The 55,598-nt window shown below is 43.0% G+C and carries 40 protein-coding genes and 1 tRNA gene (1 of these 41 cut by a window edge); 16 read left to right on the top strand and 25 right to left on the bottom strand.

Translation table 11 applies throughout. The features are described from left to right. The 3 genes from AC2CG4_RS17300 to rnr form a co-directional block, all read right to left on the bottom strand. A protein-coding gene (locus tag AC2CG4_RS17300) for a chitinase (RefSeq protein ID WP_484487459.1) crosses the window boundary here: on the bottom strand, positions 1-615 show its 5' portion. The gene continues 1,038 nt to the left of window position 1, outside the view; 615 of the gene's 1,653 nt are visible here — the first part of the coding sequence; its start codon is at positions 613-615; its stop codon lies beyond the left edge, outside the window. A 410-nt stretch (positions 616-1,025) separates the two neighbouring features. After that, on the bottom strand, positions 1,026-1,778 hold the full coding sequence (gene rlmB / locus AC2CG4_RS17305) for a 23S rRNA (guanosine(2251)-2'-O)-methyltransferase RlmB (RefSeq protein WP_484487460.1): 753 nt from the start codon (positions 1,776-1,778) through the stop codon (positions 1,026-1,028). 153 nt (positions 1,779-1,931) lie between these two features. Beyond that, positions 1,932-4,856 (bottom strand): ribonuclease R, encoded by a 2,925-nt coding sequence (gene rnr, locus AC2CG4_RS17310; protein ID WP_484487461.1) that lies wholly within the window; start codon positions 4,854-4,856, stop codon positions 1,932-1,934. Positions 4,857-5,019: 163 nt separating this feature from the next. Between rnr and AC2CG4_RS17315 the strand changes: the two genes are divergently transcribed. Next, a tRNA-Leu gene (locus tag AC2CG4_RS17315) sits at positions 5,020-5,104 on the top strand. Positions 5,105-5,329: 225 nt separating this feature from the next. Here AC2CG4_RS17315 and AC2CG4_RS17320 read toward each other — a convergent pair. The 8 genes from AC2CG4_RS17320 to AC2CG4_RS17355 all read right to left on the bottom strand — a co-directional run bounded on the left by AC2CG4_RS17320 (position 5,330) and on the right by AC2CG4_RS17355 (position 11,515). Beyond that, entirely contained in the window at positions 5,330-5,614 is a 285-nt protein-coding gene (locus AC2CG4_RS17320) for a HigA family addiction module antitoxin (protein ID WP_484487462.1), read from the bottom strand. 192 nt (positions 5,615-5,806) lie between these two features. Further along, entirely contained in the window at positions 5,807-6,037 is a 231-nt protein-coding gene (locus tag AC2CG4_RS17325; protein WP_484487463.1) for an AbrB/MazE/SpoVT family DNA-binding domain-containing protein, read from the bottom strand. Between the two features lie 450 nt (positions 6,038-6,487). Further along, positions 6,488-7,192, bottom strand: coding sequence for a hypothetical protein (locus AC2CG4_RS17330; protein WP_484487464.1), 705 nt, complete (start codon positions 7,190-7,192; stop codon positions 6,488-6,490). Beyond that, entirely contained in the window at positions 7,189-7,917 is a 729-nt protein-coding gene (locus tag AC2CG4_RS17335; protein ID WP_484487465.1) for a hypothetical protein, read from the bottom strand. Before AC2CG4_RS17335 ends, AC2CG4_RS17330 begins: the two co-directional genes overlap by 4 nt. A gap of 238 nt (positions 7,918-8,155) precedes the next feature. Further along, complete coding sequence (locus AC2CG4_RS17340; protein ID WP_484487466.1) at positions 8,156-8,560, bottom strand: hypothetical protein; 405 nt, start codon at positions 8,558-8,560, stop codon at positions 8,156-8,158. A gap of 64 nt (positions 8,561-8,624) precedes the next feature. After that, complete coding sequence (locus tag AC2CG4_RS17345) at positions 8,625-8,966, bottom strand: ubiquitination-like system serine protease family protein (protein ID WP_484487467.1); 342 nt, start codon at positions 8,964-8,966, stop codon at positions 8,625-8,627. Positions 8,967-8,973: 7 nt separating this feature from the next. Continuing rightward, the gene (locus tag AC2CG4_RS17350; RefSeq protein WP_484487468.1) at positions 8,974-10,365 is read right to left on the bottom strand and encodes a ThiF family adenylyltransferase; all 1,392 of its coding nucleotides are present in this window, start codon (positions 10,363-10,365) and stop codon (positions 8,974-8,976) included. A gap of 10 nt (positions 10,366-10,375) precedes the next feature. After that, positions 10,376-11,515, bottom strand: coding sequence for a multiubiquitin domain-containing protein (locus AC2CG4_RS17355; RefSeq protein WP_484487469.1), 1,140 nt, complete (start codon positions 11,513-11,515; stop codon positions 10,376-10,378). 519 nt (positions 11,516-12,034) lie between these two features. Here AC2CG4_RS17355 and AC2CG4_RS17360 point away from each other — a divergent pair. Further along, complete coding sequence (locus AC2CG4_RS17360; protein ID WP_484487470.1) at positions 12,035-12,976, top strand: BrxR family helix-turn-helix transcriptional regulator; 942 nt, start codon at positions 12,035-12,037, stop codon at positions 12,974-12,976. Between the two features lie 118 nt (positions 12,977-13,094). Here the strand turns inward: AC2CG4_RS17360 and AC2CG4_RS17365 are convergent, their stop codons facing one another. From AC2CG4_RS17365 to AC2CG4_RS17390, 6 genes are all read right to left on the bottom strand, one after another. Continuing rightward, positions 13,095-16,496 carry a TM0106 family RecB-like putative nuclease gene (locus tag AC2CG4_RS17365; RefSeq protein ID WP_484487471.1) on the bottom strand — a complete coding sequence of 1,134 codons (3,402 nt, stop codon included), beginning with the start codon at positions 16,494-16,496 and terminating at the stop codon, positions 13,095-13,097. 316 nt (positions 16,497-16,812) lie between these two features. Then, positions 16,813-20,100: a DEAD/DEAH box helicase gene (locus tag AC2CG4_RS17370; RefSeq protein ID WP_484487472.1), complete on the bottom strand. Its 3,288-nt coding sequence runs from the start codon at positions 20,098-20,100 to the stop codon at positions 16,813-16,815. Beyond that, a complete protein-coding gene (locus AC2CG4_RS17375; RefSeq protein ID WP_484487473.1) occupies positions 20,093-20,884 on the bottom strand; it encodes a hypothetical protein in 792 nt (263 codons plus the stop codon). Before AC2CG4_RS17375 ends, AC2CG4_RS17370 begins: the two co-directional genes overlap by 8 nt. A 296-nt stretch (positions 20,885-21,180) precedes the next feature. Continuing rightward, positions 21,181-22,257 carry a DUF4236 domain-containing protein gene (locus tag AC2CG4_RS17380; protein WP_484487474.1) on the bottom strand — a complete coding sequence of 359 codons (1,077 nt, stop codon included), beginning with the start codon at positions 22,255-22,257 and terminating at the stop codon, positions 21,181-21,183. 366 nt (positions 22,258-22,623) lie between these two features. After that, complete coding sequence (locus AC2CG4_RS17385; RefSeq protein ID WP_484487475.1) at positions 22,624-22,944, bottom strand: DUF551 domain-containing protein; 321 nt, start codon at positions 22,942-22,944, stop codon at positions 22,624-22,626. Between the two features lie 78 nt (positions 22,945-23,022). Beyond that, positions 23,023-23,826: a hypothetical protein gene (locus AC2CG4_RS17390; RefSeq protein ID WP_484487476.1), complete on the bottom strand. Its 804-nt coding sequence runs from the start codon at positions 23,824-23,826 to the stop codon at positions 23,023-23,025. Positions 23,827-24,663: 837 nt separating this feature from the next. Here AC2CG4_RS17390 and AC2CG4_RS17395 point away from each other — a divergent pair. The 3 genes from AC2CG4_RS17395 to AC2CG4_RS17405 are packed head-to-tail and all read left to right on the top strand — an operon-like array spanning position 24,664 to position 29,747. Then, a complete protein-coding gene (locus AC2CG4_RS17395) occupies positions 24,664-27,285 on the top strand; it encodes a hypothetical protein (protein WP_484487477.1) in 2,622 nt (873 codons plus the stop codon). Continuing rightward, positions 27,275-28,393: an ATP-binding protein gene (locus AC2CG4_RS17400; protein WP_484487478.1), complete on the top strand. Its 1,119-nt coding sequence runs from the start codon at positions 27,275-27,277 to the stop codon at positions 28,391-28,393. Before AC2CG4_RS17395 ends, AC2CG4_RS17400 begins: the two co-directional genes overlap by 11 nt. Further along, on the top strand, positions 28,374-29,747 hold the full coding sequence (locus AC2CG4_RS17405) for a TniQ family protein (protein WP_484487479.1): 1,374 nt from the start codon (positions 28,374-28,376) through the stop codon (positions 29,745-29,747). Before AC2CG4_RS17400 ends, AC2CG4_RS17405 begins: the two co-directional genes overlap by 20 nt. Before the next feature lie 15 nt (positions 29,748-29,762). On the opposite strand, the gene AC2CG4_RS17410 is transcribed toward AC2CG4_RS17405, so the two are convergent. The 4 genes from AC2CG4_RS17410 to AC2CG4_RS17425 are packed head-to-tail and all read right to left on the bottom strand — an operon-like array spanning position 29,763 to position 36,528. Further along, a complete protein-coding gene (locus AC2CG4_RS17410) occupies positions 29,763-31,034 on the bottom strand; it encodes a Wadjet anti-phage system protein JetD domain-containing protein (RefSeq protein WP_484487480.1) in 1,272 nt (423 codons plus the stop codon). Continuing rightward, positions 31,009-34,419, bottom strand: coding sequence for an SbcC/MukB-like Walker B domain-containing protein (locus AC2CG4_RS17415; protein ID WP_484487481.1), 3,411 nt, complete (start codon positions 34,417-34,419; stop codon positions 31,009-31,011). Before AC2CG4_RS17415 ends, AC2CG4_RS17410 begins: the two co-directional genes overlap by 26 nt. Continuing rightward, a complete protein-coding gene (locus tag AC2CG4_RS17420; protein ID WP_484487482.1) occupies positions 34,416-35,051 on the bottom strand; it encodes a DUF4194 domain-containing protein in 636 nt (211 codons plus the stop codon). The genes AC2CG4_RS17415 and AC2CG4_RS17420 overlap by 4 nt, the downstream gene beginning before the upstream one ends. Before the next feature lie 16 nt (positions 35,052-35,067). Further along, positions 35,068-36,528 carry a Wadjet anti-phage system protein JetA family protein gene (locus AC2CG4_RS17425; protein ID WP_484487483.1) on the bottom strand — a complete coding sequence of 487 codons (1,461 nt, stop codon included), beginning with the start codon at positions 36,526-36,528 and terminating at the stop codon, positions 35,068-35,070. A gap of 74 nt (positions 36,529-36,602) precedes the next feature. Between AC2CG4_RS17425 and AC2CG4_RS17430 the strand changes: the two genes are divergently transcribed. The 3 genes from AC2CG4_RS17430 (at position 36,603) to AC2CG4_RS17440 (ending at position 44,604) form a co-directional block, all read left to right on the top strand. Continuing rightward, positions 36,603-37,388, top strand: a complete 786-nt coding sequence (locus AC2CG4_RS17430) for a BrxR family helix-turn-helix transcriptional regulator (protein ID WP_484487484.1) — start codon at positions 36,603-36,605, stop codon at positions 37,386-37,388. 1,423 nt (positions 37,389-38,811) lie between these two features. Next, a complete protein-coding gene (locus AC2CG4_RS17435) occupies positions 38,812-43,374 on the top strand; it encodes an NACHT domain-containing protein (protein ID WP_484487485.1) in 4,563 nt (1,520 codons plus the stop codon). Positions 43,375-44,298: 924 nt separating this feature from the next. After that, positions 44,299-44,604: a hypothetical protein gene (locus AC2CG4_RS17440; protein ID WP_484487486.1), complete on the top strand. Its 306-nt coding sequence runs from the start codon at positions 44,299-44,301 to the stop codon at positions 44,602-44,604. A gap of 581 nt (positions 44,605-45,185) precedes the next feature. Here the strand turns inward: AC2CG4_RS17440 and AC2CG4_RS17445 are convergent. Then, positions 45,186-47,165, bottom strand: coding sequence for a hybrid sensor histidine kinase/response regulator (locus tag AC2CG4_RS17445; protein WP_484487487.1), 1,980 nt, complete (start codon positions 47,163-47,165; stop codon positions 45,186-45,188). 235 nt (positions 47,166-47,400) lie between these two features. Here AC2CG4_RS17445 and djlA point away from each other — a divergent pair, with 235 nt between their 5' ends. Further along, positions 47,401-48,147, top strand: coding sequence for a co-chaperone DjlA (djlA, locus tag AC2CG4_RS17450; RefSeq protein WP_484487488.1), 747 nt, complete (start codon positions 47,401-47,403; stop codon positions 48,145-48,147). Positions 48,148-48,487: 340 nt separating this feature from the next. Here djlA and AC2CG4_RS17455 read toward each other — a convergent pair whose 3' ends face one another. The 3 genes from AC2CG4_RS17455 to AC2CG4_RS17465 all read right to left on the bottom strand — a co-directional run bounded on the left by AC2CG4_RS17455 (position 48,488) and on the right by AC2CG4_RS17465 (position 49,594). After that, on the bottom strand, positions 48,488-48,748 hold the full coding sequence (locus AC2CG4_RS17455) for a hypothetical protein (protein ID WP_484487489.1): 261 nt from the start codon (positions 48,746-48,748) through the stop codon (positions 48,488-48,490). Continuing rightward, positions 48,745-49,113, bottom strand: a complete 369-nt coding sequence (locus tag AC2CG4_RS17460; RefSeq protein WP_484487490.1) for a phage holin family protein — start codon at positions 49,111-49,113, stop codon at positions 48,745-48,747. The genes AC2CG4_RS17455 and AC2CG4_RS17460 overlap by 4 nt, the downstream gene beginning before the upstream one ends. 127 nt (positions 49,114-49,240) lie before the next feature. Continuing rightward, on the bottom strand, positions 49,241-49,594 hold the full coding sequence (locus AC2CG4_RS17465; protein ID WP_484487491.1) for an ElaB/YgaM/YqjD family protein: 354 nt from the start codon (positions 49,592-49,594) through the stop codon (positions 49,241-49,243). 355 nt (positions 49,595-49,949) lie between these two features. Here AC2CG4_RS17465 and AC2CG4_RS17470 point away from each other — a divergent pair, with 355 nt between their 5' ends. From AC2CG4_RS17470 to AC2CG4_RS17500, 7 genes are all read left to right on the top strand, one after another. Then, the gene (locus tag AC2CG4_RS17470; protein WP_484487492.1) at positions 49,950-50,366 is read left to right on the top strand and encodes a DUF4398 domain-containing protein; all 417 of its coding nucleotides are present in this window, start codon (positions 49,950-49,952) and stop codon (positions 50,364-50,366) included. Next, positions 50,363-51,232: an OmpA family protein gene (locus tag AC2CG4_RS17475; protein ID WP_484487493.1), complete on the top strand. Its 870-nt coding sequence runs from the start codon at positions 50,363-50,365 to the stop codon at positions 51,230-51,232. The genes AC2CG4_RS17470 and AC2CG4_RS17475 overlap by 4 nt, the downstream gene beginning before the upstream one ends. 71 nt (positions 51,233-51,303) lie before the next feature. After that, positions 51,304-51,462: a DUF3309 family protein gene (locus AC2CG4_RS17480; RefSeq protein ID WP_484487494.1), complete on the top strand. Its 159-nt coding sequence runs from the start codon at positions 51,304-51,306 to the stop codon at positions 51,460-51,462. A 1,858-nt stretch (positions 51,463-53,320) separates the two neighbouring features. Next, on the top strand, positions 53,321-53,701 hold the full coding sequence (locus AC2CG4_RS17485; RefSeq protein ID WP_484487495.1) for a hypothetical protein: 381 nt from the start codon (positions 53,321-53,323) through the stop codon (positions 53,699-53,701). 129 nt (positions 53,702-53,830) lie between these two features. Then, positions 53,831-54,154 carry a hypothetical protein gene (locus AC2CG4_RS17490; protein ID WP_484487496.1) on the top strand — a complete coding sequence of 108 codons (324 nt, stop codon included), beginning with the start codon at positions 53,831-53,833 and terminating at the stop codon, positions 54,152-54,154. Between the two features lie 24 nt (positions 54,155-54,178). Further along, positions 54,179-54,769: a hypothetical protein gene (locus tag AC2CG4_RS17495; protein WP_484487497.1), complete on the top strand. Its 591-nt coding sequence runs from the start codon at positions 54,179-54,181 to the stop codon at positions 54,767-54,769. A gap of 155 nt (positions 54,770-54,924) precedes the next feature. Further along, complete coding sequence (locus AC2CG4_RS17500) at positions 54,925-55,365, top strand: hypothetical protein (RefSeq protein ID WP_484487498.1); 441 nt, start codon at positions 54,925-54,927, stop codon at positions 55,363-55,365. Positions 55,366-55,598: the final 233 nt, after the last annotated feature.

Below are 55,598 nucleotides of genomic sequence, written 5' to 3' on the forward strand. Positions count from 1 at the left end.
TGACGAAGACGATGATTTTGAGCTAGGCGCACTGCTTGAAATGCTACTTGAAACCGCGCCGCAAGATTTCACCAATTCCCACGCCTGCTGCCAGTGCGCGCCGGTACCGGGCGCATAAGCCCAGGCTGCGGTAGAGCCACACCAACCCGCGACCGTGCAGCGATACTCACTGCCCGCGTTCTGTACCAATTGGCCTGCGCTGTAGGCTGTGCCAGCAACGTACTGTGTGGACGCACAATTTCCCGCAGCAATTGAAGAGCTGGAAACAACAGCGACTGAACTGGAAGATTTTGAGCTAGGTGCAACACTGCTTGGCGCAGACGACGATGGCGCGACAGAACTCGGCGCAGAAGAAGCAACGCCTTCACAGGCGCCGAGCAGTGTCCACTCTTGCCATTGGCCGGAGTAACTGGCCGGGCTGTGCCCTTGCGACCACCAGTTGGCCTTATAGCCCTTGCCCGCTTCCTGTACTTGGGTTCCGCCGCCGTAGGCCGCGGTGTTATTCCATACTGGAAAACTGGAGCAATTTACTGCAAATGCGCTGGTTGATAAGCCGCTTACGCACAACGCGGCAAGTGCGATAACAGAATTTTTCGCTGACTTGTAAATGTTCATAGTCCCCTCACTCTCTTTGTATTTTTTGGACAAAAGATTACCGCAAAGAAATTGTGAAAATTTCTTTGGATTTTTTTGCTTCTATTGAGATTTTTTTGGGCGTCCCGTGGAGCAGTACTTATCTGGCTTTTTACAAAAACAGATTGGCCGTACTTTGGGAAACACACCAGTCCCGGTAACTCGTTACGAGCTCCTTCTGGTCGTTATCATCAGACTCATCCGAGTGTGATTTATTATTGTGGCGCAAAACACCTTATGACAACGTTGCCATATATATCACCCGCATCAACAATTGGCAATCATGTATATGACCAAAAGATGACGATTACACAAAATTTTTATTTCATTAGAATAAAAACTTTGTGTAATCGGGGAAAAATAACGGGGATAGATGATTGGGAAATAACAGATTATTGTGGGATCAAGTTGGCACGCTGGCGCACCGCTTCAAATAAACACACGCCGGTCGCCACCGAGACATTCAAACTGCTCACGGTGCCCGCCATAGGGATATTCATCAAATGGTCGCAGGTATCTTGCGTTAAACGGCGCAGGCCATCGCCCTCTGCGCCCATCAAAATACCAATCGGGCCGGTGAGGTTGCATTCATAAACTGACTGCTCTGCTGCACCCGCAGCACCGAACAACCAAATGCCTTTTTCCTGCAAACTTTTCAGCGTGCGCGCAAGGTTGGTCACCGGAATAAATGGCAGTACTTCCGCCGCACCACAGGCAACTTTGCGCACGATGGGCGTAATGCCGACGGATTTATCTTTGGGTGCGATAACCGCATGCACACCTGCCGCTTCCGCCGAGCGCATGCAAGCGCCGAGGTTGTGCGGATCAGTGACGCCATCGAGGATCAACAAAAACGCGGGCTCGTTGAGATCATCAATCAATTTGAATAGATAGGCTTCATCGAATGTTTCACCCGGCGTGCAGATGGCCACCACACCCTGATGATTTTCATCACCCACCAACTCGTCGAGCTTATTGCGATTCACCGTCTGGCAGTGAATAGCATTGCTTTGTGCAGCGCTAACAATTTTTTGCAGGCGCTGATCGTTGCGCCCCTGCACCATGTAAATTTCAATTACCCGTTGCGGAGCACTTTTTAGCAGAGCCTGCACTGAGTGCAGGCCAAAGATATGTTCACGTTTCAAAAAAATTACCTGATTATTTAGGCCTTTATACTCGCTTTGGTTTAACGCTCAGAGACCCGGGTTTCGCGCTCGCGCAAAATCCGGTCTTTCACTATATAAATTTCGCGATTCAAATTTTCATCCAAGACAAAGTTTTCACTGCGCAGCCAGCGATCAATTCTTTGTCTTAGCCTTAACCACCGGTCTTTTATCATTTGTCTTCTTAGCCCCAGTGACAGCCTTGCTTTTTGGCGCTTTTGGCGCAGGCGATTGAACTGTTGCTGGCGCTGTCTTGCTTGCAGCTTTCGCAGTTTTACGGCCATGATCGACCTCCCCTTTGGATTTTGTACTTGCCGCTTTAGGTGCGGACGTTTTCTTTACTGTAGCTGGCTTGGTAGTAGCTGCCTTTACCGCAGGAGCTTTAGGCACAGCAGCTTTTCTACTGGCGGCGGGTTTAGTGGCGGGAGCAACATCGGCCACTTTTTTCACCACGATCTTTTTCGCCACAACAGTTTTTACTACCGGTGCTTTTACTGTTGCTGATTTCTTCGCTACCGGTTGCGCAACAACCGATTTTTTGCCGCTGGTTTTCTTTTTAGTTGGCGATGCCTTAGCACTCGCCGATTTGCTGTTTTTCGCTTTGCCCACCGGTTTAGCGGCCAGTGGTTTGCTGAGCGTTTTAGTTCCAGCTACCTGTTTCACTACTATTTCTGCGGGCGATATTTTTGTCTCGCCAGCTGCTTTTCTTTCGCCGCCAGATTTTTTAGCGCTGCCGGATTTTTTACCCGCCTTTTTATCGGCGGCTGAAGCTGCGCCGCGTTTACTCGTTTTGGGTTTAACCGCCGATTTGGGGCGGCGAACCGCATTAGCTGATTCGAGTTCAAAATCGATCTTGCGATTATCAAGATCCACCCGCACCACCCGCACCACTAATTCATCACCCAAGCCAAATACTTTGCGCGTGCGCTCGCCCATTAAGCGATGTTGCGCTGGTTCAAAGCGATAATAATCGTGCGGCAGCGAGGTGATATGAATCAAACCTTCTACGTACAAATCATTTAGTTCAACAAACAAACCAAAACTGGTCACTGCACTCACGTGCCCCGCATACACAGCGCCCACTTGATCGCGCAGGTATTCGCACTTGAGCCAACTCACTACATCGCGGGTCGCTTCATCGGCGCGGCGTTCAGTGCGTGAACACTGCTCGCCAAATACCACCATGTCGCTCGCGGTATAGGGGTAAATAAATTTTTTCGGAATCGCTTTGGCAGTCTCAACACGGCGCACATGAGTGGTCGGTTCTGTGCCGCGCACCACCGAGCGAATCGCGCGGTGCACCAGCAAATCCGGATAACGGCGAATCGGCGAGGTAAAGTGCGTATAAGCTTCATAACCCAAACCAAAGTGTCCGTGGTTTTCTACTTGATACATCGCCTGACGCAGACTGCGCAGCATTACCGTCTGAATTAAATGACCGTCGCTGCGATCCTGAATCATCTGTAACAATTGTTGGTAATCGCCCGGGGTGGGCTTGTCACCCCCCGCCAATCCCAAACCTAATTCGGATAAATACGCGCGCAAATTCGCCAGCTTGGTTTCGGTGGGACCCTCATGCACACGGAACAAGCCAATCAAATTATGTTTTTCAATAAATTTGGCAGCACAAACATTCGCGCACAACATGCACTCTTCAATTAATTTATGTGCATCGTTGCGTTTAATCGGAACAATACGTTCGATTTTACGTTCTTCATTAAATTGGATGCGCGTTTCAACCGTATCAAAATCAATTGCTCCGCGTTCATCGCGCGCAACGCGCAAGCATTGATACAATTTATGCAGCAGTTCAAGCTGCGGCACAACGGCTTTGTATTCTTCGCGCAATGCAGCGCGCGCATCGCCTTCACCGGTGAGAATTTCGCCCACTTTGGTATAGGTCAATCGCGCATGGGAATGCATCACACCTTCATAAAATTGGTAGCCGGTAATGCGCCCAGCATCGCTGATATTCATCTCGCACACCATGCACAGACGATCGACATGGGGATTGAGTGAACACAAACCGTTAGAGATAGCCTCGGGCAACATAGGCACCACAAAATCGGGGAAATACACCGAGTTGCCACGCGCGCGCGCTTCAATATCCAACGCGCTTTCGACCGGAACATAATGCGATACATCGGCAATCGCCACGTATAAACGCCAGCCACCTTTGCGGCGCTCACACAACACGGCATCGTCAAAATCCCGCGCGTCTTCGCCATCAATGGTGACAAACGGCAAGTGGCGCACATCAACGCGATGCAACTTGTCCTGCTCTAATACCTCGTGGGATAAACGCGCCGCTTCCGCCAGCGCTTCACTTGGCCAAACACTGGGAATACCGTGCGCTTGAATCGCCAATTCGATTTCCATGCCCGGCGCCATATGGTCGCCCAATACTTGAATCACGCGGCCTGTGGGCAAGCGGTTTTTGTCCGGCTGCATGGTGATTTCCGCCACCACGATTTGCCCGTGTTTGGCACCGCCATAGGCGCCAAACGGAATCATAATGTCATGGGTAATACGCGGGTTTTCCGGGCGTACAAATTGCACGCCCTCTTCATTAAAAAAGCGCCCGGCCAATTGGGTGGTATTGCGCACCAGCACATCGACAATCGCGCCCTCTTCTTTACCGCGATACTGCTCGCCGGAGAGCCGTACAATCACTTCATCGCCATCAAATACTTTGCGCATTTGGCGATTGTGCAGATAGATATCTTCACCGCCATCCGCGCGGATCACAAACCCATAACCATCGCGATGCCCCTGCACGCGGCCGCGCACCACATCAATCTTATCGAGGCGCACATAGGCGTCGCGGCGGTTGCTGATCAACTGGCCATCGCGCGCCATCGCAATCAAACGGCGGCGCAGCGCCTCGATCTGGTCTTCACCAGTAAGCTTCAGCATCACACACATCTGCTCATGGGTAACCGGCTGATCGGCGCTATCGAGGAGGTCGAGAATGTATTCGCGACTGGGGATGGGGTTTTCGTATTTTTCGGCTTCGCGCGCGGCGAAGGCATCGCGGGGCGGGGCTTTACGTTTAGTCAATTGGGCATCCTATGATCAATATTGGCGGTTTTTAAACGTTCCTGGCGCTGTTGCCCCAATTATAGGGCAGCGATGATGACAAACCTACAAATAAAATCGCCAGCCTCGTTGACAATCCAAATCGCGCTAATTATAGTGCGCGACCTCAGCCAAGGCTGAGTACGCCCAGATGGTGAAATTGGTAGACACGCCAGCTTCAGGTGTTGGTGACGCAAGTCGTGGAGGTTCAAGTCCTCTTCTGGGCACCACTTATGAGTTTGGCAAGTTCCAAACTGTCGGGTCACCCATAAAATGTCTGAAAATGACACTTTATGCTAACAATTTGAAGCTGACATTTTATGCTTCAAATTGTTAGGCAGGTGAATTTACTCCTCTCTTTGCTTTTCTTCGTTAAAAAATTTCCTTTAAAAACAAAGCCATCTCAAATAGCTAGTAAATTAAGCATTGTGGGCACATTCGCTCGTGAACAATTTTTAAAACTTTATTGACTCGCAACCTGACAAATCTGTTTTTAATTTTGCTTCCCACAAATCAAAATTACGCTGCATTGCAAGCCAGCTTTCAGGGCTTCGCCCTAACACTTTTGAAAGCTTCAAGGCCATAACAGGGGATATTCCGGTCTTTCCATTTGCCAAGCGACTAAATGTAACGGGATTTACCTGCAGTCTGGCGGCAACCTCGCATGAATTTAATGCGTTAGACTGTAAATATACTCGTCTTATAAAGGCGCCAGGGTGCTGTGGACTATACTGCTGCATTAGGTGCTCCTCACTATTCAGGATACGGAAATATCCATTGTCTAATTTGAAAGCCACAAACTAGATTTTACCTACTGTGGTTTTACAATTATTTTCGCCCCACCGCAGAAGGATATTTATAACGCTAAATCTGTAAGGCAATACATCCGCTAACGAATGCGGATTTAGTAGGTCAGCGCAACACATCAATATCTAGCGCGTTGGATGATGCATAACACTCGCCAGTGAGTTTTCATCACTTATGTTGTTAATTTCCTGCACGCCCTTTAAAAATCCTTTGGACGAGCCAACGGTTTTTTTCACAACAGAAATAATGCCCTTCCGATCAACAAAGACTGACACTTCATCACCAGGCTCAATGCCCGCTAAGAGACACAAATCGACAGGCAATGTAACTTGCCTTTTGGAACTTACTTTCGACATAAGCACCTCTTTAAATATTGGCTCACCCAATCAAATGCGAAATTCAAGAACCAGATTTGTTGGTATATGGAAAACCATACCGCAAGCCTATAATTCTAGAGAAAACAGACAACTTAACCAACCCTCCCAGTGGCAGTTCGGCCAACAGCAGAAGTTCGCGGCAAATCAACAGCTGGCTTCTGATTGTCGCTTTAAATGTCAATCACTACCGCTGCTTGCTATCCAAGCTCTATTTTGGAGTGCAGGCAAATTTCATAACTTGTCAATTCGCACGCAAATAGTTTTGGCTCTGCATCCATTATTTTCTTAGCTTTTTCCGTGTTTCCATTGAATGGCTAATCAGGCTCTAGTAAAACCTTACCTGTTCTTACGTCAATAATTCCAAAATTTCCGAAGTCTGCGCAACCGCTACCACCACAAAAATGATGTACAAAATTACGCAGCTGATTTTCATTTCTTGCCAAAAGGAGAGACTATCTCTTTAACCATTTCCTGTATTAATTGTTCATCCGTCTCGGTTGAATCACCCCAGTCTGTTTTGATGGCTAACCGTACTAAGGGGATATATTCGCGATTGGTGGGTCTTATTATACAAGTAGATGTTTTCCCATCAGCGTTATACATAATTACTTCCATGGAGTTATCCTCTCGATTTAAATTAACTCGAATTCCATTTTTATGTCCATATGTCCGCTTATCATAGAGAGCAAATTGCCATGCATACATCCGAAATAGCCCATTCGACAGCTCGATAAATAGATTTGCTATGTCTACATAATCTTCTACCACTGTTCTGGATGGAGATACAAACTCGTGCTCAAGCAAATTTCTTAATTTATTTATCCTTGTAAGAACCCTAGGCGCGACCAAACCTACTTCTTTTATTCGTTCGATTTTAGCAGGAAAATGCTTTTCTTTTTTCAAAGAAAGCACTTCAATGATTGCTTCAATTTGGCAATCGACAGCCCTCTTCGCGTTGGTTAACGCATTAATATTGCCACGAAGATCATCCATCAATAGATCCTTCTCTGCAATTTCGAGAAAATATTGGGCGTGGATCTCAAATGGAAAGTCTAAATCAGTAAATGACACCCTTTCATAATAATCTAAAGGTTGATTATAACCCGTCAGAAACTCCTTCAAATGTGTAATCATCTTAACTTATCACTCATGAGTACTTCCTCGTATAACTCTCTAAAAACTCTTACTGGATCGATTTCCCATAAACTTAACTTAATGAAAGCTCGCATCAAAGGAATGTATTCACCGTCAACACTTTCAACCCGATAATTCATAATTTCAGAGTAATCCAAAACCCCTATTACTTGGATATGTGCTTTTCCTTTATCATGAAATAACATCTTATAGCCGTGTTTCGCACTTCCCAACCAACTGTTTCTATTTACTTTGCCCCAGTCAGGCGTTTCTTCATGAAAAACCATCTCGAAATCTTGAAAAAAATTGCACATAAATCTTTTAGTTGTCTTCACAAAGAGAACTGTTATGTCAAGTTGGTTTTCTAATCTTTCCTTTTTTTCCACATCGCTGCCGTTTTCTCTATCGTTACTTAATTCCCTAATCTTCATTAAGATCCGTGGAGCTAAAATTCCCAATTTATTTACAACTGCAATTTTTTCCTCAAAAGAGTTTGGTGCGATTATTCCCAGCTTACTTAATAAAGAAAAAATCTGAATATCTATTGCCTTAATCAGAAGTTGATGAATCTCAAAGAAACTATCAGTGGTTGATAAAAAATTTTCTGCCTTGTGAAGCAGAATCTCTGATTCAATTGGGGAGTCATCTATTAAGCTACCTAGCCCGCTTAACCCGTAGTCAGTCAGTTTGCTCACATTTTCTCTTAAAAAATTGCCTAGTTTCATGAATCAGTGTTTCCATCCTAACGATATAGAATTTATTAATGAGGGATCTTTAGAGAACTTTGGCATCTATATAATTTTAATGTTTAATTTAATGACCAATCACAAAACGTACCAGCGTCTTAAAATTTGGATTAGATTAATCACATCGCATAACGGCTAAAAGCGGGCTTTCAGCACCACATAATAGCTCCGCATTTGAATAGTCTGAACAGACATGCGCAAAGCTCATCGCGACTAATTATCTGGTTGAAGTTTCAAATGTGACAAACGCTAACAGATAGAGTGTTAATGTGTAGATGAATCCTGGATGTCGAAAGAGTTCACCAACAGAATTCTTATCACCTAGATAAGAAAAGGTTAGCAAAAAGGCTAATGTTAAAATAGAGCAAGCTAGCCATACCCCTAAATTTATAAGATCATCACTGGTGAGAAGGTGTTTGAACCACCCAACAAAATCAATCCAATACCAAATCAACCCGTAACTTATCAGCCCAAGAATTGGGATCAATATTGTTTTGATAGACATCGGCTTTACTAAAATTTCTGAACCGAAGACCATTAAGGCCAGTGATAACGTCAGAAATATGTTAAGGAGAAAAAAAGGTTTAATACTTTTGATTGAATTCAAAAAATCGCTGAACATTTTTTGGTTCTCCACTGTAAATTTTTAAAAAGTAGTATTTAAAGAGACGCTATTAAAGCACCCCTTATTTCGTCCACCTTATTTCCCCATTAATCAAATGGAAATGACTTCGGCAGCCCGTCTTTTTCCATAAGGATGGCTCAAATGTTACAATTCCATTGTTATCAAAAGAAAACTTCCAACAGGGAGTTCGGGAACTCAATAAGTTCATATGCAACAATTCCCCGCATCCACATGGGCATTGAATTACAGCAAGAAATGGACTTTTTTCTCCTCCCAGAATATAAACCTTATGAGGTTGTGGGTTTTTAGGGATATCAGAAACATATTCACTTCTGTAAAGGTTTTCTCTTTTAAAAAGCCAAACTAAAAAACAATTTAATAACTTAACAATGTATTTAAGCATCTGTCTGCTACTCACTTAATTCAGGAGAATTTAACAATGGACTTATGTCACCAAGCCCAACGTAGTTAACGAGCATCTCGCAAGGCTCTGTTTCACCGGATTTAAAAAGCAACATATCTGTAAGGCTCACTGTAATTAATGCCATATCCTTATTGTTAATTCTCTTGTAAGGGTGAACTCTCGATAAAAAGCTATCCATCGCATAAGATGAAATCAAAGCATTAACTGTGATCACTGCAGGTCGATCAATATTGACGCCATCAATGTATCCAACCTTTCGTTGCGCTTCATAAGCTTGTGGATCTGTTCGATAAAGCGACGCTGCTTCAAGCTGCTTTAACGTATAAACTCTACGACTAAAAAGGCTGGACTTTCCCGGTTGAATGTAATGGCACTGCATGCATGCGGTGGATATTCCTCCCTGGCCATCCGCAACCAGTTTTACCCCAAGGTCGAAGTACGGTAAGAGATAGAATGTCGCTAGCTTATTTAGCAAATGGCGACCATCAACGGAATCCATGCAGCCAAATATTACGTCGCAAACCGATAGGGCCCTCACAACCTCAGGATTAAATAAATCTTTGTTGTAAGGGTCAACCACAGTACCAATGCCAATTTGCTTAATTGCATCTTCAAGCATGTAGACCTTAGGCTTTTCGGCAGCAACATCTTCATATTTACTATTGGTAATTCTATTAAGATTTCCATCGTTCGCTGCTTTTGGATCAACCAAGACTAAATTGCCAACACCATTTCTGACTAATTGTTCGATCACCTGGCTACCGGTTCCCGAGCAACCGACAATTCCAACTTTTAGGTTTTTGAGTTGGTTGAAAGTCTTTTCTCCAAAAGTTTGAGATATTCGTTTTGAAAATTTTGGCGCGCCTTCATTCGAAGAGATATCATGATGTAACAGATCATTGAATTCGTGACCAATCTTCCAGAACGAATCTATTGGAAAGAATTTTCCAGTTCTGCTAACTACGCGGCCAATTACCATTCCATTTCCTAGAACAATTGCGCTCACATTCGGATTGTCCGAGTCTAACCAAGAGTATATTTTTGGAAATAGAGCTCGGTCGGAAAGATCGTCCGTTTCTGAAAATTGTTCGTATCCAGTCGGATGGCTATGAAATTTAATAACTCCAAAACCCTCTCGCTTTGCTTTTTCTAGCACAGGCTGAATTACATTAGAATTCCAAGTAACTTGGTCAGTTTTTCTGACAGAACAAGCATCATAAGGAACGGGAATGATTTCATTAACAAGTAACTTTTGATTACCTTTAAACGTCGCTCTACCGCAGAGTGCGAAAGCGACGGCCTCCTTGCCGTCACCAGGATGTAGATGTTTGGTTAATTGATCGTAATGCGCTTCAGTGATTCGAATAGATATATTCATTTTCTCACCTCTACTTATCCAATTCAGTGCTTAGCCAAGCGTTAATTGCTGCGAAGTGAGTTCCGACATTGTCCAACCCTGGTCGCCAGGGGTTTTGAGCTGTCCGGTGTCTTGACCAACGTTGCCATTCCTTTCCATCAAAGGGATCTGCGCAAATAGCATTAATTTGCTTACCGTCTGCTCGTGAAATTGGTGGGAAAAAATATGCCATATCAATTTGGGCGTCAGGATAACCCGCCTCAATGCGCATGTTCACTGTCACCGTTTGACCGGTATAACCCGCAGGGAGCGGCATATCATGGATCACTACACGTCGCACTCCGCTGTCTATAACGGCTTCCCACATGAGATTTAAGCTATTCAAAAAAATCTCATCTCGTGCGGGAAGACGAAATTGTCGGCGGGCCTCTAACCCTTCTGTCATATCCCGGGGTATGGTAATAAACCGTTCAATACCAGGACAGGAAAAATCAACTTTTTCATTGAGCGCTACAGTTTTTGTAGAGCCATCTTTAAATAATTGATAAAGGTCGTACTGTTCGGGATTTTCTTTTCCAGCTAAAAGCAAAATGTCTCGACCGGTTTTCTTCGGGACTCGAACCGTGTATTTTTCATCATCAATGCGGATTTTATATTTGTGAGCGGGGTTTACATCATCGCAATGTTCGCGATCAGTGGGCTCATAATCATTATCAACAATCGTCAAAATTGACCAGTTTGTACCAACGACAATATTTTTATCATCCGGCAAAATCACATCAGACAAACCATCAATATCCACGATAAATTTCAGCTGAGGCTCATCTAGGATATTTTTGAAGTCACGAGTGGTGATTTTGATTTTTTGAAACGCTTTGCTTCCTTCATAGACTTGACCATTCAATGTGAAAGGTATTGGTGAATGAAGAGGAAAATTTACGGATGTGTCATTACAGGCTTTCTGCGAGACAACTAATCGTTCGCCCCCCTTGATGATAAGAGCATCATTGGGGTGTATGGGCATATCAATTTCATTGGCAACATCTAACGACAGGGTGTAGTTGCGAGGTGAAATATCACCCAGACGATAAAGTTGCTCGCCTGTATACAATCCAGGAAAGATTGATAAAGATTGGTTTTGTATAAAAAGTGTTACATCAAACTTGGACATAGTATGGCCCTCTTGGTTGATCAAGAAAAAACGTTGTGCGCTCGTTCACTTGACTAAGAGGGTGCCCAAAACCATACTAGAGGTTCTCACGCCGCCTAGATTTTATTTAGGCACCCTAAAGGCAAGTGGATAACTATCTACTTGCCTTTACTTTTTTTCGCGCCTCACCCCCTTGAATGGCTCACCATCCTTTTTCACGTCCATAAATTGGCCGGTGCCAGCGTCCCGTTTGACCCATAACCCTGAAGGGGTCTGAGTTTGAGAACGTTCACGTACAGCCCCATGCCGTCTGTCGTCTCCACTTTTACCATTAGTAGCCATAAGGCCTCCTGTATGAAAAACACTAGATATCGGTATAGCTAAACAATAAAGCACAACATATGTCATAATTGCGATTTGTGTAGCTACCACGTATACTAATACCACGTCATAGGGCGAGTCAACATTCAACGCCATCATTTGGTGCTTTTTGAAATCAAATCCAATTACAATAAAAAAGATATGACTAGGGTGAATCAGGTGATCAAAAAATATACTTTTGACATTTTGCAAAGAGAGTTTGGCGTACGAGATGCTGAGCGACTGGCTTTTATTGACTTCATTTTCCAGTTCAAAGGATCCCTAAGTAGGAATGATTTAACTGCGTTCTTTGGATTGAAAGAGGCGGCGGCGTCACAAGCGCTTACAGAGTATCGAGTGCTGCGCCCTTTCAATATTGAGTATGAAAGGAGCTTAGGGAAAAATGTGATCGTACGTACAACCTTCGAGCCGTTAATAGAGATCGACGCAGAGATGGCTTTGGGTATGTTGGCAAATGGCTTTAATAAAAATAAGTTAATGGATGGGCCTTTAATACCGTATGTTCGTATTGGAAGCGTTCCAAAAAAATTGAATGTAGAACTTGTGGCCAAAGTGACACGGGCGATAAGTGAACAGTATGCAATTAGCTGTAAATATTTTTCAGCTACCAGTAGTAATCATGGAGATAGGACTCTGTTTCCAACGGCAATCTTTTATGACGGAGTCTCTTGGATGTTTAGGGCTTATCATAAAAACATGGAAACAAATCAAGGCAACTTTAAATGTTTCGATTTCTCTCGGCTCATTTCCGCCACTGAAATCCCAAAAATGACCTCCTCTAAAGGTGAGGAATTGAATAGTGACAGTGACTGGCACCTTATGACACCAATTGTTCTGGGAATACACCCTAACCTAAAATCAGATCAACAAGACTTATTGCGGTATGAGTATGGGATAAACTCGGTATCGGATGAATTTATTATAAATACTAAAGCTGTATTATTTTATTATTTAGTAAGACAGTGGAAAATTGATGTTCGTCCAGTAATACCAACATCTAACGATGAAAAATCGATGAGTTATAATTTCCACTTAAAAAATAGAAATACACTTGAGCATCTACATTGCATGGAAAATGTCTTTAAAGACTTTTCGAAATGAGTATTATATTTTATCAAGATTCCCTCTCCACAGAGCGCAGAGAGGGGGGGGTAGTGATTTTTTAATAAAATGATTTATTCTATCGAAATCCTGTTTCACCTATCGCTATGCAAACTTATTAAGTAATTGTTTCTGCCATTTCTAAATATCGGCAAAAAGCATTTAAAAGTTTCATCTGCCTTGGTGTTTTACAATCTGCTTCAAAAATTAATGGTGAGGCAACAAGAATAGCCAAACACTGGGCGCGCGATATAGCAACATTCATTCTATTTCCACTATATAAAAATTCCATTCCTCTAGGCGCATCTTCGTATGAAGAAGTCGCCATTGTATAAATGGCGATTGGTGCCTCTTGGCCCTGAAACTTATCGACCGTTCCAACACGCGCATCAGGAATTCGTTGTTGTATTTCGAATACCTGTGCATTGTACGGAGCTATTATTAAAATATCTTCAATGGATATCTTTCTTGCTACACCTTTTCTATCGATCCATGTTGAATTTGAAGTAATGATTGTATCAACGATTTTCTTTACCGCATCCGCTTCTTCGATAGATAAATTTGTATTGCCGGAATGCTTCACTGGGCAATATCGGAGCCCTGAACCAAAAAATTTACTTTCAGATTCGATTTTTTGTAGTTCACACCCGTTTACGGAGAAAAGTTTAGAATCATAGAATAACTCAGAGTTATATGTACAAATGTCCGGACTTAGTCGCCACGTATCCCTCAAAAACAGTCCTTGTTCTGGGCTGATAGTTTGTGCTCCATTAAGCACGTGGTCCAGTGAAGAAACGCCAGTTCCATCTGGATGCGACCCCTGAGTTGGTTGATCCAATTGCTGAGGATCACCCAGCAATATCACAGTTGTGGCAGCAGGGCATACGGCCAAAACATTAGCTAAAGACATTTGAGCAGCCTCATCTATAAAAAGTACATCTATAGTGTTAATAGCATCTGCTCTGCTCCACAAAAAATGAGTGCCTCCTGCAACTTGTGCTGTACCATTTGCAAGTGCTGTAAAAACGTCCTCATTTTTTCTAGCAAAAATTAAATGTTCTTTATCTTCCTCCATGTCCTTTGGTTTCTGTATTGCTTTAAGGTTAACTCCATCTTCGATAGCCGATTCAATTACTTTATCAATTAGATGTCTAATAACTTTATGACTATTAGCAGTGATGCCAACCCTCTTCCCTTGTTTTACAAAGGCGCATATCATTTTTGCTCCACTATAAGACTTTCCTGTCCCAGGTGGACCTTGTATAGGTAAAACACCAGAACGAATATTACTAGCAATTCTTAAGGCGGATTCAAGAATAGTTTCACCTTCATTTGTCATTGAATGACCAGATATATCAGGTAGTTTCTTGAGCAATAACTCTCTAGCCGATAGATAAGGGCCATCACTATCAATACCATTTTCAACAACATATTCGGCAATCCGCATAATTGCATCTGCTTGTTCATTCGTTGGAATGACTAAATGCGAGTAAACGGCTTCAGGATGAATATCTTTCGTCTGCCCAGTTTTTTTAATGTTAATCGTGCGGGATTCTTTACAAATAGCATCGACTGTCCCTAGCTTATTCCCTCCGTTTTGAATAAGACTTTCGCCCTCTCTTATATCGGTGTCTTGCGGTTCAAACTGATATTTATCAATTGGAATTCCCGTCTTACTTTTTTCGACAGTCTCCAAATAGGTAAGCCCAGAAATAGCTGCCTTTTCTGTTATGAGATCATCTGGGGTAAGATCTTTAAGCCTAAAAAACTCCCACCATGTAGCTTTTTCTTCACGACGATGCCAATCAAGTAAATATGCTAGCACCCACTTTGCCTGCTGTTCATTCGTTCTCTCTTTAACATCAATAGGAGTATCATGAGTGAGTTTTTGTATAAGATCTTGAACCTTTTTCGCTCTTTCATTGAGTTCTTCTTTAGGCGTTAATATAGGCAGTGGCGGCCTTGTAATTATCGCGCCATTCTCAATCAATTTAGCTCTTAAATTTTCAAGCCAATTTCTTAATTCATATGTGGAAAAGCAATCATCGGCATTGTAGCTTTCAACTACCTGTTTGGTAGCTTCGTTAATATGTTGAATGTCATTAAGCTCAATGCATGATGTTAATTTGGTAAGTGCAACGTTGGCATCATGTAAAGAAATTTTTCGCTGAAACTTGAAAAATTGTTCCAATTTTTTGATTGAATAGCTTTCAACTCCAGCATACATCGCATTTTTTACAATGCTGAGAAGGTCAACAAATACTTCTCCTCTGAGTAAATTATCAACCTCTTCCTCTCTGGTTGCATATCGGCCCATAAGGCGCTTTAACGCAGATGGCTCATATGGCGCGAAGTGATAGATATGCATATCAGGATATTTTTCACGACGAGAGTAAGCATCATCAATAAACTGTTCGAAAATATTTTTTTCGTCAGCTCGGGTAAATCCCCATAAACTTTTATATTTGAGCGCTTCATTTTCGTAATATGCATAACCTAACAGATATTCAAGTCCATGCTCTCCTGCAAAGGGATCACCCTCAATGTCAAAAAAGATGTCACCTTTCGAAGGTTCAGGCAATGCACACAATCCAACGTTAGGAATTAACTGTTTAAGCTTGTACTTAAGTTCCCCTGCTTTTCGTGATTCCATCTGCGCATGTGCTTGAGCTTTCGATTTCTCGTAGGTAACAATGGAACCTTTTTTGGGGGAGAGCGGAATAGGACTTGGAAGTTCTGCTAAGGCTTTAAGTGTTTCAATTCCATTGCCTTTTAGCTCGCTGATTTGATTTTTTGAAATATTCGCAACGAGACATAAATGATCATCGTTACGCCGCCTTAAGTCGCAATTATTTTTCCAGCGGCAAATATCACAATGAGACTTTGGGTCTGGGTACGTTTGTTCGAAAGTTCCAAGCTTGATAGCATTCAATGCTGCATTTTTTACCTTTCTGTAGTAAGCGGAATAATCATCAAAGCGAAATATTTGAGGTTCAAAATCAGACCACGGCGCTACAATATAAATATGTTCTGGCGGGAAACCTTGAATTTCAGCTAATAAATCGGCATAGAGACAAAGCTGTAAAATACTTCCACCTTTTGTATCTCTGGATAACTTAGTATCAATAATTTCATATGACCAACTACCGAATTTACTTGGCTTTTCAATCCGTTTCAGAATATCTGCTCTTCCTACAAAGTTTTCAGATCTCAGCGCAGCTTGTACGATTATCGGGACGCCGCTATTCATCGCCTCACATGTAGCTTTTACACTTGCATCGGATATTTCGATACCCTCTATGCTCACATATTCAAAGCCACTCTTTTTCAAGTGATCAAGATATGCTTTTTCGTGTTGATTTCCTCTTTCTGCGAGAAGCTCAAGAAGCGGATCATAATAGCTGGGCTTTTCAAGCTTTCCGTGAATCACTGCAAGATCAAGTGAACTTAAATAATTACAATTCAAATACCCAACAAGATCTGAGGCACTAAGAACGATAGTTGCATTTGAAATTTTCATAATATAATTTTTCACCTGTTATATTATTATCTCTAATTTATCAATTAGATTGGTCTTATTTTCTCACTTTTAAAATCTAGACTTGATAAAACTTAACAACTGCGGCTAAAAAACTATATTCCCATTGGTGAGCACTGAATTGCACCACTAGCGCTTCTTCAAAGAAACTTTACTATTGCGTTGAATTTAATATTTCAGTGTAACAATGCATCATGAGATCCCTGTGGGCTTTATATGGCTCGCCAGTATTGGGGTGAACTAAAGCAAGCTCACGAAAAGAAGTTTTTCAGAAAGTCATCCTTTAAATATACAAGCTTTATATATCTTGGTTATTTAATTCTTTATTGATTGCTACCCGTACCCTTTGCAGCGTTTGTGACCAAGTTTCTCTTGGCTTAGGTCTTTCCAAATAATGTTTCGCCCGCGCAAAGTGTTGGTGAATTTGCCTACGTGATAGCTTAAGATTTTGTAGTAGATTATTTAGCGCTGCCTTTTCATGTGAGTTTAGTCCAATTCGAATACACCGACCAAGCTGAAAAAGAGCTGGAGAAAGATATGCCGATTGTTCGGTGCTTGCATTAAATCGCCTGTGAAGTAATGCAGGCAATCCGAAAAGATAAGACAGCTCAGGAATAATTTTAAGTACAAACCGACGAGCCTTATCACATGTCTTTAGTTTGTTTCTTTCAGTTCCTAAGAGAAGCTCCATTTCACTTAATGTATCACCTCTCATCCAGTACCAGACTAACTTGCGTAGAATCGGAATTGCGAATTGAGCCTGTTCCTCAGCCGAATTCAATGACTCATACTTTTTGCCAAAAAGCTCTATTAGGCTTTGACGACGAATAACTTGTTCTAGTAAATCTGGATTTAATGAAAGCCAGTTAAAAAACCAACGCCGCCATTCTGGGATCTTCGCATCAGAATCCAACGGGTTTTTCTTTAGAGCATCAGATAACCTGGATACCAAATTCAAAGATAGTCCAAGACTGGCTGCAACTTGAGATTCCACTATTTCAGTTTTAGACTCAGGAGATTGGACTTTCAAAAATGCTGTTGCTGTATTAACTCTCTCTTGCACCCAACGATCATTTCCTTTTTTTCTAGCTAAATAAGCTCCAAAAGATGATTTGATAGAATCAACAAGCGCTTCTGATTGATTTTCTCCATCTATTGAAGACAACCTTAAAATTGCATATCTTTCTAGTTCACCATTGCTGTCGCTTTCTACATGAATTTGATCCAAAATTACCGAAAGAGGATCTTCTATCTCTAGACATTGATCAGATTGACCAAAGATTTCACGGAGATCCGACCAATGAGCACCTATTGTTGCCTCTTCAATATCGATACCAACAACTTTCCCTGGTACGACTAGGACAATACCATTTGAACTCTCTCCCGCACGACCCGCGCGTCCTGCTGCATTCAATAATTCTTGTGCCTGAAGGATCTCGCGCTTATCAGTTGTCTTATCAAATCGGCTATCTTCCCCAATTATTACTAATTCACTGGGTAAATTCATGCCTTGTGCAAGAGTTGAAGTCGCAGTTAAAACCTTTAGGCCATCAGATCTCTTATAAAGAGATTCACAAAGGAACCGCTCTTCTGGCAACAATAGACCATGATGGGCAGTTGCCGGTTTCACAACTCTGCCATTCTTAACATCTAAATATAAGTGGGCCTCTCCTCCCAGTTCCGTAATTGCAGTATCCAACCAGCCAGCTTCGTCATTCCTCAGTTTGATTGATATCGGTGGTAGCAGTTTAGATATCTGATTTGCCGCACTTACTGCATTCTTAATCGACTGGAAGAATACGAGGGTTTTTATATTCTTTTTTGTTGCAGCCGCAGCAATAGAAGAAGATACCGAAATGGCGTTAGGTGTAAGCCTCCAATGTGAGTTCGCTGCTAGTTGTACACTTTCTTCAAGCAAACCAACCAATACATATTCGTTTCGGTTTCTGGTTGCCCAAGTTTGTTTCATGCTGAAAAGCGCTTTAGCTTTCACATTTAGTGTTCGTTTGATAGCTACAGGCGGAGATCTTGTGCTAGATTTAACTTTCTCGGCCGACAATTTTCGGTTAAGTCTTGTGATGATTTCCTGATCGTAAACCACGCTTCCTCTTAGCTGTCGAGTCGGCCTCCAGGATAACGATAACGGAAGACAGGGACGACCAGTCAACTCCGATATCCACCTAGCAAGATCATCAGTATTTTTCACCATAGCCGACAACAATAGAAAATCCATGTCTGGTGCTATCTTCGAAAGATTTAATACACATAGCATCGCATCAATAGCACGACGGTCATTTAGATTGTCATTTGGGTGCAGAAGATGGCATTCATCAAACACAAATAGTCCAACATTAGTAAATACGTTTGAATCCATGCTCATCTGCGCTAGGCAAGATTCTGGTGTCATAACAAAAATTTCTGGAATATCACCATTGTCAGTTGAAAAATAAAATTCATCCAATTGTTCACGTTGAACCGGCGTGCCAGGAAACGAATAAGACAATGATTTCGATGTCTGGTCAACTAAAGCATGAGTGGGAGCAAGAAATAAAACGCTTTTCTTAGAGAGAAGAGCGGTATTAATTTTTAGCTCTGAAAGAGTAGATTTGCCAGCTCCTGTTGGAAAACCTACTACAGCAGAGACACCTATTCGAAGGTATCCCTGTTGAATGGCATCACGATGATTACGCCAAAGATAAGGACGATACTTAGCTATATGACGCATACTTTCGTTCCACTTTTTTTTGTTTATCTTAGGCGGAACATTAATATTAACAACGGAGCTATTGGCAAGATCTTTTGATACTGAAATCAAAAGTGATGCCAAATGAAAGGGGCCAGAAAAGACGCTAGTCGGTGCTCTTTCTGTATTTTCAAATACTTCTTGATTCGGTCCAATGCATAGCTTACACACTTCTTTAAAGATTGAGACTGGATCGCGAGCGTTATGCTCAGATTGACCTAAAATCTGATTTGCAAGTGCGCGAACACCTTCCAAAATTACCCTATAAAGAGAGTTCACAGCTAACGTAGCTAGATCTTCGGAGCCATCGAGTTTAATATCCGGTATTATGCGATTTACAATGACTGTAAGTTTTCCACAAGCAAGATCACGCAATGATATTATTAGCTCACTCTCAAAAGAATCAGAAGATTTGCAGTTTACTTTCTTTGATATTTCGCTCGCATCCGCAGTTGCTTCCGCAATCATATACAACAACATAGCGGCAATATCGCTTGAAATAGAATAAGCATTAATAAAAGTTTTTTGTTCAGCCCGCCCCAAAATATGATCAGCATCCAAACAAAGTTGATGAGCTGTAGCTGCAACAAACGCAGCCGCACTCCTATCTTCTCGATCAGGTAATGCGGAAACTAGCGCTTCATTTGTATACGCAAGCCTACGAATTTTCCTCAACAATTTGGAAAGCCTTTGGGGCTCTTCATTGTTCATATCACACAATCTAATGCGAGCAGATGCAATTTCTGCAAATGCCTCGGTTAGAAGAAGCGGTAAAGATTTACGATTAAGCCCTTTTAATGATGGAGTCTCACGAATAAGCCTCGCTGTTTCTTGATCATACATTTTCTGATTCCATTTCCTTTGCTGCAAAAATTGCTTTATCTGCCATATCTTTCATCCATTGTCGCAAGTCTTTTTGATAAAAAGTTTCAGCTCTTCTACAGTTAACTTTTTTAGTTTTGACTATTTTTTCATACCCACCAAAAAGGATTTTCCGTCCCTCTTCGGAGTGTTCTTTATCACCAATGGTTATTGACACTCGATATGAACGAGCTTGGTTCCATAGGACCTTATTGACGACTTGTTCAGAATCAACAGATCCATGCATAGCAAGCAAATTAGTTAATTCAGAAATCAGCTCATTGTCCCTAGAGCCAGATTCAATTTCCGTGAATTCTGGCCAAACTTGACTAGTGATTTTTCCTCTAGGCCCCTCGGTCGCCTTTTCTTCACAAATTACAACTGACACCACATTAGTGTTTGAGGAATCGAGCTGCAAATGAATGCCATCAAATCCTTTGTGCGCATGAATCATGTGAGGAGCTGATTTAATTGTTTTAGGATTCTGAAGATTGGCGGCGATCCAAGAAATTACTTGAAATAGCCATCCATCTCGATGCCATGGCTTTGCGGGATCTTTAGCTGTTAATAGATTAATAGCCCCATCTAAAGCAGTCTTCGCGGGTATTAATGAAGTTGCATGTGTTCCGTTTAAAATTTTTAACGCATGCCGCGACTGACCTAAGGCCACACGCGCTATTAGCTTTGCCAACTCATTCTCATTGGTGATTGACCAATCTGATCCAGACCATGAATTACCATCATCAATTGGTTCGAATTTAATCATGTTTCTTTTTCTCTCTAGCATCCAGCAAAGCCAATAACAAGGATGTCGCATTGTCTATCATTGATAATATGCTTGCCTTCTGCAAACTCAAATTTTTGATTTCAGTAGCGCAATCGAAATCCAAGGAATTTGGCTGAAGTCCAAAAAACTCTGACCTAAACACATCGGACTTTTGTGAATTCTCATCTCGTGACTAACTTTTTATTGAACATATCTTTAACGTCAGCTATATGTGCGCGATGGTTACGCCTCTAAAGTCCGCTTTTTGGCACACCAGCATAGATCAACCCACGTACTCAATTAATAGCCTTAGCTAACAATCCAACAGTTGTGGAAAATCTATCGCCAAACCCACATCGAGAAACCTGTAAAATTTCATTCAATCCGGTCGAACTCGACAAGCTAATTTGCTCATAACGACAAATAGGAATTTGTCTATTATCTTTAAATCTTTTGTCTGGCCCACCAGATTTATTTACAAATCGCCAAGTTCTATCAACAACTTCAGCATCTTTGGGAACGCCTTCATCTTCAATAAATCTCGTAGGATTAACGGCAATTTGTAGAGAGCTGTAATTAACCGCACCGACGCCGTTTAAGTCATAAACAAGAACGCGATCTGGAAAGAAATAAAGTGTCTGGCGCCCAACACCAATAGCGATAGTTTCCACATTCGTTTTTACGAAAGGAGGTTCGGCTTTTGTTATCGATGTAGATTTACGCTGAAGGAGGTTGCTTGCACCGGCATGATATTTTTTATCGTAGACTTTGCCTGATGCTTCGATATGCCATGCTTTAACACAACTGGCTAATTGACTGGCAGCCTCATGTAGTTGAGCGTATGTTTTTTCAAGTTCAGGATCGAACTCGTAAAGTAGAACAGTAGTTTTAGCGAGTGTGTCGCGAGTGTGAGCGGCATAGATTGCAGCCAAGCAGGTAAGGATCAATATGGTTAGTCCCCAGGCCGGCCAGCTTGATGAGGCAGCCAGCCAAAACAACCATACGGATGCGACTGACACCCAAGGCCATAACCGCATTTTCCTACGCTTGGAATTCAGCTCGTCCAGAAGCTCACGCGACGATGAGTCAACGATCCGAGAGATGTCTGCAGACTCAATTTCCTCCAAAGGAGCATGAGTCCCGTCGGGAATTGGCAAATCTAATTGAGGTACCGGTGATGGTTTGAATTTAGCTGGAACAGTAGGAGATAAAGCTGCCCGGTAGGATAAGCCACCGCTACCCATACGAATCCAGTTCCCACGGGGGCCAACGCCAAACCGCAGACCGGTAATTCCCGTGGAAACGCTTACCCCGGACTGGGAAAGGTTAAACCGCAGAGGCCCAACTTTTACGCTTTTTCTCAGAAAACCCATTATTTATCCTTATAATTCCCTTGGGGCCATAGCCAGGAACGCCCCACTTACACGCCAGATCTAACAGCTGATATTAGCTGTTTTGTGAACTGACGCAAATTTCATGGGATTACAGGGACTTAATAAATAAGAGCCTTTTCGCCAATCCAGCGTGACATCAAGTACCCAAACGTCAGGACACGCACACCTCTAAAATCCCGCGATTTAATATGCAGCATCCAGCTCAGTATATCGCCATGTTTCGGGATCTCTAGGCCTAAGTAACCGTCAGTCTAACTAACTGTAAGGGTCATAAACTCTAAAACTTCGAGCATGCCGCTCTTGCAGATCCTCCAAACCGTAATTTCTTATTGAAAGTCACCCCGATCACTTAATCTTGGAATGATCCCCTTCAAAAATGCACTCGAATATTTCGGGAATGTCGCCAGTTTCTACACTCCCAAGAAAGCGGCTTGGTTTGGAATCGATATTTACACCCGCGTAGTGTTCTGCAATAGGTAAGTGCTTTGTATCCGGTATCGGCATCCACCCAACAATGACAACGTCTTCGGGAAGATTTATCCATACGCCATCAGCTGCGTAAATATCGGTAATTCCGCTATTGCCACGCCCAGGCCAGCATCCCAGATACAATGCAATAACGGGCAACATATCTTCTGGCATTTTCTCTATGCAATTAATCCACATGATAATTACTCGTCAGGTGTCTAACAAAGTTGGGGAAATTTAGTCATTAAGCAACCAAGTATCAGGACAAGTTCTCTATTAAAATCCCGCAATTTCATAAGCAGCTTCCAACTCAGTATATCGCCATGTTTCTGGATCTCTAGGTCTAAGCAAACGTCGCGTTATATGTTGCTTTGAGTAAATTTGCCTTTCAATTACCGACTCGAGAGGCCTGAGAAACTGCATTGTTGTGAGATTACGATAGTGAATCTTTTTTAGGCAATCCAGCACCTCTCGCCAACGCTTTAGAAACCGCTTATCTCGGCACAGCCCAGGGAGCGCTTGATATGCAAACTTCATATAATTCAAATGCTTATGCGAATCCGAAACCTCGGCCATCCTCACCAAGTAGAGGATGGCAGTAAATCCCCAAATGTCACCCCGTTCAACCAATCCTTCAGCGTCATCGATTAGGCAGGGAGCAAAAGGTATACCCATACTTTCAGGATGTGTAGGGTCAGGAAATATCCACCACTCAAGACCTCCATCTGTGAACAAATAAGGAGACATAAGCTTTTTCAGTTTGGCCTTCGATATTGGCTTGTTTCTTAGTAGTTCAAATACAGGCAGCCCATAAAGTTGATCGCTCCCCTCATAAATTCCCGCTATTAGGTTTACATGACGCTCTTTTACCGCGTATTTGCCTTTTAACCAGCACAAAATAATCCCGGTTCGTGCCCCATGCACGGTTAAGATTTTTTTGGACAATTCATGCCTGTTGATTCGATATGTGGAAAGTATATTTTCCAGCCAAAGCCGTGTTTGAAGGATGTCTGAGTCATCTTTCGAGCCAATTTTCTTTCCTAGCAAGCGATGAGCTCGCTCTCCAATTGAGTAATACATATAGCCACCCCCCTCTGGAGTTTTTAGCCATAAATATTCGAATAAACTCTATCGCGCATCTTTCGCCCGGGAGTGATAAATTTGGGACGCCTGATGACCAAGAGCGACACGCATGCGGTTTTATACAGAATGACTCTTACTTCTACAAGCAGACTGAAATACCTGAGGGAAAGGTATGGTGAACTACTGACATTGGAGGATGTGGCGGAGATATTTCGTTACAAAACCGTAGCCGCGGTCAGAAAAGCACACTCAAGAAAGACACTCCCCATTAAATTGTATCGCTTCAGTGGGCGTGCAGGATATTTAGCTCGGGTTGAAGACGTCGCAGATTGCATCGAAAAAATGAGCTCGTCCTAGCCTGTCCCAGTACGTCCCATAAAGATGATGGATTCGACAAAGGCCTTCATTCGCATGAAGTGCATCAAAAAACTAAATATTTTCCAGGGGAGGGATAATTTTTCTATTTCCAAATAGATTTTGGAAAATGCTTATCTGATGAAACCAAATCAACAAAGACGGGAGGTGTATCTCAAATAACTTACTAAACCGAGATGAATAAAACGGGACAAACTACAAGTTCGTCCCGCTCTTTTGGATGGATACAAAACACCTAGACAATGTCAGTATCTCTCCGCGAGAGCGGCCAAGTCAAGCACTTCTTGTAGCACTCCCCTCATACCTGTGATTAACGTTACCGAAAATTGGGAAGGCATTGTCACACCCTCAATTTGACCAAACAGGACAACTTGGGACAAGACAACGCGTCAAAGGACTCGCTCATCCATAATTTGGTGACGATCAACTCACAGAAAATTTTTCTATGAGGATATTGTTATGTCAATTTCGAAAAAACAGCTTATCAAGTTACTGCGTAAGATCGTGGGCAATACAAAAGGCATTAGTTATGTATTACGGCACATTAAAAATAATGCGCCAAGCCGAAGACCAACGGGAAATTACCTTTCTGTGCACGACACCATCGCCTCACGAAAAATGGGTTGGACCAGAGACTCCGAAAGCCGCTCCGTAGAGCTTCCCCTAATATTATGGTGTGAATTTTCTTCAGAAGTTTTGCTTTACTGGAGCCAGCCAGAGCAGATCAAAGTCACTTATAAAAATAGTAACGGACGCACTATCAGTTACTTAATTACACCAGATCTGTTAGTCATTACTTATGATGAAGTTTATCTCGTTGAAGCCAAGAAGCAATCATGGTTGGACAATGCGATCGTAGAACAACCGGATAAGTACAGAAAAACAGATAAAGGTTACGAGTACATTCCAGCATTGGAGACCGCTAATGCCATGGGGCTTGGTCACCGGATATCAACAGATAAAGACTTTTCTCCTACATTTACTAGAAATTGTATTTTCCTACTCAATTTTATTGATGAGCTTAGAGCGCACGATGAGACCGAAAGTGAAAAAATAGCTGAATGCATAAAACAAAATGGCAACAGGTTAAAACTTAACAAGCTATACGATGTTTTTACCCAGCTATCGGTTTTACGTGGACTCTTTCACAAGAATCTTTTTATCAATTTCGATCAAGAGTTACTGTGCAATCCAGAAAGAACTTGGGTTTACGCTGAGAAAAACTATTTAGACGCGATACGGTCAACGATATCAAAAAACAATCTTCTAGCTGTCAGCGCGATAGGGCAACTAATTCATGAGAAAACTTTATGGTGGAATGACACTCCATTTGAGATCCTGTGCGTAACCTTACCTCCATCACTATCAGTAAAGCTCCGCAATGCGGATCGACTTATCAGTCTATCGGAAAATGAGCTTGAACAATTAATAGAACTACAGGAATTGTACGTACCGATCCCTGATGATACAGAGCTTAATAAATCAGCCGATATACTTTGCAGTAAGAAGTCTTATCAAATAGATGAGGCAATACTACGGCATTCAATCATTAGCGGGGCTAAAAAAAATGATAGATGTTCAACAAGAACTATATATCGGCTTAAAGCAAAAATAAGATCTGGATCTGATGCGTTTGTAAGCCTTGTATCCAATAAGGAAAAACGAGGGAATCGAAAACCAAGATTAAGCGAACAATTGCTTAGCGTTATTGAAAAGTTTCATTTAATACTGCTTCAGCCATCCTCATCATCGGTATATTCCGTTTATGGAGAATTTATAACGGAGTGTCAAAAGCGAGGACTTCCAGAATGTTCTTACAAAACATTTAATAGTAGATTTCGAAAAATTGACCCGCGTTATATTGTATTAAAGCAACAAGGCTTTCGTGCTGCCTATGCAATGGGACCAGAACCAAGAGAGATAAATCTGGATTGGGATCTTCCTTATCATGGTGACTTTATCTTTGAAATTGCACATGTTGATCATACCCCAATTGAACTTACCTTAGTCTCAAAGATTAATGGCGAAGTGCTTGAAGGCACGCTAACACTAAGCATCATGTATGACGGCCATAGTCGCATTATTTTGGCCATTTACATCTCATTTGAAAAGCCATCTTATCGTTCTACTATGATGCTGTTACGAGAATGTTTTCGCCGCTTCAAACGCCTCCCGCTATTTTTAGCAGCTGACCATGGACCCGACTTTGAGAGCGTCTATTTCGACTCCACCCTAGCTGATCTTGGTATGAATAAACGTAGACGTCCTAAAAGCGCTTCTCGTCACGGATCAATTATTGAAAGGGTATTCGGCACTACAGAAAGTGAGTTGATCCATACACTTGCTGGCAACAAGCAATTACAAAAGCTGGGTAGAGGTCAATCTACAACCCATAAATCAGAAAAGTTTGCTGCATGGACACCGGATGAATTTAACGCTCGGCTAAAGGATTATGTCTACTTACATTATCCAACCATCAATCGTCGCGGCATATCTGAAACACCACAAAATCGTTGGGATTGTTCTCTTAAAAAATTCGATGGAATGCCAGGAGTAAAAGTTTTATCAGAGGCGAGCTTTTTCATCTCAACACTCCCCGATGCGGATGGAGACGGGCATAGAGTAATCAGGAAAAATCAACTTTCATTCAGACACACGACATACCTTCTATCCAAAAAGGTTCCTGGATATTCAGGAGCAAGAGCCAGTGTTAGAGTGAAATACAATCCGTACGATTATTGTCACATCTGGGCACTCATCGAAGGACATTGGGTGAAAATGACAACTAATGATGTTCTTGTGCGTGAGTGTCATGACAAGGGCATACAGTTGCCTCACATGGAAATATTCCCTCGTCATCTGAGAAATGGCAGACGCTATCGAAAGGGCCCCAAGCAATCCGCAGCCATTCACTTCAACAATCCACAGCAAGAACAACATTCTTTTAATACTAAGAATTCAAATATCGGACTACCCGAACCCACCGAAGATGAAGCTATCAGCACAAAATTTTCAATTGACATTCAATCAATTGAAATCCTACCTTTTAACGATGACATGGAGAATAAAGATGGACAGTAAAACACTTGATCTACTTGAAAACCATATAACGTTAATGCATCGAAATTTTGAAAGCGTGTTTACCGATATATTGAGTGCGACGCAACATGGTCGCAAAGATGAAATAGTTTGCGTAATTGGGCCAGCAGGCATAGGGAAAAGTACGATGCTGAATTATCTATCTGGTTATCTAGTAAAACAACAGGCAGCAGGCTGGAAAGACGATTACTTTCCACCAATTATTGTTGAAGCACCATCAAGGGTAAAAGGGGAATTTCCTTGGCGCGCTTTTTTAGAGGAAATTCTTGAAAAGCTAGGAGATATCAATGTTGACAATGCGCTTGATTTGGATGAGGCCGAAAACCGAAAAAGGCAAGGAAAATGGTCCATTTCACGAAGCAGGCCGACAATCGCCCAACTGGAACGAAAAATGCGCTTAAGAATAAAATCATTTAGACCCATAGCAATTTTGATCGATGAATGTCAAAACATGGTGGATAGAATTTCTGACAGTGAAAAAATTGCAAACCTAAACAGGATGAAAAACTGGGCAAACACCATGAAGACAAAATTTATTTTGTTCGGAACGCATGAAGCCAAAGAGCTTCTCAACCTAAATGAGCAACTGGCTCGAAGGGTTCTTCCCATTTATTTTGCGCGATACTCGCGCGAAAGTGAAAATGAAGTTACGGCATATGCTCAATTTTACTACTCACTAATAAAGCATCTCAATTTACGTATATCCCCAAAAGCGCACGATAACTTCTTTGATATTTATGATTACTCCTTGGGATGCCCTGGGCTTTTAGTATCCTGGCTCCATCGAGCAATAACAGTTTGTATTAGTACAAACTTATCAACAATCACACCAGCAATTTTGAAAAAAACCCGTCACACCAAGAGTGCTCTTCAAACTGCAGAGAAAGCCATAAAAAACTTTGAAACTTATTACCAACAATCTCTTGAGGACTTTAACCCTAGTGAAGTGTTATCTGATGCTGATGCTGATGCGCTATACCAACCGGATCTCTTACAAAAGTCATCCATGTCAAAAACCTTGAAGCGCAACCTGAAGCCAGGTCAACAACATCCAAGATATCATAAAGTCCATGAAAATAGATTTGAATGATATAGAGCTACTTGATGCAGAGGAAATCGACTTTACAGAAAGTCGATTTCCTTATTTTATTCCGCTTAAGGTTGCTGGGCACCAAAGTGGAGATATAGAAGCAATGAGTTCTTACATATGCCGTCACGCGGAGATGGTAATGGATTGGTCCCATATCTACGGCCAGCGATTATTGGATAATTTCGTTACCACTCAAGAACTACCTGCATGCAAAAAGAATTCTGCTGAAGTATTAAGATTATGTAATGGTGTAGGTGTAATTGCACAAAGATATATAGAAGCCATTACAGCTGCATCAGACACAAAGATAAATGCACAATTTTTAACTCTATATCCTTTGCGATCTTTATGCGACAACAATGCAAGAGGGATGCAAAAGCAATATATGGAATGGTGCCCAGAGTGCTGGAAACAGGACCGGGAATTGGGAGAGTCACCTTATGTGCGTCTCTATTGGCTTGTTGAGAGCACAAAAATTTGTGTGGCGCATAACCGCAGGCTATCAATGTATTGCCCAGCTTGCGGAGAGATAAAACTACAGTTTCCCAAATTTCCCAGGCAATGGATATGCGACAAATGTGGAGAAGATTTATCCAAGCCAGACGAAAAACATGCGCCAGAAAATTTCACAGCAAAGGATGCATGGGTTTCACATGCTATTTACAGACTCATAGAACGCATCTATTCCGACGAACTCATTCTCGATCAACATATAGTTGCAAAATCCATCAAGCGCCTCCTTCAGTGGTCAAATCTATCTCAACTGGGTTTTTGTCAAAAACTAAACATAGAACCAAAATCAATCAAGAACATGCTGGATCCTAACCATAGGCCTTACTTTCTTGCTTTCCTTGATCTTTGTTACAGAATGGATTTGCCGCCCGATCAATTTTTACTGGATAAGGACGTTCTTACATCCACAGAGCTCTGGCGGGGCCTGCCTAAGCCGGCGTTTGTGAGCAAAGTAAATTTGAATGACAAGAAGAAAAACCATATTCGAAACGAACTGAAAAAGGTTTTAACTGATAATCCTAATCCTCCTGTCAGAGTCAGTCACCTAGCAATCAAATTTGATATCAGTTATACGTGCTTACAATACAACTTCCCTGATGAGTATCGCGAGCTGAGAGCGCGCTGGACGAAGTGGGATAAAAATTACAGAAGGAATAATCATACGGCAAGACTGGAACATTTTGTGAGTGCCGTTTTTTCTCTAACAAAACATGGCATTTATCCAAGCGAGAGAAAATTACGAGATCTTGAATTGGTACTACCCAGTGATCTTCGAAGAGAGGATGTTAAATGCCTGCTGAGAACATTTCAGGAAATCTATTCGGACCTGCAGTTTAATTAGTTTGTATATATGACATCACAGTACTTCAGGTGGAGTCCATTCGGTGAATTCCTGCTCTTGGAAAAAGGGAACTTTTTTCAGCCTTTCCAGTTCGCTTATCCATCCATATTGATTACAAATAGTGGCAATTTCATTAAGCTGTAAATCGCTTGCCTTACAGTTTTGATTACTTGGTACATCTGTAGACAACATACACCAGAGCTGAAGTTGGTAGCCCATAAGCTTGGCGCTTTCAGCCAGTCTGGACGCAATTCGAAATCCACCAACGTCTACGTCTCCCCAGTGCCTAACAATTGATGGTTTTATGGACCCGAGCAGTCTTTTGTATGCAGAAAGAAGAGACGGTGTTGGATTGCCGGCGACATATATAATCAGAAGATCGCCAGGATTGGTTAGGTGTTGGGCAGCCTCATTGAAGCTTGCAAGATTCTCAATTGTTAACACCTGTCGAATCTGCATTTTTTCTTCCACTACTCCTTCAATGGTATCTGGACGTAAGCCAACATAAGGTTTTACAAGCGATACCGTTCCTTCTGTGACTGCTATGCAACAAGAAGGTGGGCCACTAATAAGTAATGGCTGCGGATGCTTCACTAATCCTAATCGAGCAAACACGCTTTCATCATCACTATCCGCCGAACTTCCTAATAGAAATGCGACTTGGCGAGCTAGAGCTTCAATACGTTTTGTATTTCCAAACAGCTGAGCGCTTACTCTGCGTAACAGAATGTCCCTGCTGTTTCCACCAAGCTGTTTAGCTGCTTTAATAACTTGTATAGCATCAATAAATTGTTTCGATTTATCTGCTGTAATGCCTCCTGGCGCTTTACCGTGGCGCCACGCCTCTGTAATGTGATCTATTCTAGGAAGTCCTTCTTCCATCACAGTTTCAAGATCTGTTATAGCTTTAGCTGCCACCTTCCATGGCAAATCTATTCCAAGCAAATCACTGGCAGAACCCGGATCAATCATCGTCACCCGAGCGAGCTGCCCTCGAGCGCCAGCACTCTGATCCCATTCGGCTTTTACTGAGCCCGCATTGATATAAGCTTGCAAGCGTGCGTGATATTCCTCCCGATCTAAAAAGCGTTCAAGTTGATAATATTCGGGAACACTTTTCTGCGTAATTGGTATGCTTAAGGAAGTGGATACTTTATTAAGGTCCAAATCACCTTCCGAGAATATACGACGAGCCACTCGTTTAAGCATATTACGAATTGTTGTATCACATGCAGAAGAACCTGAACTTTGCATTACATTGTTACTCAATTTGAGGGTTGGGTTCATTAGGTACCTCAAAGCCAAGTTGTCTGTAGGCATTTATCATAACTAGCGGGTTTTCTTCTGGCATGTCACTAACCATTAGCGCATTGGCAGCAGGTTTAAATTTAGTCCGCTCCATCAAAAGATCTAATCCTTCCCTATCCAGATCGTAAATTGTTTGCGTTATAGGAGCCAGTTTTGTTCGTTCGAGTTCAGGGCCGGCCATGATCAGTTGTAAACCGATATTCTGTAAAAAACGAGCAGTTGCAATAGCATTGGTGGTATCCATTCCGTGAAATGCCTCGTCAAGACAAATTAGACCAATAGAGTGCTGCTGACCTTTTCTGTTATGAAGTCTGTAGGCTTTTGCCAACGCTGCGCCAGCGGCAACATACATTGGCGCAATATGCTCGCCATTTGATCCCGCTCCTTGCCTGTTGCTCATCTTGTCAACTCGCTTTCCATCGACCAGGATATCTAAATCAAATGTGAAAAATTGTCTGTAATCTAGTACGGCCCCAGCATTACCAGATGCCGCTGCTGCTTCAACAAGTTCACGCAGTGTCCCGCCAATTTCATCAGACTCCTCAGAAAATAAGGAAAGACTTTGATCGTTCTGGGCAATTTGACTGATGTACCGAACCAAACCGTCATAGTGCGGAACAACACTGGAAGTAAAACGATATCGTTCACCACCAGTAAAGGCAGGACATGACTCTAGAATTTTATTTCTTTCTCGTCGCTCTAATTCCATTTCCTTAAATCGATCATGAAGTGACATAGCTATATCGGAGCGCAGCGTTTCTTCAGCTGCTTGACGAGCTTGCTCAGCCTCGCTTTCATAGTTTTGCAACTGTGTATCAGTTAGCTTACGTTTTTCTTCCAGTGCCCAAGAAAAACGCTCATGCCAATGCATTTCAGCAAGTTGAACGTCAAGCCGCTCATCCTGGACATAACGAGAAAGTTCAATTGACGCTCGCTCTTCCGCCGGCTTGAGACGAGATTGACTATAACTAAGCTTTTGTTGAACTTCCTCAAGGCGTTTTTCATAAGTCACTTCAGATCGTTCTATTTCATCTTTTATTTCGTCTAATAGTTGAATGTCAGTTAGCGGATTTGACCTTGCGGTATTTTCTAATTGTTGTACCGTAGGTAATTGAACCTTGATTTTTTGTATTTCTGAAATGCAGTTGTTTTTCTCCACCTTTAACCCTGCAGCTAAACGGTCATTTTTAGTATATTCCTCCTCAAACTGCTGCAGATCATTTTCCGCTTTACCCAAACTCACTCGAATTTTATCTAAATGAGAAACGTCTAAAGAAGTAAGTTGGTTCTTCGCATTCTCAATTACTTTAGTAGCCTCATCTAATTTAGCCGCAATATCTTGATGATCACCATTATCACTGGAAAGTGCCTTTTCAAGTGCGCCTAATCGATGGAGATATTTTTCCAAAGATTCTAGCTGCCCCTGAAGTTCTGCAAAATGGCGCGAAAGATGAGAGGTATCTTCAATATCTTTACCGAGCCGAAGATCGCTAACCGGTACAATTTTGATTGATTTAGTCAATCCACCCTGGCTGAGCATACCGTCCTGTGTAATTGCCCTACTATATCTTTCGAGGTCCACTTCTGAATGTACAAGACGCATATTTCCGAATTTTTGCCATAAAAATCGAAGAGCTGTATCACTATTGGACTCTATAAGACCTACCGCATATTCGGTAGTCTTGGATTCAATATTGACATTCCGTAGATGGAATGGCTGGATGATTGATGCACCATCTACACCATACCCTCGCTGCCGGGCATCTCTCAAAATTTTTACTGCTTGCTGAGTGGATCCCTCAGTAATTACCAACGCATCACGATCTCCACCGAGATAAGCTTCAAGAGCCGGTGCCCACTTGGGATCTGAAATACTTGCCAATGCAGATAAAGGTTCGGCCTTCATTCCGGCATGATGAAGACGCTCTAAAAGTAGAGTCGCCCCATCATTCATCAATCGTCCTGTTTGATGTGCAGCTGAAATTCGTCGGCGAGTAGCATCGCGCTCTTCAATAATATTACTGGCTCTCTTTCGAGCTATTTGCAACTGAGCAATCAAATGTTTAGAGATCTGTTTAAGCTCTGAATCTATATGTTGCAATCCATAGGCGATGGAAAGTCCTGGATTATCATCACTACGAGCATTAGCCAATGTATCTATAGATTTCTGCATTATCTTTGCTATATCTACAAAATTATGGTCATTAATCAATTCTCTCAGCGCATTTATTAGGCGGTTAGCTCGAGCAATTTCAGGATGTTGATAGGCAGAAATCAGATCTAATTGAGAATTTATTTTTTCTTCTAATCGCAACCTAAATTGCTCGCTTTCGTCCGTTTCAAGACGAACCTTTAAATCAGTAACATCTCGCTGTTTTTCATCTCGCTTAGTTTTTGCGGTTTCAGCTAGATCCGACGCTAATGTGAATTGCTCTTCAAGAACTTCAACTCTTTCTTGATAAGTGTCAATTTTTTCAACCAATTGCTCAGTACTAAATATTGCTTTAATAGCCTCCAATGTCGCTATTCTTCGCTCAGCGGCGCGCGCTTTTTCAAACTCTGACTGAATACCAGCCAACCTAGAGATTCTTGATTTTGTTTTTCGAATAAGTTCCCGAAGGGCAACGAACTGTTCTACTTGCTTACGAAATGAGGATATATCGACAGGATTTGCTTCAACAACATAATCGCGCACGAATTGATCTATTGAATCGACGTTTTTCAAAGTCATTGACTTTACGAAGGCAGACATAAACCTTCGCGAATCAGGCATGCGCTCACCATTCAATGCATATAACAATTCTGAAAGATATTCACTAGATTTATCGGTAGTGATTGGTGTTCTTCCAATTTTTTTAGCGCGGTCACGTATAGCTTCTTTAAAATCGGCGTAAGGCATTGGACGCCTATGCTCACCATCGAAGATAATACAATCAGTAGATTTCAAATTTTGTCCCGGCAATACAAACAATCCTTTAACTTCATGCTGATTCGATTCAATGTCTGCTTCTATGCAAAGTCCCGCGGAAATCGTGCCGGCCTCAGAGCCGTCACTGAATACCAAAATAATATAAGTACGTGCTTCGTCTCGAGCTCTACCGATTACCTCACTGTCTTTGTCTGGGTTACGAAGCATCCCTAGGCAGTATCCAGTAATTGTACGGCGCTGCTTGCTTGATACAGATTGCGTGTTAAAACGAGCATATTGAAGATTGCCGCCAAGCATAGCAATTTGGATAGCATCTAAAGTTGATGATTTTCCTGAGCCATTTGGTCCAAGAAAAGCGGTTGATCCTTCGATCTCGATATCAAAAGCCTCATGAAGATAAAATTGAACAAGTACAACCCGTTTAAGTTGTTTCATAATTTATCCTCTTCTGACTTATCATCTGCCTTAATGCTTGGCTCATAAAGGGCTTCTGCGTGCGCCTTTAGCATTGCCAATGATCGCTCATTGATTAAGCTTTGAATGCCTGGAAGAATTTCAACATACCACGTAGCATCGCCCAAGTTTTCCGCTTTAACTGGACGAGCAATCCCCCATCTCCTCATTGCATCCAATAACCCAATCAATTCTGATTGCGGTTTCATTGGTAATTCACGCCCAGTAGATTCATTGAATGCAATCTCCAACTCAGAGAGATTGATACCTGCTATTCCCGCATTGAGAGAGCCACGATTCATGTGATGGTCATATAGTTTGCGAAGCACCAAAGCAAGAAGCGTATGCATAAGTGGTATCTTGCTAGTGTCAGGCTGCATTGGAATAGCCGCTACATATCGTTGTTGCGAATTATGATCTAGCCTACAGCCGAATAAATCGATGGCTTCGGCGAAATCAGACTCATGGGTTGATATGATGTCGTAGTCTATGCGTTGACGAGGATTGGATTGATACAAAATCTGTTCAACAACAAGTCTCATTGCAGCTCGTTGAAAATCACTTATCGCATATAGTGATTGTTGTTCAGCAACGCGTTTCCAATTAGTTGGCATAATTATTTCCTTTAACTTATCGTCGATGAATTTTCACAACTGGAGCTTCAAGATAATTATTTTCAAAACGCTCGCCAGTTAGTTCCATTTCAATATGTTGAAATAATTCTTTGTATGGCTTCGCACGAATTATTCCTTTCTTTAGATTTTTTCGTGAACGTTCCGCTATCAGACCTAGTCGGGTGAGAGCGGCGAATACGCAAAGATCGTTGATGCAATCAATTGACATGGCAGAGTTCTCTAAAAATCCACCAACAGGAATATAGCGAGAAATGTAATCCATGATTCGAGTTTCAGATACTTCGCGATTTCCTTTCATAATTTGACGAACCAGTCGTCTAGCTAGTTCCTCAGGTGATAATTCTCTCTTTTTAATGATCGCGCCTTTGCGTGCTTGAGGTTTTGTCACAGGAAGCTTTAAGCTGTCTTCACTTAGCAATTTTCCCTGTGACCAACCCATTGGCAGCGTTATTTCCTCCTCCTTGACAGAGTCGGCCGCGCGCACGACAGCCTCAATTGTTTGATTAATCCACAGATCAAAATTGCCTTGTGCTCTCACTTTATATTCGAGATAGCCGAGCGCTTGATCATTTGCTTTAGTAACCGCATCTTTTAGACGAGTTAGAAGCTTATCCACATCACGCAATGCAAGCACTCGTGCTGTATCCGCGTCAATTAATAAGTCCGCCTCATCGTCATTTCGACAGCGCAGGTTTTTTCGATACCATTTACGTAGCTTGGAGCGATTTTCAGGATCCTCTACAATTTGAGAAACTAGATCAATTATTTCCCAACGTGATGTCAATGGGTGATTACGAGAAAATAAATCCGAATAGTCGCCAATATATAAGCTAGAAATATAATCTCCAAAAAAACGCTCAAGAAATATATGTGTAGTGTCTTGTTGGCGTAAATACTCACTAGCTTCGCGTACGCGCATACGTGTTGTATTTAGCATTTGTAAAAGAGCCGAACATTCCTTGGCTGCAACTTGAAATACAGCTGCATTTAGCTCCGGATCAGCATGAACATGACTTAAGTTATTTCGTATTGATTGCACGCGACCGCTAATAAATTCTGGGCCTTGCTCCGCAAACGTTTTTAATAACTCAAAAAGGCTTTGCACCGTTGGACGCATAATTACAAATTGTGTAAAGCCAACCCGATCCATAGTTAGCCATTCACTTTCAATCAAGCTCTTAAGTGCGCCATTGGCTCTAACATTGAGCGCTGTGATCTGTTCATCTGGATCAACTTCATGCTCGTCATCCCAACGCTGCAGAAATCTTTCAATGGATGCAATTACACGTTTTTGAGTCCAGCCCTCACCATCAGGGGGGTCAGCCTCAGGTGCAAAAAAATCGTGATAGAGATGACTGAGCAAAGACCAGTTACGGCGCGCATGCTCGGACGCCCCTAGTGGACGAAATATCCTCTCCGGGACTCGATCAAAGATATTGGCATCTAAATCTTCCATATATGCCCTATAGTATTTACATAGATGTTAAATTAACATATATGTAAATTTAACATTAGTAAAGAGGGATAGATTTGGACAAGCGTACATTTAGGCAATTTGAGTTCATTGAGCTCGTGCTCGCATATGAAGGGTTGCTGACGAATCAACGCTTACGAGAAAAATTCGATATATCGAGCGTTCAAGCATCTAGAGTATTAGCTTCTTATCGGAGCGCTCATCCTGATAATGTTTTGCATCTAAAGGGTGGAGGGCGAGGAAGATACGCCCCGTCTTCGAAATTTACACCTGCAATTGCGACCCTTGGTGTAGAGCATTATTTCCAAACTGTAGCAAATACAGCTGAAAATATTGAAGTAGAAGACGTGCGAAAGGATTTCACTGTAGTCACGCCACAAAGTTTCCGTGTAATCCACTCGGCAATGAGCGAAGGTAATGCAGCACAGATAACGTATAGATCTATGAATCACCCCAATGGAATAGATAGGATTGTTCATCCCAGGGCGTTTGTATTTGCCGGTCGTAGATGGCATTTAAGAGCGTTTGATGAAAGTACAACTGAGCATCGTGATTTCAATTTGTCACGAATTTCTAACGCAATCTCCTCTCAGAAAAATGTTTCAACCCCTGTTGATGCTGATTGGGAAAATTATGTGCATCTCTTATTACAACCACACCCGTTATTAACTCCCGACCAAGAGAAACTAATCAGAGACGAGTTATTTAATGGGGCCGCTGCAAGACGTGTAACGGTTCGACGCGCGCTTGTTCAATATACTCTTAGAGAGTTGGAAATTGCTGTTGATCCAAATATTCAAAGACCACCCGAATATCAGTTATTCCTATATAGAACCGAATAAACTTGTTAAGTGGCTTTGACTTATTGCAGAGGCCGACGAACAACCTAAATAGCATCGCTAATTATTTTTAAAATCGAAGTATTGCTATCTATATAAACCAATAATTTAGCAGATTGAAAGTATCACCTATTATTCAATCCCACGGTTGTTATCGTGAATCTAGCCAAGGGAGTTATGGGCGGTTTAAGCGTGCCTAGGAGGTTGGCCGGAGCCGCCTGCGGGACTATGCTCCAAACCAGGCGGGCGACCATCTTTCGCTATGGGCGCAAAGACGCCCGAATTTGATAATCAGATAAATGAAATCCGGTCTACTCTTTATCGGACTTCTCCGAATATCCTGCTCACTGGCTAGGGGGCGTTATGACCCGACATTGGCACCCCCTTTCGGGTTCCGGTCAGCGCCAACGAGGTAAGTATACTAATTAATCAAACTTGAGCAAGAGCTGATTGATGGTATCCATTTCCCCTATATTGAGACCGACATAACTGGAATCTTCTGAGAATATAGCCTTGGGAAGCGACCAACTATCTGGCATTGAACTGGAAAGTTGATGTGGCCACTCTAAAATGAAGAAAGCCCAGCTTTTAGGCTGGGCTTTCAAGTCCTCGAAGGATGGAAAATGTAATAAGGCCTCTTGGGCAACGACTTTATACTAAGTTTCATCGACAAATCTGTCAATTGCGGATCCAGATAAGACTGGGCAATTCAGGAATTTGGCTGTAACGGTGTTACAAATTTCTCTTTGAGTACAACTTGCCATTTTTTTTTGAAATGACAGTAGACTGCACACTTGATATATTTATTTTTATTGAAAAATCAATATGTTATATATGCCATTAAATGCGTAAAACCAGATATAACTGTGTCAATTTATGAGTTAGATCGTTAGATGACCCCACTTTTTTTCCAAGAAATTCATTTAAATACGGCCATATTGCCAATTAATTGTTCAAACACCATGTCAGTTTATGGGTGAACCGACAAAACAAACACAGAAACCCGCTAAAACAGCGGGTTTTTGCGTTTCTAGCGTTCGAGATTATCCTACTAATATCCAGCCAATTCCCCCTATCGCAAATATTTGTCGGTATCGTTGTTGGTATCGAGAATTCATCCCAACGATAAAATGGTGACCAACAAGCTAATCAACATCAAAGTCAAACAAGCAAACACCCGCCCAAGTGAATTCAAAATCATCGATGTGATGATCTCTATTTGCTTATCAAGAACGATGGGGAGAGCAATAAATGCTGGCAACATGCTTATCGTTTTGCCTGAAAGCAAAAACCAGCAGCTCACTTATAATTAGCAATCATCGAAAAATGACCTGACGCATCCGCACATAGAGTCCTGATATATTCCGAAGCCATAGCCTATGGCTCAATATTCATTACACAACCACAGATACTATTTGAGAGATGTATGCACGGTACCGTCAAGAAAGACTACGAACAGCAGCTTGAATTAATAAAATCAGGACTTTTATCACTCAAAGCTACAGGAACCGATGGTTTTGAAGGGCTGCTCCGCATCGTTCTGACAAATTTGACAGATATTCCGTTTCGTCTTTCCGCTAGCGGATTACAAGGAGGAATGGATGGTGACAGTGCAATATCGAGAGACCACGTATGCTTCGAGGCCAAACGATACTCAGGCGAAATTCACAGAAATGAAGTCTTGGTGAAAATAACGGATTTAGCCCGAAGGGAGGAAGCCGCTGATCGCCTATGGATCCTCGGCGCAACAACCGAAATCAATACACAGCTCGCAAAGGCTATTAAAGAGGATGGAGATAAGAACGCCATCTCCACACTTATTCTTGATTGGACCGTTGCCCCGCTACCACTTCTTGCCATCGCCGTGGTTGCCGCTGGAGATAAGGCAATCGACTTCATAGCTGATAATTACGATGAGAAAACGGGCCCAGATGAGCTTCATGCTAGCGACCTACAAGCAGCATTTTTGTCTATTTCAAAGCATCCAGACTTTGAAAACCTACTCCAACTCATCAAGTCGAACCTCAATATTTCAAAATTAGCCTTGAGACGAGCCGTCGATTTAAATATTAAGTGGCGGCAAAAAACATTTAGCTGTACTCGCCACGCAAGAGAGCGTCTCGGACAAGGTATTGCGGTTTTGCAGGACAAATCCTTCCCATCAATGCGCAACGAGATACGTCAGCGTATTTCGAATGAGCTGAAGGCGGGCACAGAAGTCATTTTGCTAGGAGATGAGGGGCACGGTAAATCATGGCTTTCCGCTCAATTATGCTCAGACACGGAAGGCTTGGGGCTATTCATAAGTGCAGAGCAGCTTGACGGTGTGCTTGTCGGTGGTCTTGATGACTTCTTGATCGATACTCTGATCAAACAAACCGGCGAAGTAGCACACGACACAATTAAGCTTAGATGGAGACATCGCTTTGAAGCATGGAGAGCTACCCCACCGGTTACTCCTTTGCTCGTTGTCATCGATGGTTTAAATCAACGTCAAAGTCTTCGTTGGGACAAGCTACTCAACGGCATTCAGTTTCGATTATCAGAGATAGGTGGTCGGATGGTTGTGACCGTCAGGCCGCATTTCTGGAGAAAAGAAATTGCCCGAGGAATAGCATTTACGCCGAAAATTATCGAGGTTCCGGAATGGTCACCCCAAGAGCGCGACGAACTTTTGAAACACTATGGAATTGATCTTGATTGGCTTGACCAAGAAACCCTGCAAACACTTAAAAATCCACGACTGCTTGCCGTCGCGGCAGCAACTCTTCCACATCGTGAAGCAACTGCATGGAAAGGATTGACTACAGAACGATTGTTGATGGAACACCTTCGTGTGTCACAGCTTGATAACTACGAAGGCGAGACCTTTGCAAAATTGACCCAACGCCTCAGTGAGCACGCAACAAAAGTTTTGGAGCGAGTGAAAGCAGCTTCAGACGAACCACCCCAAAATTTTCAGACTGACTCTACTGCCGTTATCGAGACTCGCTTTTTTCGACCACTTGCGGGCCCTGGGGATCAATATGAACTACGTAACGAGGGCTTAACGCTCGCTCTGGGATTCACGCTAGTTGACCAGCTGTGGCAAATACATTTAGCACAACAAAACTTGCTAGAACGGGTTACTCAGCTCATCGAGCCTATAAATGCAATGGATCGAACTGCCGACGTTATTTTTGCATCTCTAATGATCTGCGCTCTCGATGATTATCGCTTCGATGCAGCCATTTTTTCAGCGCTTTTGGATGCGTTTGCAAATCTCCAAAATGTGAATGATCAACGCCTCGATGAATTCGTCGAGATCGTCAAACATCAGCCGGAGGCTCTTTTTGATACGCTCAAAGTTCTTTGTCTCGAAAACGGGCAAAGAATCAATCACGACTGGTTTATCCACTCTGCTTATATAGTCGCCTCAACCGATGCTGGGTGGCTCACAGCAAAAGCAGCCATCGATCATTGGCTTCGTTGTTACAACAAAGACCCAGTTTCGCAGACACTCTATTATCACAAACAAAGCGATGCTGATTACGTAGAAAAGATTGAGAAGAGAAAGGCAGAGATCGACGAAGAGTTGACAAGTCTCTCGGCGTTTGAAAATCAGTTGTTGGAACGGATGATCGAGGTGTCGAACGATACTAACGAATTGTTTACGTTGGCTCTTCGTTTGCTCGCAGGTCGATCTCTAGTAGACTTCGCAAATTCATTTGTTTCGATGGGATTGGCGTTCGCGTTGAATAAGCACCTTCACACAGCAAGGAAAGCATTTCAACAACTCACGACTTTTAACCGAGTAGAGCGCGCCGCAACTAACGCCGCTTTTCAAAAAGCAATTGAACCGCTTCGAACAAAAGACACCTCGCGAGGAGGCCAGTGGTCTGTTGTCCGAATGCTCCACGCAACTGGTGACGAAAGTGATGCAGCCGAAGCCAGCGCACTTGCGGAAGAACTACGAAAGGATTCGTATCACTACGAACTGCCATCACCAGTCGAATGGCGCCAGACCAGAGTTTCAAACCCTGACGCCATTCGTCCTGTGGACTTAGATGAAGGCTTACAAGAATTTAATGCTCTCGATCCCGAAACTCTTTTGCAGTCAATGAGTGTTCGCCGTGAAGACCTCAGCTTTAGGGAACTTTTACCGGTTGTCTGCCGATTTGATTCTGTAGTCGCTGCTCAAAAAGTCCGAAGCGTGCTCGCAGGTTTACTTACACGAGAAGGGTTTCCCTTGCGACAAGTCATTTTAAACTGTGAGGCTCACCTCCCATTGGTCGATCCTCAGTTAGCGAAGAGTTTGATTAATAGAGTGATGAATAGTGATGCCATTGAGACATTACCTGAACAAGATCAATCGGTCTGCCGAATGTTTGCCTTCCTTTACATTGCAGGACAGATTTCTGCAAGCGAACAGCTCAAATGCATGACAAGTAACGACCTCGGGTCAGACTATCTATTTTCTGTCATTCCCAGCCTTAAACCGCAAAGAACGGAAGGGATAATTGCAGCAGTTCGGAATGCGATTAACCGGAACGATGAAGACGCAGCATATGGAGCCCTTGTAGCTGCGCTTTATGGTCAAACTCAAATAGATAAAGAACTGGAAAGTCTAGTTCTAAAGTGTTCTCAAGGAGTCTCTTCCAAGCTTCGCGCCATTGCTTATGAGCTTGCAACGCAAAGAGATTTGGATAGTGTTCGACAAGCGCACACGCGCAGCAATTGGAACGCAGACTTAGCAGATAAAAATACTCCCGAGGAATGGTTTGGCTCAGTACTACTGGTTGAAGCATGTGCACGAGATGAAACATCAGTAGACAACATTCTGAAACGTATTAGCCAAAAAGTATGGCTTTCTTCGACCGAACGGCTCGGAAAAGTGTTCACCGAAACCTTGATTGGTTTCTTCGGTAAGCAACTTCGACAAGGAATTAGAGCTGTGGGAGAGATTCAGCTTCCGCCTGCAGATTTTGAATTCTCACAGACTGAGCCAGCCCCCTTCCCAATCCTATCTGTTCAAGAAACAGATCGACGTAGTGAACGCTTTCCCAAACAGCAGAGCCTAGAGGATGCTTGGGGTTCCAATGATGATTTCGACAAGAAACAGGAGAAACTTCATGAAGTCGCAAATTCATTCCTGGCGAAAATAAAAAAGTCGGATGCGCGCCTTGTACTTCAAGTGTTCACTACCGACGACCTCCGCCGATTTGTTTCCAAAGCTCCAATGCTACTAGATGAATTGGTTGATATATTGGAGCAAGCAGACAGCGCTCAATTTGTTTGGCTAAAAAACTTAGCTTTTTCGGTGGCGAACCTGATTTCCGCGAGAGATCCAAATCAAGCTGTTAAGTTTCTGGTGCGTGCTTCAGCAACACAGGGTTTCGTCACACAGTCTTTGGGGGACGATTTAACGCTTGAGCATCAAGCGGTCTGGGGAAGTGAAGTATCTGAGCCAATTGAGGCAATGTGGCATCAAAGGATTATGAGCTCTGAGAATGATGAAATCCTTGCTCGGGAAGTGCTAGCAGCGGAACGCTTTGGCGCGGGGAACTTCATCAACTCTATCGTTCTGCAATTAGCGTCGAGCGATGATAGTTTGGATAAGGCATATGCAATCACAATTGCGAGTTACTCCACTGAGTCGGACCTACTCTCTACAATTATTCACGAACATGTTGGAGACAAGGGGCCAACAGGTCAAGCAGCCAAGCATGCATTGATAGAGCAAGAAAATGCCATGTGGACGCAGTATTGGGTTGATCGCATGTGGAACGCCCCCACGGCCGAGGAATTTTGGCGCTGCCTGATGATTGCAAAGACCTCTATGGATGCGCGAGTGAGTAACAAAGCACCAAAGGACAATTGTTGGACGCTCTACGTTCCTGTTTTTCAAAAAACAAGAGCTTCAGCAATTAAGGAACGGAACAAGGAGCGAAAGAAGAGGCTTCTTGGACAAGAAGCACCCGAACCGATCTTTATTAAATTTACAAAGTGATGCCATAAAGGTCTAAAAAGTTCTTCGGATGGAATTTATCATCGCATTAAAAACTTCGTAGTATTGATTCACTATTACAATAGGTTTGCGAAGTGCATACCCTAACGCATATATATATGTGCAGGATAACTGTTGCCAAACATCAATACAAATAAAAAAGGGTGATAATAACCCGGTAAAATTGATAAAAGCCCTGACAGCAAGACATCAGTGTATTAATACCCTGCGATGAAATTGTGTTCACTGCTCCTCCAAAAGCCTGCGACAAGACTGCCTCTACACAGTGAAAGCATGTCCACACTCTGAACCAGGAAATGATTTTACTTGCGCTGGTTTGGTAGCTTCGCATGGACGACAAAACATCGATGTACGACAATGGTTCGCATAGACAATATTGATCTAATGAAAAGTCCAAAAGAATTGCGAAGACATCACCTTGGGAAATAATTTCCGTGAACTGCTGGTAAATTCTGAGATCTCGAATTTCAGCAGCTCAGGAAATAAACAGGTAGGAGCGCCTATAGAACAGACTGGAATAAAGTGATTTCAGTGGTTAAAAACTGCTTGCCCCCTGCACTGCGCTTCGTTTAAATTAAAAATGAAATCACTCGAAGCTCTGGAGGTTAAGAAGTAAATATCCACCCCCATCCAAGCCCTGCCTTGCGACTCAACTGACGAGTTCTCATATCCCTGTGGTTCTTTAAACACAGCTGGTTTTTAAATATGGATGTTGACGTTGCTCACGGAAAATGAGTGTTGCGATCCCTGCGGTGTTTCAAATACAGCTGGATCATTAAGCCCTTCATTGAAAGATGATGGCACCTTAGATTCTTTATTCATATCAAATTTTACAACATTGACTGGCGAATGTTGCTTCACGTTATGCGCAACATTGCCGCAAACTTTTTTTTGGAGCTAAAACCCATGAGCGATACAACTTTTGATGTAACCGCGTCCCGCATTACGAAAAAAACTTGCGTTGGAGTTTCACTTGATAGCCTTAAGGTAGGCAATGATGCCTATCAGTTCGGCATGGCAATTCAAGAGAATGGCGAAGAAAAGGTAGTTCGAGCAACCGCGGATTATTATGTGAGCCAAGGGATGGGGATATCGGCTGCTCATACAAAAGCAGGAACCGTGGTCGGTCACTATATTGAAACCATGGAGAACGGCGGGCTGTTTAAAACCGTACGAGCAAACCTAAAGAATGCCGAAACTCTCAAGGCGTAATTAGACCACCGCACTCTCTGGATTCCAGAGAGTGCTCCTTTGGATTTAGCAGATTCAAAGTCACTCACATCAATATTTTAAGTCCACCCCTACACAAGTTGAGGCGCTTCCGGCGCTACAAATTCCCACGCCCCCTAAAATTCGAATTGTCGTCTAACAGTTAGTCGAAGCCCCACCGATACAATTTTCGATAGGGCTCTCAGCTGTTTGATTAATAGCTATGTGTCGTAGGTCCAAATAACTACTCATGAAATTAGCGCTGAACGAACCAAGTACTGTTCATAAATCCTGAAAGTTTATATTAATCAATAAGTTAAATATGTCACTTTTTAGGTGTAATACGCTAGAAGAGTGTCAATTAATGGGTTCAGTAATCAAAATCGGGGCTGATTTGATGGGCGCTACAGCATCTTTCGGGGGTGAAATTGACAATATATGATTCAAATGGTGTGACAGTTTATGGGTGAACCGACACAAGTAGCGGGGGTTTTTGTTTTGGGGCAATGAAGAATGCTATGGCGCCGGATAATCGCGAGTGACAAGTTAAGCGAATTAATTCAGCTTTCACTGCCTTTATTGCATTAGACCAACTCACTGCGCTGCGGGAACCGCGACAGCATATTGAGCAGTTCAGTAAGATCAACCGGCTTAACCATGTGAACGTCGAACCCGGCCTGGGCAGATTTATGACGATCTTCGTCTTGCCCCCAGCCAGTGAGGGCGACGATAAACGTATCTTTCGCCCACTCCTTTTCCCGAATCCGTTTGCAGACTTCAAAGCCGTTTAATTTTGGTAAACCTATATCTAACAATATGGCATCGGGGCGCAACCTCTCAGCCGCGTCGATGGCTTCTTCACCATCATGCGCCATGAAGGCTTCGTTGCCGACTAAGGTCAACACATCGAATAAACTCTTCGCTCCATCCAGATTGTCATCAACAATCAAAATACGGATGCCTGTGCCCGCGACATTCGTATTTTGCGGGGTGATTTTCGGCTGTGTCTGATCGAGCGCAAGTGGCAAACGAATGACAAACTCACTGCCCTTGCCAAGACCTTCGCTGTGAACTTCAAGTTTGCCGCCGTGCAATTCGGCTAATTGTTTGGCAAGGGTAAGGCCGATACCCAGACCACTTTTGGATCGTTCTAATGATTGATCAACCTGCGAAAACATTTCGAAAATAAACGCCAGCATGTTGGGCGGAATACCTATGCCATTATCTTTTACGGTGATTACTGCTTCTCTATCGCCCCGTTCGGTGATCAAACTGATCTGGCCACCTTGCCCAGCGAACTTGCAGGCGTTGTTCAACAGATTGTTGACAACTTGCGTCAACCGAACCGAATCAGCCTCTACAAAAATTGCCTGCGGTGGCATTACCACGGTAACGTCCTGAGACGCGGATTGCGCCAAAGGGCTACAGGTTTCTACTGCCTGCTGAATCACCGTTGCTACGTCTATTCGACATAGACGCAACTCTATTTTTCCACGGCTAATGCGGCTCATGTCGAGCAAGTCATCAACAAGCCTTACTAAATGCGCAGTTTGTCGCTCGATGGTGTCTGTCGCTCGCCCAAATGCCTCTGGATTGTCGCCTGCAAGCTTTAATAGCGATACCGCATTACTGATAGGCGCAAGAGGGTTGCGCAGTTCGTGCGCCAACGTGGCGAGAAATTCATCTTTGCGCTGATCGGTCTCGCGCTCACGCAATTCGCGGCGACGCAGCGCGAGCAACGCAATCCACATCAACGACACCACGCCCAGCATTAGCACTGCTGCACCTAACGCCCGACTGGTGCCAAGATCAAATAATTCAAGCTCGTAACCTTTGCCACGAAGCCAGATAAACAAGGGAATCATCATCACAAGAATAGGCAACACGGTGCGCGCCATAGTGCCAGCACTGGAACGCTCGCATAACAACAGCATGGGATGCTGCTCAGGCACACTCACAATCAAACTCAACGCAACCGCCATCAACATGATTGCAGCGGGCAATGCTATTGCCGAGAGCCAGGGGATGGCATAAAAATTTCGAGCTCCGAAGATATAACCAAGCAGTGAGAACATCATTAGCAGCACAACAACCAGCGCAAGAATGGGCACACGGCGGCGGAGTTTTTGGGAGACGAGCAATCCAAGAGAGATGCCAATTAGCACAAACGATATTGACGCTGGCGGACCAAAACGCCCAGGGGTCATGGTGGCAGTATGCCCCCACTCGCGTCCAAAGAGTAATTGATGATTAAACCCGAAATCTGCTCCGAGTGCGTATTGCAGCAGGTTTACTCCACCACCTAAAGCAACAAACCCACCCAGCGCCAAAGTAGATCGTTGATACCCATAATGCAAAAGTAGTATTGCGATACTGGCCACCGCGATTAACACACAAGTATTAGGCTGAATCGATATATCTTCGTCAATCCAACTGGTGAAGCGCGGAATATCGTATGCCCAGCCGCTAAGGGAAACGACACTGGCAATAAGAGCGAACAGCGCCAGCAAAGCCGTCACTCTGCGCAAAATTTTTTGATCGATGATTGATGAACCGGTTGACATGCTACAGCTCGGGGAAATTGATTGGTGTCCAGCAAAGTGGATTTATTGAATTACTTTCGCGTTATAACTACAAGTGTTGAATTCAAATAATGGAATGAAACTTTCATAACCGCTGCGATCATGATGACGGTTCACAACAAAAATGATCGTTTTTAGCCTTTTATCGTTATCACTCTACGCTGCTCGCATTAAAACCACCTATGATTTAGGCAGACTTATTAATAGTGGACTACCCATGCCAGACAAGCGCCCAAGTATTCGCGAAGCCTTTTTGATCGGGGCGTTTCGCTTTTTGGGGTACATCGCCCATTGTGATGGACCGATTAACCGCGAGGAGATTGAGCGGCTGAAGGTGCATATGAAAAAAATGCATCTCGCGGAGGATGAACAGCGCAGAGCGCTTGCACTGTTTAAATCGGCCACTGCGCCTGAATTTGATGCGCGTCAGGCGCTGCAGGAATTTCGCAGCGCAACCACACCCAAGCTCATCCAGATTCTATTAATGCATCTGGTTGCCATGGCGCGTGCCGATGGTTATTTGATGGAGAAAGAACTGCATGCACTGCAGTGGATTGCGCGGGAGCTGGGTTATAAAAGTCTTGTATTTCCGCATTTATTAAAAATGATTTACGCGCAAGATCAGCTCGCCATGAGTATTAATCCACCCAAACCCGCCCAAGCCGATACCTATAACAATCCGCATACAACGCAAACAAAACCACAGCAGAACACCCAGCCCCACACTGCCAATCAACAGCGCAACTTGCACAAAGCTTACAAAATATTGGGTGTGACAATCGATATGACTGAAGATGAAATCCGGCGCGCCTATAAAAAACTCGCCAGCCAGCTGCACCCAGATAAATTAGTAAGTCAGGGTTTAGCGCAAGATCAGCTCAATGCCGCCACCGAACGCTTTAAACGCATTCAGGCAGCCTATGCGTTTATCAAAAAACACCGCTCGCTCTATGCGGCAGGTTAATAAGTTTGAGAGGAGCAGCCCAAAGCTGAAGGCCAATCTCCACAATTGGCGCTCTGCGCTGCCAATGAAGGGATGAAAAGGCCAGGAAAATTTGAGTCAAAATTTGACGATATTTTGCGATTATCTCGTCGCTATTTTTAATTGTTTTATGATTTACACGTTTAGTTTACCACTCAGGATAATTTAGACGCGCTCGCCTGTTCCGGCTGGGGCATTCACTCAGCGTCTTTTTTTGAGTGTTAATCATCACCTGATCTGCCACAAATTATTTTCTAAACGCGAATATTTGTATTCTTATGCCACGTCAAACCCAGCTATATTCATGAGTCCGCCAGCCACATCAGCGCGCCAGGCGCATTAAGGCAAAAGCGTTGACCAAAACACCGGGATAACGCTGCGCCAAACGCCGCACCGCAAATTCCATCACCAATTTCAAACCCGCACGACCAGCAAAAAAACGCATGGTGGCACTGCGAGGGAATTGCGGCTCTATATCACCCGCCCCACCCAATTGCGCAATAATATCCTGCCGCTGGCTGCGCAATTGTTGCTGTAGCAAGCAACGCTTCACCTTCAAGCTTGGTTCAACAGGTAAATTCACAATTGACTCCGAATCAGCGCCAGATCAGCGGCAATTTCTTCACGCGCTGCAGAAAACGTGGCCGAGCTTCGTGCAGCAATCTGAACAACCCAGTAAGCACACAGACACAAGCCCACAGCGTAGCCAGCCAAAACTCCTGCAATAGTTAGGGTGCGATAATCGCTAGTCCAACTGAGCGCAACAGCTAAAATGCCTGCAAACAGGAACAGACAAAAAAGGAAAATAAATCCGAACAGCGAAGCAATCATTAGCTGCTGTAATCGAACCTTTTCCTCTGCCCACTCAACACTGACAAGCTGGCCATGCAACTCCAAGCGCGTCAATGCTAATTTTGCCATAGTGCGCAAGCGCTTAATTATTTCCATAAATATTTTATTCCTACGAGGAGTCACTCCATGCGTGACCAAGGGGTATTCCCCTTCCTTGATGGCAAAAATGCATTCAAGTGAATGCATTTTTAATGGCTAATAGCAAAATCTTGCTATAACTCGACTATGCGCGACGCGCCAACAAATAACCCAACAGCAGACCTACAGCAGCACTGGCACCAATGGCATTCCATGGTTGTTCGTGCACATAAGTATTTGTGCTCTGGGCGGTTTTGCGCGCACGGTTAACAATAGTTTCACCTACCTCTTCAACCGAACTTTTGGCTGCTGCAATACGCTGATTCAGCTTAGCTTTGGCGCGATGCAATTCATCGCCAGTAAGATTTGTAGTCGCTTTGATAAGATCTTCCATGTCTGCAACAAAGCTGTGAAATTCACGCGCAAGGCCCGCTGAAGCATCTGTATTGTCGTCTTTACCATTGGTATTCAACGTTGGGCTATTTTGATTAGTTTGCATAATTAATTCCTAATAATAAATTGTTTAAATAGATATTCGTTTCGCTCTCCAATGCCAGGTAGTTTTTTCTATTCACCTCAACCCGGAGCGGAATGCTCATACTAATCCGCACTACGACCGATATCCGTTCGCCAACGCACTCAACAACAAATCACGCGCAAATAATGGAGTCAATAGCTGGGTGTGGCAGCGCACCGATAGGCCATCACAAATCCTGCTACTGTACCTCCATCAACCAACTCGCCCGTACTGCATAACTGTCATATTGCATATCGCACACAAGTCATCACGCCAACGGCCACCTAAAGAAAAAATTAAGAAACAACATTTGTTCGTCAATTAAAGGTAAAAAAGTATGAATTTATTAACACACACAGCCGCTACTAGAGGTGCATGGGCATTCACTCCGCACCTGCTGGTATTGGGCATCAGCCTATTATTACTCGGTGCTTGCGCATCAAAACCACTCCCACCAACACAAGAAATAAGCGCTGCCGAACAATCGCTTACCGATGCGGAACAGGCTCGTGTTGCCGAATATGCATTGCCAGAAATGCAGAGAGCACGCGAACAACTTAGCGACTCACGTGCTGCCGTCGCAAAGGAAGACATGGTGCTGGCTAAACGTTTGGCGCAACAGGCCAGCATGAATATCAAGCTAGCGTCGGCAAAAGCAGAACTCGCCAAGGCCGAGGCAGTAAATACGGATATGACTAAAAATATCGATGTACTTAAAGAAGAAATGCAGCGTAAAACTGGAGACACACAATGAAATTGTTAAACCTAAATGCAGTTATTAAACCGCTGAACTTACGCGCCCCCATACTCATAGCAGTTGCCAGCTTATTGATTATCAGTGGCTGTGCAAGCACACCACAACCACCTGAAGGAGCGGTATTAGCACGGGAAAAACTCACTCAGCTGCAAAATAATCCTGTACTGGCCAGCAAGGTTTCGGTTGCTATTCGCACAGCCGACACGGCGGTAAAGCAGGCGGAAATTCCACGCAAGGATAAAGCGCTATCAGATTACCTGGTATTTATCGCTGGCCGTGAGGTAGATGTTGCCTGGGCACAAGCCAAGACTCGTCAGCTTGAAGACCAACGCGCTGGCTTGACTGAAGAACGCAATAGCGCGCGGTTGGATTCACGCACTCGCGAAGCAGATCGCGCACAAAATGCCGCTGAACAAGCACGCTTGGATGCAGATATGGCGCGCGAAGATAGTGAGGCACTGCGCCGCCAAATTGCCGAGCTAAATGCCAAAGAAACCGAGCGCGGTTTAGTAGTCACCCTGGGTGATATGTTGTTTGAGACAGGCAATTCGCAACTCAAAGGCAATGCAGCGGAAAATCTGGTGAAATTATCGAGCTTTCTCAAAAGCTATCCTGATCGCACGCTGCTGATTGAAGGCCACACCGATAATGTAGGCAGTGACGCAAGTAATTTATCACTGTCACAGCGCCGCGCAGAATCAGTGCGCACCTATTTACTCGAGCAGGGTATCAGCAACAACCGGCTCAGCGCTTATGGCAAGGGAGAAAGCTTCCCTGTGGCAAGCAACGATTCAATTTCCGGACGCGCGTTGAATCGCCGCGTGGAAGTAATTATTGCCAATCATTCAACAGCAGCACAATAACATCGCACCTGGTCGACAGCTAAGTATCGGTTAGGTGAGATTATTACTAATATAAAATTAAGGAACAGAATATGAGCGTAGGAACAATTTTATTAATTGTGTTGATTCTAATGTTGATCGGAGTAATACCAAGTTGGTCCCATAGCCGCAATTGGGGCTATGGGCCGAGTGGTGGCTTAGGTTTGATTGTTGTAATCATTCTGGTTCTGGTTTTGATGGGACGCCTGTAATATTTGCAGAGGCTTTGCATCAGTCCTTGTTTCATGGTCATTTTCGCTAACCAGAACAAGAATAGCCGCGATATATCTTTTCTGTGCAATTGGATGTAGCCTAATACTGCAACACTCCTTTTCCTAATTCGAGAGAATTATCATGAGCAAAGCACAAGACATCAAAAAGGAAAGCAAGAAACCCGCCGCTAAAACCGCAAAGGAAAAACAAGAAGCCAAAAAGGCCAAGAAAGCCGAGAATGCACGTAAGGAGTTTTAATCACGCTATTGAGTTATACCAAGATTTTTTGCATACATAAGCAGCAGGTTAATGTCATCGGCATTAACCTGCCCGTTTTTCGATAGGTTTAACTACTTCACCTCAATATCCACAGACCAAATACTTCCTCCCTCTTCAGTCGTTACAATGATGCAAGCCTTACCTGCTTTTAACGCGGTAATCAAAGGCTCTCCCGCGGCGGTGTAAACAACTCCCTTATTGACATACAACGTTTTTTCTCCGCAAAAGCTAGGTTGGAGTAAACAAGCAGAAAGGATAAAATAAGTAAAACGGTGATACTTTTTCTCATCAGAAGCTACCTGTAGTGATTAATTATTTTTCGCTTTAAGCGGTTTTAATGAGCACCGGCGTTGGACCAGAATAAAAGTGCAACCAAGCTGCTTAACAACATAGGGAAAATGCGAGTCAAACCGAGCCTAGCCAATTCCGCAAAAGACGCATAGCCAATGGACGACTTGTGTGACATGAGCGCTGTGCAGCAAACCATTAAGGCACATTGATGCCACCAAGCTGATCAACTGCCCACCGTGGGCACCTATGCATGTAATGGGCAGTAATTACATTACCCGGCAAAATTTGTTATCTAGTCCTCCTATGCTTCAATGACGTGATTGTATTGTAGGGTGTACTTCACGAAGCAACCCCCGCAGGTACATTTTGACCTAAGGCGTAATCAAGGTAGGTTGCTGCTAGCGGCGCAGGCTGAGTTTACTAACAGCAACACATTTTAAAGGTAGAAGCGCGCCCAAAGCGGATATTAAAAAGTGGAGGCCGTATATCTCCGAATTGATTAAACTGTATATTTCCAACTTTATTTATGTTGATTGCTAAGATGTTGCTGCATCTAGCAATTTTTAAAGGGTAGAGTTAATCTGCCTGTAAATATACGGCTTTGGCCATTGAATAAACTGTTATGCAATACCACTTCGGAGAAAATTATGCTTATGGAAACAGCCATATCTATTTCATCTGCTGTTATTGCTTTATGCGCACTAGCTGTATCCATCTGGCAGGGCATCTTAACTAGACAACATCAACGGAAATCCGTAACTCCGTAACTCCGTAACTCCGTTAATATCGTTATCTCATAACGCATTAAATTATGAATCTATTGAAATTTGTATTCATAACAATGGCCTTGGCCCTGCAATATTTGCGAGCTATGCTATTTCTATAAATGGTAAGAAAACTATAATCAACTCTGAACATGATCTTTATGATTTCATTAACAGTCTTGGTCTAGGAAAAGTTGAAGCCGAAATATTTGTTCCAAACAAAGGAAGCTACATCGCAGTTGGGAGTGAAATAACTCTTATTTCAATTAAGCCATTGGAAAGTGCAGTTAATTATGAAGAGCTTCGTGAACTGCTTTTTAACTGCGAACCAGAAATCGAATATGAATCAATTTTCGGTGAAAAATTTTCAACAAGAAAAGCATAACAAGTCGTTGCAGCATCGCTCCGCTTCGCTGCACTGGACAGTTTTTAAGTCGCGGCTTTGTGGTTTTGCTACGCAAAAGTATTCCACAAAACCACAACTTAAAAACTGCCGCTGAACTCGGCGTTAAGCAGGTCATGAATGGATATCGATTTAGACGAAACACTGTTATCTTTTGGCGCAATGATTTTCGAGCTTGGTCTCCCAGTTTTTCTTGCATTTATTTACAGATATTCCCCTAAAAATAGACCCGTTATAGTTACGGTTATCTCTTCATTAATGCCATTTATCTGTGTGTACATATTTTTTCTAATTGAAAGCATTGTTGAACAAACAGCTGAAGTTGGGTGGGCAGCAGGTGCTATTTGGGTAATGAGCTTTTTTGTCTATATTACAACTGCTATATTCAGTTTTATTCTCGGTCTAATATTGCCAAAAAATATTAAAACTTGGCTGAGGGCCATATTGGGTCTGTTTTCTGGGCCAATTGCTTTAGTTATACTAAATCTATTGCCACTTTAAAACGCTTAACAAAGCAATCAAACGGATGGCCTTTAAGTTGCATTTTTGCCATTCCGCTACGCTCCATTTTATGGCAAAAGTGCAACTTAAAAACCACCGCTTATTGCGGCGTTATGCATAGGAGATGCAATGCACCAGCATTCATTTGATGTTAGAGAGTGGGATTTTGGATTCTCTGAAAATACATTAGCAGTTACATCAAAGTACGTTATGAATGGAGAGCGTCCAATCCTCACCATAATTCATGACAGTGAAGATTATTGGCAAGTTCTGTGCGACACAACCGATGATCCTGAAAACCACATGCTAATCTGCATGGGCTGCCTACTTGAGAAATTTCCTTTTATTTCAGAATTTTTTCGCTTACCAAAGGGTTATGAAGTATTTAGAAAGTCTGAAAAACATCCTTGGAAAAGAGCTAAATTTAAATACACTGAAGAAGGCAAAGCATAACAAGGCGCAGCAACACGCCACTGCGTGGCTGGACAGTTTGTAAGTCGCGCTTATGTGGTTTTGCTTCGCAAAAGTATTCCACAACGCACAACTTACAAACTGCCGTTGTGCTTAACGTTAGCACTCAATATGAAAATACTACTGACCATTATCATCTTCTTTTCAGGATCAGCTTTGGCAGATTCATTCACGTATGATATTCAGCAGGCGGGCTATAGTTTTGACCAATATGACCTGAAGGGAAGCGCTACATTTGAAATCTTTAAGAAAGAATTTAGGGGCTTCCGTTGGAAGGAGCAGGTCGGAAACAACAAAGGCGGTAGCGAGCCAACAATCTCAGTTAAAAATTCAGAAACAAACATTGATCTCTGGGTTTCCGTAATAGGAAGTCCGGAAGAGTTCGCATATCTTGTAGGCATCGTTCAGCCAAAGAAAGTCAAAACAATATTTGGCTTCGGAAAGGTAAAAGAAGTTCAATGGGTTACCGCCTATGTTCTAGAACAGCCGGAATCGGTAGAAGAAGCATTCCAACTCTATTTTCTTGGTCAAAATGAAATTTTAAATTCAAGGTTTTCAAGTTTGCCCATCTTTCTAGAGCAAGAGGCCGTAAAATAAAGTGCTAACAAGGCGCAGCAACACGCCGCTGCGCGGCTGGACAGTTTGTAAGTCGCGCTTATGTGGTTTTGCTTCGCAAAAGTATTCCACAACGCACAACTTACAAACTGCCGTTGTGCACGGCGTTATGCAAATTCAAAAAAAGGAAAGTTGCCATGAGAAAAACTGTATATGCTCTTTGTCTATTAACTGCTGCCGTTGCTGGTAAGTCTGCGCTGGCTATACCTGGGCTTATATTAGCTAAACCACTCAGCTTAGTTCCTGGGGCAATGCCAATAGTTTTATTTATCTTTGGGTTAATTGGTTCTTTTATACCTCTACTAGTTCTTTACAGGCTAATTATTTCTTTTAAATCAAGGTCATTTATCGTACCTGAGGTATTTGGCGGTATTGCATATTTCATTGCTATCGCTGGAATCGTTCTATCTGCATTAGTTATTTCTGGGTATGCATATCTAATATTGGCAAAAAGCTCTGGAATTTCCGGGGTACCACTGGTTTTAGCAATGGGATTCACAGGGCTATTAGTTTCTATTCCGGTAATTATTTGTGAGGCGCGCGACTTCTATAACTTGGTGCCCTCAAAAAATGCATAACAAGGTGCTCCAACACCGTTTCGGCGCTTCGCGCCTCCACTCGACAGTTTGTAAGTAGCGCATTTAGCGAATTGCTGCGCAAAGTTTATCGCAATGCGCTACTTACAAACTGCGGTTGAACACAACGTTAGAAGGAATCATGAATTATTATGTCGATTGGCGAAAGCCCATTAAGATCTTAGCTTTTACCACGCTTGCACTATTCGTTGCTATCGGGGTCCAGTATAAGTTCG

Source organism: Cellvibrio sp. ATLC23 (assembly GCF_057196725.1).

Bases quoted from the DNA above. Each gene is read 5' to 3' on its own strand.
- AC2CG4_RS17320 (WP_484487462.1), bottom strand. From the start codon at position 5,614: ATGCAGCAGTATAGTCCACAGCACCCTGGCGCCTTTATAAGACGAGTA.
- AC2CG4_RS17325 (WP_484487463.1), bottom strand. From the start codon at position 6,037: ATGTCGAAAGTAAGTTCCAAAAGGCAAGTTACATTGCCTGTCGATTTG.
- AC2CG4_RS17330 (WP_484487464.1), bottom strand. From the start codon at position 7,192: ATGATTACACATTTGAAGGAGTTTCTGACGGGTTATAATCAACCTTTA.
- AC2CG4_RS17335 (WP_484487465.1), bottom strand. From the start codon at position 7,917: ATGAAACTAGGCAATTTTTTAAGAGAAAATGTGAGCAAACTGACTGAC.
- AC2CG4_RS17340 (WP_484487466.1), bottom strand. From the start codon at position 8,560: ATGTTCAGCGATTTTTTGAATTCAATCAAAAGTATTAAACCTTTTTTT.
- AC2CG4_RS17345 (WP_484487467.1), bottom strand. From the start codon at position 8,966: ATGCTTAAATACATTGTTAAGTTATTAAATTGTTTTTTAGTTTGGCTT.
- AC2CG4_RS17350 (WP_484487468.1), bottom strand. From the start codon at position 10,365: ATGAATATATCTATTCGAATCACTGAAGCGCATTACGATCAATTAACC.
- AC2CG4_RS17355 (WP_484487469.1), bottom strand. From the start codon at position 11,515: ATGTCCAAGTTTGATGTAACACTTTTTATACAAAACCAATCTTTATCA.
- AC2CG4_RS17365 (WP_484487471.1), bottom strand. From the start codon at position 16,496: ATGAAAATTTCAAATGCAACTATCGTTCTTAGTGCCTCAGATCTTGTT.
- AC2CG4_RS17370 (WP_484487472.1), bottom strand. From the start codon at position 20,100: ATGTATGATCAAGAAACAGCGAGGCTTATTCGTGAGACTCCATCATTA.
- AC2CG4_RS17375 (WP_484487473.1), bottom strand. From the start codon at position 20,884: ATGATTAAATTCGAACCAATTGATGATGGTAATTCATGGTCTGGATCA.
- AC2CG4_RS17380 (WP_484487474.1), bottom strand. From the start codon at position 22,257: ATGGGTTTTCTGAGAAAAAGCGTAAAAGTTGGGCCTCTGCGGTTTAAC.
- AC2CG4_RS17385 (WP_484487475.1), bottom strand. From the start codon at position 22,944: ATGTGGATTAATTGCATAGAGAAAATGCCAGAAGATATGTTGCCCGTT.
- AC2CG4_RS17390 (WP_484487476.1), bottom strand. From the start codon at position 23,826: ATGTATTACTCAATTGGAGAGCGAGCTCATCGCTTGCTAGGAAAGAAA.
- AC2CG4_RS17395 (WP_484487477.1), top strand. From the start codon at position 24,664: ATGTCAATTTCGAAAAAACAGCTTATCAAGTTACTGCGTAAGATCGTG.
- AC2CG4_RS17400 (WP_484487478.1), top strand. From the start codon at position 27,275: ATGGACAGTAAAACACTTGATCTACTTGAAAACCATATAACGTTAATG.
- AC2CG4_RS17405 (WP_484487479.1), top strand. From the start codon at position 28,374: ATGAAAATAGATTTGAATGATATAGAGCTACTTGATGCAGAGGAAATC.
- AC2CG4_RS17410 (WP_484487480.1), bottom strand. From the start codon at position 31,034: ATGAACCCAACCCTCAAATTGAGTAACAATGTAATGCAAAGTTCAGGT.
- AC2CG4_RS17415 (WP_484487481.1), bottom strand. From the start codon at position 34,419: ATGAAACAACTTAAACGGGTTGTACTTGTTCAATTTTATCTTCATGAG.
- AC2CG4_RS17420 (WP_484487482.1), bottom strand. From the start codon at position 35,051: ATGCCAACTAATTGGAAACGCGTTGCTGAACAACAATCACTATATGCG.
- AC2CG4_RS17425 (WP_484487483.1), bottom strand. From the start codon at position 36,528: ATGGAAGATTTAGATGCCAATATCTTTGATCGAGTCCCGGAGAGGATA.
- AC2CG4_RS17435 (WP_484487485.1), top strand. From the start codon at position 38,812: ATGCACGGTACCGTCAAGAAAGACTACGAACAGCAGCTTGAATTAATA.
- AC2CG4_RS17440 (WP_484487486.1), top strand. From the start codon at position 44,299: ATGAGCGATACAACTTTTGATGTAACCGCGTCCCGCATTACGAAAAAA.
- AC2CG4_RS17445 (WP_484487487.1), bottom strand. From the start codon at position 47,165: ATGTCAACCGGTTCATCAATCATCGATCAAAAAATTTTGCGCAGAGTG.
- djlA (WP_484487488.1), top strand. From the start codon at position 47,401: ATGCCAGACAAGCGCCCAAGTATTCGCGAAGCCTTTTTGATCGGGGCG.
- AC2CG4_RS17460 (WP_484487490.1), bottom strand. From the start codon at position 49,113: ATGGAAATAATTAAGCGCTTGCGCACTATGGCAAAATTAGCATTGACG.
- AC2CG4_RS17465 (WP_484487491.1), bottom strand. From the start codon at position 49,594: ATGCAAACTAATCAAAATAGCCCAACGTTGAATACCAATGGTAAAGAC.
- AC2CG4_RS17470 (WP_484487492.1), top strand. From the start codon at position 49,950: ATGAATTTATTAACACACACAGCCGCTACTAGAGGTGCATGGGCATTC.
- AC2CG4_RS17475 (WP_484487493.1), top strand. From the start codon at position 50,363: ATGAAATTGTTAAACCTAAATGCAGTTATTAAACCGCTGAACTTACGC.
- AC2CG4_RS17480 (WP_484487494.1), top strand. From the start codon at position 51,304: ATGAGCGTAGGAACAATTTTATTAATTGTGTTGATTCTAATGTTGATC.
- AC2CG4_RS17485 (WP_484487495.1), top strand. From the start codon at position 53,321: ATGGATATCGATTTAGACGAAACACTGTTATCTTTTGGCGCAATGATT.
- AC2CG4_RS17490 (WP_484487496.1), top strand. From the start codon at position 53,831: ATGCACCAGCATTCATTTGATGTTAGAGAGTGGGATTTTGGATTCTCT.
- AC2CG4_RS17500 (WP_484487498.1), top strand. From the start codon at position 54,925: ATGAGAAAAACTGTATATGCTCTTTGTCTATTAACTGCTGCCGTTGCT.